This window comes from Sulfurimonas sp., assembly GCF_028694605.1.
Lineage (GTDB): Bacteria > Campylobacterota > Campylobacteria > Campylobacterales > Sulfurimonadaceae > Sulfurimonas.
This window is the reverse complement of record NZ_JAQVKP010000009.1, coordinates 57,672-100,878: the sequence shown is the minus strand read 5'-3', so window position 1 is coordinate 100,878 and position 43,207 is coordinate 57,672. Positions and strand designations below refer to the sequence as shown.

Genomic DNA, 43,207 nt, shown 5'->3' with positions numbered 1-43,207 from the left:
TTTGATTGATGTTTTGTATTATTTTTGTGGTAAAAAATTATAACATTTACATGATTTCAAAAGGCTTTTTAAAATTTAAATTAGCTTAAATTATTGGTTGTTTGCGGGAATCTGCAAGTGGCTCACATTATGAGCTTTATAAAAAAATTCTCCATCTTCCTGGGGATATTGTAGAATGCGGAATATTTAAAGGAAACTCTTTTTTTAGGCTTGCCCATTTTAGAGATTTGCTTGAATCAAGATACTCGCGCAAACTTTTAGGTTTTGATATTTTTGGTGCATTCCCTGCTACAAGCTTTGAACAAGATAAAAAATATTTTGATAATTTTGTCAACGCCGCTGGTCAAAACAGTATTGAAATTGATGAAATAGAAAAAATTATGCAATATAAGAAACTAGAAAACTATGAATTTATAAAGGGCGATATAACTGAAACAATACCTCGGTATTGCAAAAATAATCAACATTTAAAAATAGCATTACTGCATATTGATACGGATGTTTATGAACCGGCTGTTACAATCTTGGAAAATATGTATGACAAAGTTGTAAGGGGAGGAATTATAATGTTTGATGATTATGGAACTTTCCCCGGAGAAACAAAAGCAGCAGATGAATTTTTTAAAGATAAAAACTTGATTCTGCAAAAACTGCCGATGTCTCATATACCATCATTTGTAATTAAGCCGTAGCATGAATATCGCATTTATCCCAGTACGTTGCGGAAGCAAATCTATACCATTTAAAAATATAAAAGAGTTCTGCAAAAAACCTTTGCTTTATTGGAATGTGGAAGCGCTTCAAAATTCTGCCAATATAGATAAGATTTTTGTAGCGACCGATTGTGACAAGATAAGAGATATGGCGGAGAGCTTTGGGTTTTCCAAGGTCGAGGTTTATGAAAGAGACAAGAAAAACGCAACCGATACCGCTACTACAGAATCCGTAATGCTGGAATTTATCTCTAAAAATAATTTTAGAGAAGATGATCTCTTTTTTTTAGTTCAAGCCACTTCACCGCTTACACAAACACAAGATTTTGACAATGCGTTAGACACTTTAAAAAAGGAGAGTGCAGACTCACTTCTTACATGCGTAAGAACAAAAAGATTTTTTTGGGATAAAAATGCGAAACCGTTAAACTATGACTTTAAAAATCGTCCCCGAAGGCAGGATTTTGATGGATTATATATGGAAAACGGAGCATTTTATATTAACACGATAAAAAATATAATCACTTATAAAAACCGTCTAAGCGGTAAAATCGCTATTCATGAAATGCAAGAGTTTACTGCAATCGAAATAGACGAGGAAGATGACTGGGCAGCAGCTGAAAAACTAATGTATAAATATATACTCCCCAAAAGAGCAAAACCGAAAGTAAAGCTCTTTATCTCGGATGTTGACGGAACGCTTACCGATGCTGGAATGTACTATGGACAAAGCGGGGAAGAACTTAAAAAATTCAACACACATGACGGCAAAGGATTTGAGCTTTTAAGAAAAGCGAATATAAAGACGGCCCTGATTACAAGTGAGAACACACAAATCGTGTATAACAGAGCAAAAAAATTGAAAATCGACTATTTGTATCAGGGCCTAGAGCACAAAGGCAAACTTGAAATTGCCCAAGAGATATGCAAAAAAGAAAATATTTCATTAGAAGAAGTGGCTTATATAGGAGATGATATAAACTGCAAAGAGCTTCTAGAAGCTGTGGGCTTGGCTGCATGCCCTGCAAATGCTCTCCAAAAAATAAAAAACATACCGAATATCATACATATTTCAAAATGTGGCGGGGATGGCGCAGTCAGAGAGTTCATTGATAGTGTCATACTTTCATAGAATATCCGATGGAATGGCTTTTGCTAATATTTTAGTATAGTTAATTTCAAAGGTTATTACAGTGCACTCTATCGAAGAACATGCGATTTCTTTATTTGGAAAAAATCTATCTTATTTAAGAGAAGCTCATCCGGATCTCTTTAAAAAAATAGACATATTAAATCATGCTATCCAAAACGGCTCTTATAAAGAAAAATACTCACTTGAATACAAAGGAGACTATTTTGATGTTTTGGATCTGCGCTCAAATAACTACCTATATAATCAAAACAGTATTGACCACGCCAAACAAATGGCAAAACAGGTTAACTTTAAAAAATCTTCCGGCGTAATAGAGAGTTTTTATAAACAACGGCTTTCACAGGAAGTTGTAGATAGATATGATGAAAAACCGCCTAAGCTAGACCCGTTATTTGCATCCGCAAAAATAATTCACTATGCGAACAGTGTAACATCCGAAGACGATGAGATGAAATATATACAAAAATATATATTCTGCGGCGTTGGCTTAGGTTTGCATATACCGCTTATACAAAGCAAAACGGCTTCAGGACAGCTTCTCATTATAGAAGACAATCTTGAACTCTTTAGATTGTCTCTCTTTACTACAAACTATAAAGATCTTTCCGCTAAAGCAAAACTATTTTTCTCTATTATGGATAATGATTTTGATTTTAAAAATATTTTTGAACACTTTTATGTAATGGGCTTTAATAATAATTTCTATCTAAAATACTCACTCTTTTCTCAATTAGATTTACCAAAAATAGAAAAAATACAAAGATACATAGTTTCAAACGTATTTTTATCATACCCCTACTCAGACACCTTGAGATCTCACTTAAAATCTCCTGAGTATTTGATAGAAGGATACCCTTTTATAGATTTTTCAACTATCCGCACAAATTCTCCTTTCTCTGACAAACCGCTTCTTTTTATAGCAGCAGGTCCTTCTTTGGACAATAATTCGAAGTGGCTTCAAGAGAATCAGGATAAATTTTATATCGTAAGTGTGCTTGCCAGCGTCAAAACGCTATATAGATTGGATGTAAAACCTGATATTGTCATACATATTGATGATAAGGCAGCATCTATTAATTTTCTGGACGGTGTTAACAAAAAAACTTTCCTAAACCAAACAACATTTATTTTTTCATCTACCGTTTCCAGAAACGTGATAGAAAGTTTCGAGAGAGAAAACATCTTCTTCTTTGATAAAAGCGCCAGCTACAAGATAGACTTTGGTTCCCTTACCTCGGTAAGCGTAGGTGAGACAGGATATGCAATAAGTTTGCTCTTGGGAGCAAAAGAGATATATCTGCTCGGGCTTGATTTGGCTCTTGATCCTAAAACAAAGAGAAGCCACTCTCAAGATCACATGTCAAGTTCTATTGTAGAAGATAATAAAAAGAGCGACTTTTTCTCTCTTTTTAAAAATTTGCTAGAAGTAAAAGGAAACTTCTTAGACACAGTTCCTACAACTGCTTCCTTATCGCTCTCTATCTCTTATTTTAATGATTTTTCCGACAAATACCTTATAAATAATCAAAAGGTTTATAATCTCGGTGACGGGGCATATTTAAAAGGAGCACTTGCGCTAAAACCAAAAGATGTAGTTACTGCTTCATTTTCAAGTCTGTTGCAGCAAGAAAAATTCGAAAGTGTAAAAGAGTTCTTAAAAAGTATCTCGGAATGCACTCCGAATAAAAAAGATATAGAATCTCTACAAGAACAGATACAAGAGGCAAAAAGGATAAAAACAATTGCATTAAACTTTAAAAAAACAGCACCAACAAGCAACTATGAATCATATATGAAAGCTTTTTATATGCTGACACTAGAGATGATAAATGAAAAAAGCTCTAAAAAATACGCAATAAATACAATTTTTTATAGCTATTTACCGCTTGTAAGCGGCTATATTTTTAATATATTCAATACCAAGAGTCTTAAAAACTCTAAAAGACATCTAAAAAAGATACATGACATATTTTCAGAGCAGGTAATAAAGATTTTGGACTTGTACATAAACACCATGAGCATTTATATTGAATGGGTAAAAAGATAATAGAGCTCAGCTTCGTACACACAGCACGACAGATTTTTATTTTAAAATAAATAAAGGGGAGGCAGATATGACCTCTACTTTATTAAAAAAAAGTGAGGACTAAACTCCCCACTTTTTAAAGAACCGTTAATAAACGCATCAGCAACTCACGCCACTTCAACGATTATCACTATTGTAGCAATCTTAACACGTTTTGTTGAACAGCATTAGCCTGACTCATAGCATAAGCGCCTGACTGAGCAAGAATATTGCGTTTTGCAAAGTTTGCACTCTCTGCCGCGAAGTCAACGTCACGGATTTGAGATTCTGCAGCTGCAACATTTACTTGAGTTACAGAGATATTTCTGATAGTTGACTCCAACTGATTTTGAGTAGAACCGATACCAGAACGAATCTCATCAATATTTTTTAGAGCTTTATCAGCTATAAGAATTGCAACTTCTGCACCTTCACGAGTTTTTACATCTACGCTATTGAGTGCACTACCAGTCTCTTTTGGAGTATAAGCACCAGCCGTGAAACCAAATGAAGCAGCATCCGTACCGCCTATTGTTATCTTATCGTCACCATAAATATTTACAACACCTTTTGTAGAACTGTTAACCGAACCTTCTGCTAAACCAGCCAACACATTTGAGCCTGCAATATTAAGGTCATCACCGTTATTGACATTAAGAGTTAACACGCCGCTAGCAATTGTGGAAGTTTCAAATCCCTCTATATCTTTAATAGCATTTAAAAACTGCTGTGCTGCAGAACCTGCTGTTCCGTCACCATATGTGCCAGCCATATCAACTCCATTAATCACCAACTGACCTGACGTATATGTTATGGTTGCAGTCGCAGTAGTTGAAAGAGTAGCAGTACCAGTGGCTGCATCAGTTGTTACACTGCTTGTTAGGCCAGCTGCCGTTAATGCAGTTGAACCTCCACCTATTGATATATTACGACCATCCTCAGCGGTAAGCACCATTTTACCACCCACATTCTCAGCAGTAACTCCTGTTTGCGCAGAAACATCATTGATAAGCCTTGCCAATAACCCGTCAGAGTCATTTGCAGCAATAGTCTTTGATGCAACATCAACAGAAAAGCCGTTTATGGTTAAAGTCGCTCCGGCAGTTAAGGTTGCGCCTGCAACTGCAGCACCGTTCACCTTTGTCGTAGCGTCAGCCAAAAGACCTGTCGCTTCTGTAATTGCAGCAGCTAAACTCTTAGCATCTTGAAGTCTGGTAGGACTTTGTTCATTAAGTGTTGACGCAACATCAAATCCATTTACCTTGAGTTCATTTGCTTTGAGCACATAACCACTCGCAGTTTCAGTAATGTTACCAGCAGTAAGAGCAGCCCAAGTTGCCAAACCATCAATAGTAGTACCTTCGTTATTTACTGCAGTAATCTTACCTACTTCACTGATTCTAGCAGAATCTATAGATACATCGACCGTCTCAGCAGCATACGCACCTATGTGGAAAGCTTTGCTTGTAAATGTACCGTCAAGCAGCTGTTGACCATTAAACTGAGTCGTTTTAGCGATATTGTCCGCTTCTTCTAAAAGCTTGTCAATATCTCTTTGGATTGCCGCACGAGAGTCTGCATTTTGACCGTCAGACGCAGCTTGGATAGCCTTGGTTCTAACTGTGTTAATAATGTTTTCATACTCATCAAGCGCACCGTCAGCAGTCTGAGTAACACCAATACCGTCATTTGCATTTCTGATAGCCTGACCAAGACCCGTTGACTGAGATCTAAGAGAGTTTGCAATAGCAAGACCGGAAGCATCATCAGCAGCAGTATTGATACGAAGACCCGAACTCAAAGCCTGAAGACTCTTATCAAGTCCAACATTGTTCATAGTAGAATTTCTATGCGCGTTCATTGCCGCAATGTTTGTGTTAATTCTGAAACCCATTGTAAATCCTTTTTGGGTAGAGCTTTGCTCTATCTAGTTTATTTATCGAGGCATCCTTGCCTTGATGTAAACTAAATCGTCAGCATAAAAAATAACTTTAATTTTTTTGCAAAAATTTTTACCAAATCTTACTAAAGTCAAAAGTGATTGTTTTGCCGCACTCTTTTATCTCAAACTCTATGGTCTCGTCTGTTGCGTCTGCCATTTTGATATATCTTCCATCATGAAGCCTATATGCCTTTGCCATGCTCTCGTCGGGATCTACGAGGATATAGTACTCCACACCCTCTTTTTCGTAGATGTTAAATTTTATACCGGTATCTTTTTTGGCAGTGGATTTTGAGAGGACTTCGAAGATGATTTTGGGTGCTTTTGTGATATAAGCTTCATTTTTTGGTTTATGGCAAATTACACTGTTGTCGGGCTGAAGGATGGTATCTTCGCTTATTTTCCAGTCGATGGGCAAAAGGGCTTGGCAGGTTTTGCAATCTTGGAGATTGTTTTTTAACTCCCATGCGATGTTATTGCTAACACTTTGATGCTTTATCATCGGGGCAGGACTCATGGCGTATGCCACACCGTCTATCAGCTCCCAACTGCCCTCCCAGAGTTTATATTCTTTATAAGTGTAGTGCGGAAAATCTTCAACTTTTAATGCGCCCATGAACAACTCCTCTGTTTTTATCCCAAATTATACAATAGAAATTTACGAGGTTGGGACCTCGTTTGCAAAAGAGAGAAGTAAAAGAGCGTATTTTCGTTATTTATATTTTTTTTGCTACACTTTCGAACTTAAATGCCATACCATATATATAGGAAACTCTATTTTGAACCTCATTATCGTCGAATCACCCGCTAAAGCAAAAACTATCAAAAACTTCTTGGGCAAGGAGTATGCGGTAATTGCGTCTAAAGGGCATATACGGGATTTGCCTAAATCTCGCTTTGGAATCACTATTGATGAACAAAACCATCTCATCCCTGCCTACAGCGTTGCAAAAGAGAACGCTGCAACAGTCAAAGAAATCAATGATTTGGCAAAGAAATGTGATACTATCTATATAGCGACCGATGAGGATCGTGAGGGTGAGGCGATAGGGTGGCATATAGCGCATGCCATCAAAAGAGACCCAGAGGAACTTCCTCGCATCGTTTTTCATGAGATTACCAAAACTGCTATAACAAATGCACTTGAACATGCCCGCAAAATTGATATGGACATGGTAAATGCTCAGCAGGCACGCCGTATCCTTGATAGAGTGGTTGGGTATAAACTCTCTCCGCTGCTTAGTTCCAAAATCCAAAAAGGGCTATCTGCGGGACGTGTGCAGTCATCTACGCTTAAGCTTGTAGTCGATAGGGAGCGTGAGATTCGCTCTTTTGTGGCAGAGGAGTATTGGACTATCGATACACTTTTTAAGAAAGACATAGAAGCTTCGCTTGTAACACACAAAGGTGAGAAGCTTCAAAAACTCTCCATTACCGGCAAAGCGCAAGCTTTGGAAATAGAAAAGAGCGTTAAAGGCGACTCTTTTGTTATCACGCAAATTGAGACAAAAGAGAGAAGAAGCGCAACGCCTCCGCCTTTTATGACCTCAACACTCCAACAAGTCGCTTCAAGCAAACTGGGGTTTACTCCTAAAAAAACGATGATGGTGGCGCAAACGCTTTATGAGGGGGTAAAAACTCCAAGCGGAACATCTGGGGTCATTACCTACATGAGAACAGACTCACTTAACCTTGCTCATGAGGCAGTTATGGCTGTTCGTGGCGTAATTGAGAGCAGGTTTGGAGTGAAGTATCTTCCAAAAGAGCCAAAAGTCTATACGAAAAAAGCAAAAGGTGCGCAAGAGGCACATGAAGCTATCCGTCCAACCATGTTGCAATTTACGCCTGAAGTGGCACAGAGCTTTTTAAAGCCTGACGAGATTAAACTTTACCGCCTTATCTATGAGCGTTTCATGGCGTGCCAGATGAATGATGCCATTTTTGAGCAACAAAGCATCACTTTCAGCGGCAATGAAAATGAGTACAGAGCTATCGGGCGCAAGCTTACCTTTGACGGTTTTTATGCGCTAACGGGTGCTGAGGACAAGGACAAGCTGCTTCCTACGCTCAAAGAGGGCGAGGTTGCCTCTCTTCAAAGCATAAAGCCGACTCAACACTTTACAGAGCCGCCAGCACGCTACTCTGAGGCTTCGCTTATCAAAAAACTTGAAAGCGAGGGGATTGGTCGTCCGTCCACCTATGCGCCAACCATAGCGACACTCAGCAACAGAACCTATGTAAATATCGAGAAAAAGCAGATTATCCCCACAGAGATGGCTTTTACGGTAACGGAGATTTTGGAGAAAAACTTTGCAAATATCGTTGATGTCTCTTTTACGGCAAATATGGAAGAGAAGCTTGATGAGGTTGCTGAGGGGCAAAATGACTGGCAAAAACTTTTAAGTGATTTTTATGTTGATTTCTCACGCCAAGTTGAAGATGGAAAAACAGCTATAACATCGCTTAAAGTAGCAAAACCACTAGGGAGAGGTTGCCCAAAATGCGGCTCTGAACTGCTGCTGCGCTCGGGAAGATTTGGAGAGTTTATCGCATGCAGCGCATATCCGAAGTGTAAATATACCGAGCAGGTTGAAGGTGAGAAAAAAGAGGAAAAAGCATCAGGCGAAGCAAGCGGAGAGATTTGCGATAAGTGCGGCAAAGATATGGTGCTAAAGAGCGGAAGAAACGGTCAGTTTTTGGCATGCAGCGGATATCCTGAGTGTAAAAATACAAAAAGCATTCAAGTAGAGCAAAAAACTAGCGAGACGCCTTGTCCCGATTGCGGCGGTAAGATAAGCCTCAAGAACTCACGTCGCGGACCATTTTGGGGATGTGAAAACTACCCTAAATGCAAGTTTATCGCAAAATTTGAACCATCAAAATATAAGTGCAAAGAAAACGGTTGTGACGGTACTCTTGCAAAGAGAGTTTACAGAGGCAAAGAGGTCTATGAGTGCCTTAAGTGTAAAACAAAAACACCAGCAGAAGAGATAGAGCAAAAACAGTGAAAATCGGAATTATCTCAGATACGCACAAAAAACCAAAAAAAGCCCAACGTGCCATTGAGACGCTTTTACATGACGGGGCGGAGTTTTTCGTTCATGCTGGAGATATCGTAGATATTGAGGTGCTGCATCTTTTACAAGAGAGCAATATTCCCTATATCGCTGTTTATGGAAACAATGATGCCCATTTGGCTCATTTTCACACGCAGTTCAACCTTGTGCAGGAGCCATACTACTTTGAACTTGCAAAAACACGCTTCAAACTGATGCATCTCCCTTTTTACATGGCACCTGATGCGGATGTGATTATCTTTGGACATACTCATGAGTTTTCGCTCCAATACACAAACAACAAGCTTTTTCTCAACTCAGGCGAGGTATGCGCACGCAACAAGCCGCTCTCTGAATGGTCGATGCTTGAACTTTTAAACGACACCTATAACATTACACGCTATACCCGTGCCAACAAAAGCGAAAATATAGACAAAGAGCATTTTACTTTTGAAAGAGAAAAAAAATGAGCGAGAAGATATTTTTATGTTCCATCTGCAACATCAACAGCGGTACATGCAATGAGGATTGTAAGTTTTGTTCGCAAAGTGTACGCTACAAAGCTGACATTGAGCGCTACAAACAAAAAGATATCTCGCTTATCTTGCAAGAAGCACGCAATGCAGAGGCGAGTGGCGCGCTTGGGTTTTGTCTTGTCACGTCTGACAAGGGTCTCAACGATAAAACAATTGATTTTGTCTGCTCTGTTGCAGAAGTTTTGACAAAAGAGACACCAAAACTCCGCCTTATCGCATGTAACGGCACGGCAAGCGTAGAGCAGCTCTTGACACTCAAAGCATCCGGCATAAAGGCATACAACCACAACCTAGAGACTTCGCGCAACTTTTATCCTCAAATCTGTACAACCCACTCTTGGGATGAGCGTTATGAGACTTGCAAAAATGTAAATGAGGCGGGTTTGGCGCTTATCAGCGGTGGGATTTTTGGGCTTGGAGAGAGCCATGAAGATAGAATTTCCATGCTTGAGTCTATTGCATCTTTGCACCCTGCTTCCGTTCCTATCAACTTTTACCACCACAATGAAGCGTTGCAACTACAACCAAATCAGCTTAGCGTTGATGAGGCGTTAGCGCTTGTCAAGCTTACACGAGAAGTGGTTCCCTCTGCGCAAAGAATCATGGTTGCAGGCGGCAGAGGATTGATGTTTGGTGCAAGAGAAGGCGAGATATTTGCCAATGGAGCAAACTCCATCGTTATAGGAAACTACCTCACTACAAGCGGCAAGGCGATGGAGAGGGATTTGGAGATGCTCCGCTCTCTTGGGCTTGATATCGCTACAACGGTACAAAATTGATGCAAGACTCTATTGTCCTCATCGTTACGATTTCACTTATCATCATATTCTCGCCATATTTTGCAAAAGTTTTAAGAATCCCTATTACGCCTGTTGAGATTATGTTTGGAGCGATTTTTGGATATGCGGGTTTTTTACATAATGAGCACCTTTTTGATATCGTTGCTGAGTTTGGATTTTTATATCTGATTTTTATCGCCGGAACAGAGATAAACCTTAAAAGCACGCTCAAAACACCAAAAGAGCTGGTGAGAAAAATCGTTGTCTATCTTACTATCTTGTATGGATTTTCCATAGCTTTTACCCTCTATTTTGGGCTAAGTAAGCTTTTTATGGTCCTTATGCCTCTTATCTCTGTCGGGCTTATCGCCACTCTCTCCAAAGAATATGGCAAAACACCTTGGCTTGCTCTCTCTATGACGGCAGGAGCAATCGGTGAAATAGTGAGCATCGGGTTTTTAACGCTTACCTCTGCTACGCTTCACACGGGAGTTGGTCTTGGACTTGTACAAACCATCTTTGCGCTTATCTTCTTTTTGCTCTTTATGTTCTCACTCTTTCGCGCTATCGAACTTCTTTTCTGGTGGTTTCCGGAGGTTGCAACATCCCTTATGCCCTATGACGACAAGAAAGAACAAGATATCAGGCTCTCCATGGGCATCTTTTTTCTTCTTGTGGGAGCGATGCTATATCTTGAGCTTGAGCTTGCCTTTGGGGCATTTTTGGCAGGTATCTTTATCCCTACCTTTTTTGAGCACAAAAAAGAGCTTCCTGAAAAACTAGCCTCTTTTGGTTTTGGGTTTTTGATACCTATCTTTTTTATCCATATCGGCGCTTCATTTCACCTTGAAGCACTCTTTATGGACGGGCTTATCACAAAAGCGCTTCTTATTACACTTGCTATGACTGTGATGCGTGTTGCAGCTTCGCTTGTTTTTGTCAAAGAACTGGGGACGACAGATTCTATCCTAATGGGACTCTCCCACGCAATGCCGCTTACACTTCTTATTGCAATGGCAACACTTGCGTACAACGCAAATAGCATCAATGAACTCTACTACTATGCACTTATCTTGGCTTCGCTCTTTCAGGCCATCTCCATAATGATAATCATCAAGCTTATCAACAACCATAAACAAAAAAAAGAAAGAGCAGACTGAAGTTAAATAACTTTCTTTTCTTGGATATGACAAGCGATGGCATAGCCGTGGTTTAGCCCTAGTGCTATACTTCCGCCGCTCTCTTGCGTTATATCTCCCGCTACAAAAAGACCTTTTATGTTTGTCTCATAGTTTTCGTCATGGACGGGTTTGCCATCCTCCTCTTTTATACCCGAACTTGCCAAAAATGCGCTTGGTGTCGTGCCGCCGATGGCGTAGATAACCCTGTCGTATGTTTGGGATTCTATGGTGTCGAAGTTGACTTTTACTCTCCCGTCCCCATTTTCCAGTGAAACTATATCCACACCCAAAATCGCCTCGACCTCTTTGTGCATAATGGCGTTTGCTATATCTCTTTGGTTGGTTGGGTTTGCCCGTCTAAAGGTCTCCCGTCTGTAACAGATGCCCACTTCATTTTTGCCGGCAAGTTCAACCGCATACTCAATAGCACTATCGCCTCCGCCCACAACAAGCACCTGCTCGCCGCCCGTACAGCCCTCAAGCGTAAACCCTACCCTGCTTTTTATCTCTAGGGGGATTTTGTAGTCGGGTTTGTTTGGTTTGCCCATCCTGCCAATCGTTACCACCACATACTTTGCATTGATGCTTCCGCCACCCACAAAAACTTCAAAATACCCATCTCTTTTTTCTATTTTTTGCACCTCTGTGTGGGTTTTGAGCTCAACGGAGTGGCGTGCCAAAATCTCGTCAAAAAAGTCTAAAGTACTCTCTTTTGTCCCGTCCACAAAGTATATGCGCCCGTCAAGTTCGACCTTTTGCCCTTTCCAATCCTTGTCAACTCTTTTGTTGTCTTTGTAGTATTTTCGGATAGTGGAGTTGTGGTTTTGGTCTTTTTCAAGCAAAATGATGTCACGAATGCCTTGCAGATAACTCTCAACAGCCGTAGCAATTCCTGCGGGTCCTGCGCCAATGATGGCTAGATTGTACATGTGGTTCATAAAAAATCCTTGTTTAGTATAACCCTATTTTATACTATAATTCGCAAATGAAACGAGTAAACCATGCCTAAAGTTGACAACAAAACATTCTACTCTACCGCCATAGAAAAGTACGGCGTAACAGCCAAGGGCGTAAATTGGCACTCAAAAGAGTCACAAAAAGTACGCTTTGACATCATCTTAGAGATGTTGCCCACCGACATGAGCCTCTACAGCGTTGCAGATGCGGGATGTGGGTTTGGCGATTTATATCTCTATATGCAGAAGAAAAAAAGAGCGCCAAAAGAGTACGTCGGCATAGATGCGCTAGTGGACATGTACTCTATCGCAAGTGAACGTACAGGGTGTGAAATCATCGTTGCGGACATCTGCAAAGACAATCTTCCTACTGCTGATTTTTACATTTGTAGCGGTGCGATGAATGTTTTGGAAGAGTTTGAGAGTTATCTTTTTGTGCAAAACTGCTTTAAGGCTTCTCGTATCGGTTTTTGCTTTAATGTACTTCACGGCGAGAAAAAGAGCCAAACTTACAACTACCTCACAACTGAGCAGATTATGCAGATGGCACATCATCTAGGGGTAAAAGAGGTAATTTTGCGGGATGATTATATGCAAGAAGATATTACAGTTATGTTTTTGAAGGCTTAAAGATGTGTGCGGTTTTTGGGATTTTAGGTGAATATGATGAGCATGCAGCCAAAACTGCTCTTGCCGCACTTACACACAGAGGACCAGATTTTTGCGGAGTTGTGCAGAGAAAAAACCTCTTTTTTGCCCATCAAAAACTAAGTATTATGGATACCTCATCCGATTCAAACCAGCCCGTAAAATATGCAAATATCCTGCTCTCTTTTAATGGTGAGATTTACAACTACAAAGAGCTTCTTAGCGAGCTTAGGGATGGATTTGACTTTGAGACGCAGAGTGAAGCAGAGGTTCTCATCGCCGCCTATCTCAAATGGGGCGTTAAGTTTGTAACGCATTTGCGCGGGATGTTTGCCATCGCACTCTTAGACGATGAAACGCTATACCTTTTTCGTGACAGACTTGGCAAAAAACCGCTTTTTTATCTCCACAACAACTCATTCGTCTTTGCCTCGGAGATAAAAGCACTTCTTCCTTTTTTACACAAAACAGAGATGGACTCTGATGCGCTTCTTAGCTATCTCTCATTTTTAGCACCCTCGCCGCCCTTTACTTTTTTTAAAGGCATCAAAAAACTGGGAGCGGGAGAGTACCTTATTTACCAAAACGGTGCATTTGAGGTAAAGAGATATTTTGACCTGCTTGATGCAAAACCAAATCTCATCACCGACAAAGAAGAGGCGGTTTTTCGGGTGCGAGAAATGCTTGAAGAGTCCATAAACTTGCGCCTTAGTGCCGACGTACCCATGGCATCGCTCCTCTCAGGCGGCATCGACAGTGCGGCGATAAACGCCTATGCGCTCAAAAGCGGCACAAATCTGCAAACCTACACTCTTGGCTACAGGGAGTTTGCAAAGTACGATGAGCGGCAAAACGCAAAAGAGAGCGCAGAGCTTTTGGGAGTAAAAAACAAAGAAGTTATCATAGGACAAAAAGAGTTTTTAGAGGCGAGCGATAGGGTTTTAGATACACTTGATGAACCGCTCAACGACCCCGCCGCCATACCTTTGTACCTTCTTTTTGAGCAGATAAAAAAAGATGGGTACAGAGTAGTTTTAAGCGGCGAGGGAAGCGATGAGCTCTTTTTGGGATACAGACAATATTTTGAGTTTTTGGATGTACAGAACTTGACACGACTAAAAAATAAAAACTGGCTCAGCAACTATTTTCACTCCAATTTCTCCATGAACAGAGAGTGGGAACGCTACAAAAGAGTATTTGACGGCACACTTTTGTTTCGCACCACGGGAGAGAGCTTTAGCGATTTGCAAAAAAATATCGCCATGCGCCAAAATATAAGAGACAACGAATCGCTCAAATATATAAAAAATTACCGTGAACGCTTTGAGGCATCCGCCCACACCCATGAGAGCATCTGGTATAGCTACATCGACCTGCACCTTTTCCAAGCAGAACACTATCTTGCAAAGCTTGACCGTGTCAGTATGGCACACTCCATAGAGTCCCGCACCCCGTTTTTAGACCACAAATTAGCCTCTCTTATCTTTAGCATAGACCCAAAAATCCGCTATCAAGATGGCATAACAAAAGCACTTTTAAAAGAGGCTTTAAAACCGCATATAGACTCAAAAATACTCACAAGGAAGAAAAAAGGGTTCTCAAATCCGTTTATGGAGTACCTTATAGAGAGCAAAAAGATAGATGTCATAAGAGAGGTAAATGAGCAAAGCGGGATTTTTAAGAGAGAAAAACTAGAAGAGTACATACAAAAAGCCCACGCAGGCGGCTTTAAACAGCACGTCTGGGGGCTTTATGTGCTTAGCGTGTGGATAAAGAGGTACTTTTTATAGCTCCTCTTCCACCTTAAGCGAACTTAGCGGTAAAAACTGTGAGATTTCCGGATCGTAGTACTCTATCTCGCCGCTCTGTATGTCATATATCCAACCATGGATGGCAATTGCTCCGCTATCGACTCTTTTTTTGACAGATGGGTAAGTCAAGAGATTTTCTAGTTGTGAAACAACGGAGAGTTTTTCCGTCAAGCGGTATAAAACCTCTTTATCTGCCTTTAACCCTAAAGCCAAAATCGCTTGTGATTTTGCGCTCTCGCCAAGGGTAAGCCATGTTTTTGTATGAACAAGTTCAGGATTGTTCTCACAGCTTTTTTGATGGATAGCCTCAATTGCACCGCATTTTGTATGTCCGCAAACGATGATATTTTTGACTTCAAGCACACTTACGGCATACTCAATTGCCGAAGCCGTTGAGTGAAAATCTTCATCAGGCTTGTAAGGGGCAACAAAATTACCCACATTACGTACAACAAAGAGATCTCCCGGTGCACTTTTGGTAATGAGATTTGGCAAAACTCTTGAGTCCGAGCAACCGATATAGAGTGCTTTTGGAGCTTGCCCTTTATGAGAGAGTTGTAAAAACTCCTTCTCATACGCCTTAAAAAAACTCTTTTGGAAAAGCTCGTTTCCCTTTATGATAGCATCTTGCATTGTCCAAGCTCCTCATTTTTGTTTCAAATTGTATCCAAAGAAAGAAAATCTCTCCGCCCACCCTAGTGTCTTACAATGAGCTTATGCTCTTTAATCTTATTGATAAGGCTTGCTATAAATGATGTCTTTTTCTCTTCATCTGCTATCGTTTTTGTAGCTTTCAGGTTGAAGAGTTCCATCTTTTTGTCCAAATAGCTTGTGTTTAGCTTGCCTTCCATAAAATCTTTATCTTTTACTATCTCTCTATGAAGAGGAAGATTTGTGATAACGCCGTCGATGTAAAACTCGTCTAAAGCTCTTGAGGCTTTTTTAACGGCACCCTCCCAGTCAAGCGCCCAAACGATGAGCTTTCCTACCATTGAATCATAGTTTGGCACGATGGTATAACCGGTATAAACGCTTGAGTCAAGTCTTACCCCCGGACCACCCGGAGTCATATAGTTTGTGATAGTCCCGATTGATGGCATAAAGTTGTTTTGAGGATTTTCCGCATTGATTCTAAACTCGATTGCGTACCCACGAAACTTAATCTCCTCTTGCAGGTACTTTAGTTTATCGCCCTCTGCAATCTCTATCATTCTTTGGATAATGTCCACTCCCGAGATAATTTCAGTGACGGGATGCTCAACCTGAACCCTTGTGTTCATCTCTATAAAGTAGATATTGTCATCTTCATCAAGCAGATACTCTACCGTCCCCACACTCTCGTAACCGAGTTTCATCATCGCTTTTGTAGAGATTCTGTAAAGCTCTTTTCTCGCTTCGGGATTTAGTCTAGGCGATGGAGCGATTTCTATCACTTTTTGGTGTCTTCGCTGAATTGAGCAGTCTCTTTCCCCCAAATGCACAACATTGCCGTATTTGTCAGCTACTACCTGAATCTCGATATGGCGAGGATTTTCCACATATTTTTCAATGAAAACATCCCCTTTTCCGAAATATTTTTTAGCTTCGTTTGTCGCAGAGTCAAACATCTCATCAAACAGTTTTGCACTCTTTACGATTCTCATCCCTCTGCCGCCGCCGCCAAATGCCGCTTTGATGATAACAGGAAAACCGATTTTTGCAGCGATTTTTGCACCCTCTGCTTTGTCAACTATAGGCTCATCCGTACCCTCTAAAACAGGAACGCCGATTTCGCGCATCGCCACTTTTGAAGCCATTTTATCGCCAAAAAGTGCGATATGCTCAGGTTTTGGACCGATAAATATAAGTCCTCTTTCCCCACATGCCGCTGCAAATTCTGCATTTTCAGACAAGAAACCATACCCCGGATGGATAGCGTCACATCCGGCTTTAAGTGCAAGCGTGATGATGCGGTCATAGTCAAGGTACGCTTGAAGCGCATCTCCGGTTATCGGGTAGCACTCATCAGCCTTTTTTACCCAAATCCCCTCAACATCAACCTCCGAGAAGATAGCTACACTTTTTATATCCAACTCTTTACACGCTCTAATGATTCTTAGAGCGATTTCGCCTCTGTTTGCAACCAGTATCTTTGTGATTTTTTTCATCTCATGCACCTTGCGGATAAATTTAAACGAAATTTTATAGCTTTGAAAAAATAAATTCTTCACTTTTTATGCTATAAAAACTATCTATTTTTGCTAAATAAAATATCTATTTTTGTACTAAAAATAAAGATATTTTGCTAGAATTATTGTCATGAAAAAAGAGACGCTTCAAAAAAGAGTACAAATTGCCAATGCTATCATGTACTATATTTACACGCACATAGAGACAAATATCGATATGGATGAGTTGAGCGAGGACTTGAAAGTCAGCAAATTTCATATGCACAGGATTTTTAAAGAGATATTTTCAAAAAACATCTATGAGAGCATAAAATCCATCCGACTGCAAAAAGCGTCCAATCTTCTTCTTACAAATAAATATTCGACCATCAGCGATGTGGCAAATATCTGCGGCTACAGCTCTCAGACATCCTTTTTACGGGTTTTTAAAGAGCGTTTTGGCATGACACCTAAAGAGTGGAAGAGCGGCGGATACAAAAAGTTTTCGCAAGATATCATAGAACAATCCAAAAAAGCCAGAAAATCAACCGCAAAATTTGATCACATTGAGCCTACCATAGTAAAAATGCCGCTGATTGAAGCGTACTACATAAGACACAGCGGCTACAATGCACAGATAAGCCGTACTTGGCAAAAGCTGCAAACTTGGATTTTTAGCAATAACATAACAGAGTACAAACAGATTGCTCTTTTTCATGACAACCCGACCGTAACGCCGCTTGCAGAGTGCCAGTATGTCGCATGTGTGGTGGTAGAAAAAGGCACTAAGGTTAAGAGCGACAGGCTACCCAAATTCAACATCTCGGATGGGATTTATGCAAAGTTTGATTTGGTGGGAGAGCAAGGCGACATGCTCAAGTTTATACAGTGGGTTTACCACGAGTGGCTCCCAAAGAGCGAGTACGAAACCACGACAAAACCGCCTTATGTTATATACAAAAAAAACAACTATCTAAGCGAGGATAGTAAGTTTGAGATTAGTTTTTATCTCTCTATCAAATTTTAGAGGCACCACTTAGTTAGTATTTATTAATCTTTAATAAATAAGATTTATTAAAGATTGTTTCAGATAGTATTTTCTTCTTGGAGGTTAACATGAAGAAGTATTTAAATTTGGTTATAGGAAGCAACTTGGTGTTTATGTTGGCGGGTTGCGGTGTATCGACGCCAGATGTCGTAAAAGTTGAAAAACCCACAAACACTCAGCCACAGATATCTGTGGTTAAGCAAGAGCCTGAATTAAAACGAAAAGTAGCTATTGCAAGATTTGGCAATGAAGCACAATATGGAAAATCAGCTCTTTTTGGTGTAAACAGTGATTATGTTGCAGAGAAGCAGGCAACGGATATTTTATCGGCAAAACTTGCGCAATCCGGAAAGTTTATTTTGCTTGAACGCAGCGATATTGATACTATCAACAAAGAAATAACCACCTTTAATTTGCAATCGCTTCAAATTGGTTCGGATTATTTGATTGTTGGTTCTGTTACAGAGTTTGGTCGCAAAAACATATCTGATACAAATGTTTTTTCACGCTCTAAAACACAGATGGCATATGCAAAGGTAAGTGTGAGGCTTATAGATGTTAAAACCGGGCAGGTGATTTTTGCACAAGAAGGAAGCGGAGAAGCTTTAAGTGAAGCCGGAACATCATTTGGACTTGGTAAACATGTCGGATATGATTCTACACTCAACGATAAGGCAATTTCAGCCGCTATTTCAAGTGTTGTAGATGGAATTATGCAAAATTTACTTAACAAACCTTGGCGTTCTTACGTGCTTTCGGTAGAAAATGGAAATGCACTTATTGCCGGTGGCGCAAAGCAAGGATTGCGCATTGGAGATAGTTTTGATGTTTATCAAAATGGTAAAAGTATTAAAAACCCGCAAACAGGGATGATGATAGAATTGCCGGGAGTTAAAGTTGCGACAATAAAAGTTGTTAGTCAATTTGGCAACACTTACACTGATGAAGGCTCTGTTTGTCAAGTTGTAAATGGTAATTTAGATGCCGCATCAGTAAAGGATTTGTATGTTCAAAAATAATATTAAATTATTAACGCTAGCAATAGCAATATTTTTTTCCGGTTGTGGCTATAAAGAAACTACGTACCAAACAAGAGATGTAGCATATTTAAAATTTGAAAAAGGCGCTTTTAAAAACTACACCGTAACAGTGAATGACAAATATACCTTTAAGCTTGATTCATGCGCAAAAGACCCAGAAGCAAAAGAAGCGGTGCAATGCCATGATAGCAACAATGTTTATGAGGTCACGAGCGGAAGCGTAAAGATATCTGTTATTGACGATAAAGGAAATTTAATTATGGATAAAACTGTTTATATTGGCTCAACCAATACTGTTATGGTGGAATTGCCATGAAAAAAACAATAAAATATTTAATAGCACCTTCAATGGCAATGTTTTTACTTAGCGGATGTGTTGAGCAGCCAAAACCTCTGTATAGTTGGGGCAATTATGTTGCAAGTACGGGTGAATATACTTTAAAAGGTCATGAAAAAGAGGTGCTCGAGAAGCATTCGGCAGAGCTTAAACATATAATAGAAGAATCTCAATCAAAAGATATGAGAGTTCCTCCGGGAATTTATGCAGAGTATGCTCAGGTACTGTTTGAATCTAACCAACCATCGGAAGCTAAAAAGTACTTTCTTCTTGAGAAAAACACTTATCCTGAATCAAGCACATTTATTGACAGAGTAATCAAAAAACTTTATGGAGATAATTAATGAGTAGAATAGTTTTTACATCTAGTATATTTGCTGTAGCTTTATTATTATTTACGGGCTGTGCGCCAAAAGTTTCTAAGATTACTTTAGGCGATTATTATCCAAAAGTTTATGCCAGCAACACAAAATCAATCTTAGTATTGCCGGCGAAAAACACTACCACATCAGTGGATGCCACGGATCATTTTCGCTATACTATAACCAAACCGCTCGCAGAGAAAGGTTACTATGTTTACCCGGTGCATCTGGTAGATTCTTTTTTTAAAAGTGAAAACTTATCAGACACTAATATAATTCATAGCATACCCGTTTCAAAACTAAAGGATATTTTTGCACCGGATGCTATTTTATATGTTGATATTAATGCTTGGGATACTGGCTATACCGTGATGGATAGTCACGTAGATGTCGGCTTGTCATTTTCTTTAATTGACGCCAAGACAGAAGAGGAGTTGTGGCAAAGCAATGCGTATGCTTACTCATACGAAGGGCTAGACGGCAATAATGGGTTGGCCGGTCTAATAATTTCTGCTATTACAACTGCATTAAATACAGCAACTGATTATACAAAATTAGCCGGTGTTGCAAATAATGCAGGTGTCTCGCTACTTCCTGCCGGTAGATATAATCCGCTATATAAAAAAGATAAAGATTTAGCATTGACATTTTTAGATATTGCCAAATTAGATGGCAGTAGATTATATGTAGATGAGTATTTTATATATGGCAATAAACAAGAAGGCAAAGTCGCCTTAACTATCAATCGTAGGGCAAAGGGGTATTTTGCATTTCCGGTAACCGATATGAATTGGTTTGCGCATAACGGGTATTCAAATTACTATATTACACAAGAAATCAAAGGAAAAAAATATTTAAGAAACCGTTTTTTTCTCTATGAGAACAATCGCCCGTTTTTGCTTGCAGAAGGGAAAAAAGTATTTGTTCAAACTGAGACGGACGGAACAATCCCTTTTAGCGAAGAAGGAGGTAGATTTTATTTCAATATTGAAAAAATAATTGAACTAAAATCACCGGAAAGCAAATCTTAATTTAGAATCTATCCTGCAAACAAATCTCCATTTTATCCACTCCCTATTTATTTGGGATTGGAAAATGGGGGGGGGTTCAATCCCTATGGTTTTTTAAACCCTATTTTCCTTGCGCTCAAAAAGAAATAATCTTTCCCTGTAACGACTACACGATACTTTTTTTGCTGGAGATACTTTTTGCAAAAGTGGATATCCTTTAAAACTAGACTAAGTTCGCTAAAGTTGTAGTTTGGGGCTTTTGCACCGTATATCATCTCGCCGTCTATCCAGCGGCAGTTTGGAAAACCAAGCACTATGCTGCCGCTCTCACTTAAGTAGTTTTGGTAAAGAGACATAAAAGTGGCGTTAAACTCTATGTTGGAGCTTTGCAATGTGCCGATTGAGATAATGAGGTCAAATTTTCCTAAGTTTAGCTCATTTAGTTTGTTGATATCATGACAAAAAAACTCTACATTTTTATCTGTTCTAAACTCATCTTTTGCGTAAGCTATGGCTGAAGCGGAGTAGTCAATACCGACAAATTCTATCTTCTCAAATATATCATGTCCGAGTATCTCTTTGATAACTACAAACTCATCGCCGCTGTTGACACCGAGGTTTAAAACTCTTTTTTTGTTTTTGATATCGACAAATTCGAGTGCATTTTGGTAGTGGTATAAAAAACTGAACTCTTTTGTTTTATCGATAGCAAAAAATTGGCTTTGTACGCCGTACTTTTCACTGCCTGTGTCATTAGAGTTGTGAAATGAGCTATCCGTTGCAAGTTTTTGAAATCTTAAGGTTGTGGTTGTTTCATCTTTTTTAAATGGTGTAAGGAGTTTCATGGTAAAAAGCTGTGCCAAATCGACAAAGGTTTTGTAGCCAAAATAGTCTATATCGGTGTCTAGCAACGATACTTCGACAATCTCTCCCGACTCTATTTGCAGTGCAAAAAAAGCGTTTAAAATCTCCCTTGCACTTACGCTTTTTAGCTCAATAACCATTATTCCGGAGTATTGTAAGAGCGGTCTCCCGCATCTCCAAGCCCTGGGATGATAAACTTGTCATCGTTTAGTTTTTCATCTATCTGTGCGATGTAGATATCTACTTCCGGATATGCGTGGCTTACTTTTTCTAAGCCCTCCGGAGAGCCGATGATGTTTAGCGTTATTATCTTAAGCGGCTCTCTTTTTGAGATAAGTTCTAGTGCGTCCATCATAGAGCCGCCCGTTGCGACCATCGGGTCAACCAAAATAACGATTTTGCCCTTGCACTTAGGCAATCTGTCGTAGTATAGAACGCTTTTGTGTGTAGTCTCATCCCTCTTCATCGCCAAAAATCCGGCAGAAGCCCCCGACAGCACATCTACGGCACTATCAAGCATCGGCATGCCTGCCCTTAAAACCGTTGCGACTATGATGTTTGCTTCGTCTATCACCTCGTAGCTCTCCTTACCACGCCATGTCGTGATACTTTTTTTAACCAAACACGGCTCTTTAAGTGCTTCATAGAGTAGCTGTTTGGTAATCTCGCCTATGGTGTGTCGAAACCTAAGCGCATCGCTGCTTTGGTCTCTTAGATGCGCAATCAGTGTTTTTGTCAGTGGATTTGAGAGTTCGTAAACCATTTTTTGACCTTATGAGAGTATATGTCTTAGCTGCATTGCGTACCACAACACAACTAGGTTAAGCAGAAAAATCATCATAGAACTGGCACGTGAGACTATCTTTTGGAGTGTAGTACGAGTGTTTTTATGCGTTTTGAGTGCAATGCGCATATGGATAATAGTCAGAAGCGTAATAGTGCCTACATAAAAAAGTTTGTTACCCATCATATAGCCGAGCGTTGATTCGTTTATATCGAGTGTAAGCACCGAAATAAGATTAAAATGAAAAAAGAGAAAACCGCCTGTACTTATAAGCACAATAAGCCAAAAAGTCTCAAAATAGCCATAGATGGGTCCAAGATACTCATAGGTTTGTGCTTGCGCCTCTTTGCCCTTAAGAAGTATGCCAAGCGCAAAAAGAAGCAAAGAGCCGCCAATCCACGCTGTTGCTGCCAGTATGTGGATATATAAAACAACATTGACCATCACTTAACCTCTTTTTTGACAAAATGGCACTCAGTAGTAGAGTAGGGACACATTTTTGAGATACTTAGCTCAAACTGCTCCTCTTCTATACCCCCCTGTTTGCGCTCATAGTGACGCATTGCGGCACGAAAAGCGGTTAGTACCATATTTGCGCTGTCTTGATGCTCTGTTGAGATGCGTTCCACCTGCTCACCTTCAGGCTTTGAAGTATCTACCTTTGGCTTTGGAAGCGATGCGTAACTCTCTTGCAAATCCTTCTCTAACGCCGCAGCAGTTTCAAGTGCGTTTTCTACAGTATCGCCTTTTATCATCTCCGTAAAAAGCGAGCCAAGTGTCGTTGTGTCTTGTGTGCCGTTTGTTCCAAACATCACATCCAAGATGCTCTCTTCGTCTCTTTTGATATACATAATCACATAACTTTTTGTCGCATGGTCTATCCCCACGCCGACACATGACGCATCCTCAAGTTTGCCGTAGTTCTCCGGCTGCATCAGATGCTTGCCGATTTCTGCACGCAACTCTTTATCTTCTACCATTGCTCTTCTCCAAGTTTTTCTATACTTACGCCGTTGTCTTTGATAAATTTTGAGATTACCTCTGAGTGTGTATGCTCGTAGGGTTTGAGATACACTATACGCTCTATACCGCTAGCAATGATATTTTTACTACACTCGCTACACGGCTCAAGCGTCACATAGATAGTAGCTCCCTCAACGCTTATCCCTTTTCTTGCCGCCCAGATAATGGCATTCATCTCTGCGTGGATTTCGTATGTTTTAGACCACTCGTGATGTTCTGAGGTATAGTTGCCATCCCAATGCTCACGACAGTTTATATATCCCGCAGGCGTTCCGTTGTAGCCGGTGGAGAGAATCCGTCCGTCTTTAACGATGACAGCTCCCACCTGTTTTGAGACACACTTTGAAGCAGTAGCTATCTCTTTGGCGATATTGATAAAATTAATATCGCTTAACATCTACTTTGCTTCTCGAATAAGCACAATATCGGCGTTCCCCCGTAGCCTTGCAAAATAATCGCTCAAAACCTGCTCTCTTTTTGCACCCATAACAAGATTGGCAAGCTGGCTTTTCATCTCTTCATAACTGCTTTTAGAAGGCTTCTGAGTCTCTTTAACATAAAAACTCATATACGCCCCTTTTTGATCCATAATGATAGGAGTAAAACTTTTAGGCTCTGTTTTTTCCAAAAGCTGTGCTAGTTCTGGGGAGAGAGTGTCATAAGGGAGCGTTCTCTCCTCAATCTTTACTTCACTTGAAGATAAAACAGGCGTTGCGATTTTTTTTCTGAGTGCCTCTTCGTTTGATGAGGAGTACAACGTTACCACAAAAGCTTTCGGACGGGAAAACTCCTCTTTATGAAGCTCATAGTACTCTTTCATTACCTCTTCACTAGGAGCTTCCATTGATGCGTAGGCTATAGCAGAGTAGAGTTTTTGTGAGAGAAGTTTCTCTTTGATTTTCTCTTTAAATTCTGCCGAATTTAGGCCATTGGACTCACGAACCGTATCGTAGAGCTGGTCAATACTCATCTTGTTTGAAGCAGCCATTTTTTTGATATCTTCATACACCTCAGTAGAGTTAACGCTGATTTTTCTCTCCACAATCTCGGCAGCTTCAAGCTTTTTACGTATCAAAATATCTCTTGCTGCCATTGCATCGGTTTTTGAGAGGCGCATCTCACCACTAACATCTTGAAGTGTTATAGGCTCTCCCTTGACAACGGCACTCACGCCGTTAATCAGTTCTGCGCTCAGGAGTGTGGCAAATAAAAACGGTACCAAGACTATTTTAAACATGATAATTTCCTCTTAAGGGTGCCTCTAGGTACCCTTGAATTAAAGATGGCTATTTTACCCGCTTTTAACAAATGTTTGCTTAAAATTACGCAACTTAAATAGAAGGCTTTTTTTATGGTTGTAACTCGTTTTGCTCCAAGTCCTACGGGCTATTTGCACATCGGCGGTTTGAGAACGGCTCTTTTTTCTTATCTTTGGGCAAGAAAAAACGGCGGCAAGTTTCTTCTTCGCATTGAAGATACTGACAAGGCAAGAAACTCGCAAGAGGCGGCAGAGGCGATTGTAAAAGCATTTCACTGGCTCGGTCTTGAACATGACGGCGAGATAACCTACCAATCCCAAAGAGACGATATCTACGCTATCTATATCAAACGGCTTTTGGATGAGGGCAAGGCGTATCGATGCTACATGTCCAAAGAGGAGCTTGATGCGCTTAGGGAGGAGCAGACCGCCAACAAAGAACGGGCAAAGTATGACGGCAGATACCGTGAATTTAACGGCACTCCGCCTGAAGGTATAGAGCCTGTTATCCGTATCAAAGCACCTCTAAGCGGCGAAATAGTCGTCCATGACGGCGTCAAAGGTGATGTTGTTTTTAAAGCGGAAGATATTTTGGATGATTTTGTTATCGCAAGAGGTGACGGTTCACCTACATATAACTTTGTCGTGGCGATTGATGACCATCTTATGGGCGTAACAGAAGTTATCCGCGGAGATGACCATCTCTCCAACACGCCAAAACAGATAGTGGTTTATGAAGCACTCGGATTTAGCGTACCGAAGTTTTACCATGTACCGATGATTCACAACCACGAGGGCAAAAAACTCTCCAAAAGAGACGGTGCAACGGATGTTATGGCGTACAAAGAGATGGGCTACACACCACAAGCACTACTCAACTTTTTAGTGCGTCTTGGATGGAGCAACGGGGATCAGGAGATTTTTTCTATGGAGGAGATGATGGAGTGTTTCAACCCTAAGAACATCAACCGCTCCGCTTCCATCTACAACACCGAAAAGCTTGAGTGGCTCAACTCCCACTATATCAAGAACACACCAAACGAGGAGTTGGCAGAGCTGCTAGAAGCGTATGGGCTGCTGCTTACATCCCATGACAAAAAAGAGATTTTGCTTGACGCACTCAAAGAGCGCGCAAAAACGCTCAAAGAGATGGCACAGCTTGTAAATGAAATCATCATAGCTCCTGAGAGTTTGGATGAAAAAGCCGTTGAAAAGGCGTTTAAAGGCGATGCACGCGAAGTGCTTGAAAACTTTGCCGCAAAAGTAAGTGCGGCAGATGAGCTTCATCTTCCAAGCGACTATCACCATCTTATGGAAGAGGTCGTCAAAGAGATGAACATCGGCTTTGGCAAAATCGGACAGCCGCTCAGAGTGGCACTTTTAGGCAAAATGAGTGGTCCGGGGCTTGATAGTGTTATGGCGATTATCGGCAAAGATGAGACGATAGCAAGAGTAAAGAGCGCACTCGCACAGATTGCATGAAAAGAGTTTTGATTCTTCATGGCTGGGGCGGAAGCGATTTTCCCCACTGGCAGAGCCGGTTGGCGTGTGAACTTGCAAAAGATTACGGATGTGTGAGCTTTTTGAAGTTTAGCAATATTGATTTTCCAAACAAAGATATCTGGCTTGGGGAGCTTCGAGCAGAGATAGCGGCATTTGCGCCAAATGTAGTTGTCTGCCACTCCATCGCAAACACGCTTTGGTTTCATCTTTGTAGCGGCGGCGCTACTATGGAGCTTGAGAAGCTTTTTCTTGTTGCTCCGCCTAGTTTTGGATGCAACATCAAAGAGCTTGAGAGTTTTTTTCCATGCCATGTCCCTAAAAAACTCTATGCAAAAGAGGCACTTCTCATCACCTCAACAAACGATCCATACATGTCGCAAGATGAGGCGGCAGAACTTCAAAATGCACTCAAAATAGAGATGAAAGTTTTACAAAATGCTGGGCATATAAATACAGCCGGCGGCTATGGCGAATGGCAGTGGATACTAGAAGAGATAAAAAGGTAACAGATGATACAACTTATAAATATTTCAAAAAATTTCGGCAAACAAGAGCTTTTTAGCAATCTTAACTTTAAACTAAACCCAGGCAATAAAGTCGGTTTGGTCGGTAGAAACGGCAGCGGTAAATCAACGCTTTTTAAACTTATCCTTGGCGAAGAGACGCCCGATAGCGGTGAAGTAGTTATCCCAAAAGGGTATAAGATAGGTGCCTTAAAGCAGTATTTGGAGTTTAGCGAGAGCACTCTTAGAGAAGAGGCGGCACTTGCACTTGAAGAGGATATGAAGTACGATATCTACCGTGTCGAGAAGATTTTATTTGGTTTGGGCTTTACGCAGGAGGATTTGGATAAAAATCCGCTCTCATTCTCAGGCGGGTATCAAATCCGCATCAACCTTGCAAAACTGCTTGTCACGGAGCCGAATCTGCTCCTTTTGGATGAGCCGACAAACTACCTCGACATTCTCTCGCTTAGATGGTTAAAAAACTTTTTAAAAGCCTTTGAGGGCGAGGTTATCATCATCACCCACGACAGAGACTTTATGGATGGTGTAACTACGCATACGATGGGGATTATCCGCAGAAACCTGAGCATCATTCAGGGTGATACACATAAATTTTACGACCAGTTAAAAGCAAATGAAGAACTTTACGAGAAACAGAAAATTTCTCAAGACAAAAAGGTAAAAGAACTTGAAGATTTTATCGCCCGCAACAAAGCACGTGCTTCAACCGCCGCTCTTGCACAGTCAAAAGTAAAACAGCTTGAAAAGATGGATTTGCTTGAAGATTTGGGCTATGACTCTACGCTTGAGTTTGAGTTTAACTACAAAGATACGCCTGCAAAAGTACTGCTTGATGTAAAAAATCTCTCTTTTGGATATACGCCGGACAATATTTTGTTCAAAAATATCTCTTTTGTACTACAAAAGGGAGAGCGTCTTGGCATCATCGGAAAAAACGGAAAAGGTAAATCCACACTTCTAAATACCATCGCAGGAGAGTTAAAAGCACTTAGCGGCGAAGTTCACATGCACACGACTACGGAATTTGCACACTTTGGACAGACAAACATCGCAAGACTGCATCCAAACAGCACCGTTTTAGATGAGATTCACTCCGCAAACACAAAACTCTCCGCACAAACTATCAGGGGCATCGCGGGGGCTATGATGTTTAGCGGCGATAGTGCCGACAAAAAAGTCTCGCTTCTCTCAGGGGGCGAAAAAAGCCGTGTCATGCTGGGTCAGATTTTGGCACGCAATGTCAATCTTCTCTTTTTGGATGAGCCTACAAACCACCTAGATATGGACTCCATAGAGGCACTAACCGTAGCGATTCAAAACTTCAAAGGCTCCGTTATCATCGTAACCCACTCCGAAGAGCTGCTGCGCCGCGTGTGCGACAGGCTTATCGTCTTTACAAGAAGCGGTGCGGAGTATTTTGACGGCGGCTACGACCTCTTCTTGGAAAAAATGGGCTGGGAAGAGGAAGAAGAGGATGATTTCATCAAGCCAAAACCAAAAAACAGCTTTAAAGACAACAAAAAAACAAAAGCCGATTTGGTAAGAAACAAAAACAAACTCGTCTCTCCCATAAAGAAAAAGATAGAGAAGATGGAAGCTTCCATCATAAAAAGCGAAGAAACAGTCGCATCCCACCAAAAAAAGCTTCTTGAAGCAACAACAAAGGGAGACAGCTTTAAAATCATAGAGTTCTCAAAACTCGTCTCAATGGAGCAAAAAGAGGTAGAGAAGATGTTTGAACTGCTAGAGATTTTACAAAACGAGTTTGACACGATTTCAGAAGATTTTGATGCTAAAATTGCAGAGGTTGGGGATTAACCTCTACCTTTGAAAATCACAAACCAATCCTTGAACTAAAGCTTTTAATACTCTCGTCCTCTTTTTGGATGAAGTGTTGCAGCAGACACTCCATCTGGTCGTTCTCTTTTTTTTGCGAGAGCAGTTGCAGTTTTTCTAGCATTATCTGAGAGTTTGCGCTGTTGTCCACAAGATAGAGAACCACAAAAGTGTTATCATCCCATCTAATAAGCATATCATCTTGGCGGGTAACACTTTTGAGGTTATGTGTAAGTGTTTTTAAGAGCACTTCATCATCTCTTAGTTTTGTAGCATCTTTTTTCTTTGCCTCTATGCGTACCGCACTTATGATTTTTTTGTTAAAGAGTGCAGCATCTTGGAAGCTTTGGGCTATCTGTGTAAAGTAGTTTTTTGAGTAGGCTCCGCTTTTTGTATCTACGCTTGTGTTGTTCTCAATCATAATGCGTTTGATAAGCGTTTGTGTGATGTCGCTAAATGTCACGACAGCATACTCTTCAATCTTTTGGACACAAACAGAAAAAGCATGCGGCTCGTAAGTCGGTGTAACCATACTTACAAGGCGCTGCGCTGCGTCTAACTCCAAAATCTCATCTATCCAGTTTACTCCTTTTTCTAGTTTTTCTCCATGAAAGTACGAGGGATGCGGGACAAAGTTTCGCACAAACGGACCAAACTCCTGCTTGTACTGCTCTAGTGACGCAACGGCAAAAAATTTCTCAAAAGCTTTATTGACTAAAATGGGTTCTTTTTCTTGAAATATCACTATCAAATCTTTTTGCGCATCTGCAACAGCGCGAATTATGGCTAAACTCGTCTCTTCTCTCATATTTAGCTAGCTCCAATCTTCTATCTTGCCAAAAATATCTATTTGTGTCAAATACAATCTAACATCAAACTCTACTTGATGATATGACGGTTGCATATATCGGCAGAGACTGTAAAATGCTTTATTATGCTCTCTTTCTCTAAAATGCGCCAGCTCATGGACTGCTATCATCTCCAAAAATTCCAACGGAACATTTTTAAAAATCGAAGCGATGCGAATCTCATTTTTGCTCTTAAGTTTTATGCCCTGTACCCTTGAAATGATGTGATGGGTACCCAAGGCGTTATGAATAACATTGATTTTGCCGTCATAAACTACCTTGCTTAAAGTCGGCGCATTTTTTATAAATGCGCTCTTAATCTCATTTACATAGGCAAAGAGTGCTTTGTCCGTTTTCAGAGTATGTGCTTTTGGATATTTTGTTTTGAGGTGATGTGCCAGTTTCTCTTGCTCTATAAGCTCTAAAACCTGCTTTCTTATCGCCTCCGGATAGTGGGAAAGATATTTTAAAGAATCCAAACCGAAAACTTCTTTCCTTTGATTTTTCCATTTTTTAGTTTCTCATACGCCTCATCTATCTTGGAAGCTTCTATGGCAACATAGCTTTGTCTGTCGTAAATATCTATCTTACCGATGGAGCTGCCGCTTAGTCCTGCCTCTCCCGTAAGTGCGCCCAAAATATCTCCTGCACGAACTTTATCTTTTTTACCGCCCTCGATAACAAGCGTGATATTTTGCGGCTTCATCTCAAAACCGCTATGTCTCTCTAGGCTCTGCGCATCTTCAAAGATACGGTTCTGACTTCTGTACTCCTCTGTCTTCTCCTCTTCGTAAGGAGCAAAAAGCGTAAATGCCAACCCCTCCGCTCCCGCTCTAGCCGTTCTGCCGATGCGGTGTGTGTAGGTCTCTTGCGTATGCGGCAAATCATAGTTGACGACCATAGAGAGCTCTTTGATGTCAAGTCCTCGTGCCGCAACATCGGTTGCCACTAACACCGGAGTACTCTTGTTAGCAAACTGCACTAACACATCATTTCTCTCGTACTGCTCCAAATCGCCGTGAATTGCGAGTGCATCGATTCTATTTTTCTGTAAAGTTTCGGCTATTTCTATAACCTCAGCCTTTGTGTTTGCAAACACGATAACATTGTTAGGCTTGAAGTTACTCAAGATATTGATGAGAGTATCTATCTTTTGTCCATTTTGCACCTCATAAAACCGCTCTGTTATCTTGTTGGCAACTTCATGATGGGTTGTTTTTACACTTATAGCATCTTTTTGTATTGATGCACTGACAGATAAAATCTCCTCTGCAAAAGTTGCAGAGAAGAGAAGTGTTTGCCGCGACTCTGGAACAAAATCCAAAACCTCATTTATCTCATCGCTAAAACCCATATCCAGCATTCTGTCGGCTTCATCAAGCACAAGTGTCGTCACATCTTCAAGCAGAAGCGTCCCTTTTTTTAGATGTTTTAAAATCCTTCCCGGTGTCCCCACTACGATATGCGCACCATGACGAAGTGAGCCAAGCTGGGGACCAAAAGCCTCACCGCCGCAAAGCGTCAAAATCTTTATATTGTGCGTAAATTTGGCAAGAAGCCGTAGTTCTTTAGCCACCTGATCGGCGAGTTCGCGGGTTGGGCAAAGCACCAAAGACTGAACACGAAACTTCTTAACATCAAGCCTGCTAAGAAGCCCGATTCCAAACGCCGCCGTCTTTCCGCTTCCCGTTTTTGCCTGAGCTATCACGTCCATGCCCTCTAGGATGTAGGGCAAACTAGCCTCTTGGATGGGTGTCATCTCGGTAAAGCCTATCTCACCAAGGTTGCAAAGCATCTCTTTGCTAATGGAAAGTGCGGCAAAATCTCTTTTATTCACTGTTTCTATCTCTTTTATATTTTCGTTGCATCTTCAAAAAGCACCGCTTGTCTCATGCTCTCAAGCACCAAATCATCGATTATTTCCTCTTGAAGGTTGTATTTTTTCTCAAAAAGAGCGACTTTATCCGTATGAAACTGCTCTATATCCTTAACAAGCGCATATATATCGCCAAGCACCCCTTTTTCATAAAGCAGCGCATCTTTTACAGTATCATCTACGTGAAGCTCCTCTAAAATATCTTCGATTTTTCTCCCAAAAATAGTATCTAAGAGCGACAAAACACCGACAAAATAAGCTTGACCAAGCATGTTGCTGCCGGCATCTGGCTGAAGTTTTTTCAGGATTAAACGCATAAGTTCTGTTCTGTTTTCTACCATAAGCACAAGAGGCGAGACTTCACCGCCTTTGGCAACTGCTTTTGCATAAATCATAAACATCAGCCACTGCGCAAGAGGCGTTCTTCCCATAAGTACCAAAACGTGGTGGATGGACGCTATCTTTTTTTGAAAATGAAAAATACCGGAGTTGATATAGCGAAGAAGCTGTAAAGTAATAGCGTGATTTTTCTCAAATTCTGCCGCTATCTCATCAATATTTGTATCTTCCATAAGCAGCCTGTAGAGCCTTAAAATATCTGCCTGTGATGGGTTGCACTGTTTACCCTCAAAAATTTTTGGTTCCGCAAAAAAGTAACCCTGAAAAAGTTCACATCCCAAACTCAGCGCCATCGCATGCTTTTGTTCATCTTCAATCTTTGTGCCGACAACAACTACTCCCATCGCCTTTATCTGCTCAATAATCTCTTTTGTTTCGCTGTTGTTTATAAACGGAGCATGCATATTTACTTTTACATAAGAGAGTTCACTCCATGCCTCTTTATACTTTTGTACCGTATTTGCATCAAGCGCAATCTCATCAAGCGCTAAAATAAAACCTTTTGATTTAAGCTGTTGCAGCCTCTCCACAACACGCTCACCCATAGGCACATCTTCAAGTAAAGAGAAGATAAAAAACCGGCTTGGGATAGTAAAAACAATGTCATTGAGAAGAAATTTTTCACCAATCTTGATAAAGGCTCTGCGCTCTCCAAGTACCTCGTTCGTTCCAAGCTTGTTTAAAATGGTGCTAATAACCATTGCCGAGCGAAAATCATTGTGCGCATAACTGTCTGCTTTTTCTTCTTCTGAGTACAAAACCTCGTATGCACTAAGGTTTCCATCTCTATCCAGAATGGGCTGACGTCCTAAATAGATATTTTCCATATATAACCTCATTACATAATAACAAATTATAGTATGTTTTTGCTACAATAGACATTATAAATCAAGGAGAAACCATGCAAGCAGAAGAACTTTTAGGAGACACGATTGAGTATCTTATCGAGGAACTAAAAAAAGCAATTACGCACTCAGAAGCCATCGCCACGCAGGTACAAAATGGAGAAATGGGAGCGTATGAAGGGTTTATGGAGAGTGAGAAATATAGTGCCAGAATTCTAGAACTTGGAAGAAAACTCAAGGAAAAAGGGCTTGACATTACCCAAATGGATCTTTAACTCTATTTTTTACTCACCTTATAAATAAAAGCAAAAACTTCCGCAACTGCCTTATATAGAGCTTCTGGTACTTCTTTATCAAGCTCTACTTTTGAGAGCAGTTCTATAAGGTCTTCATCTTTTTTTATCGGCAGATTGTGAAGTTCAGCGATTTTGATAATATTTTCTGCCGTATTTCCCTGCCCTTTTGCCACCACGCGGGGCGCATTCTCCTTTGCTGCATCATATCTGAGTGCCGCCGCTTTTTTCATACTTTTACCTCAAATCCCATATCAATATCTCTTTGCTCACTCCCATACGCTAAAAGCGGATTATTTTTGGTTGCATCAAAGATACGAATCTCTCTTGGTATGATTTGCGCCTCTATAAGTACACTGCGCAAGGATGCGATGTTCTCCTTTACTCTCTCTTTTAGTGTAATGCTATCGGAGTAGATATGGATATTTATCTGGTTTTCATCATAGAGTGTAAGCTTGAGTTTTAGTGTGCCGTACTCTTTGAGCATGAGGTCGATATCACAGTAAAACGCACTGTTTTTATCCTTGTTTATAGCGATACTTCCCTCCTCCAAATCATCCCATGAAAAAGGAAGATAGAGCGATGAGGAGTTTGAGAGATGTGACAAAAGCTGAAAATAGTCTATCTGAAGCAGCGCTTTATCAATCTGCTTTAAAATCTCCTGCCGGTTTGGGTGTGAGGACTTTGCCATCTCATCATTTGCCTGAAGCAAAACAGCCTTTAAATCTTGCGCTAAAATCTCTTTGACACTCTCTTGTACTTCAAGTTTTTGAGGGTTGGTAAATACAACAAGTTTTGCGAGTTGCTTCTCAAAGGCTTTTGTGTGTAGAACATCTGTACTTTTTGCTGCTTCGCCAAGCTTTGAGACAACCTCTTCAACCCCTTTTGCCAAACGTACTAATGCGGCTTTATCGACTTTTGGCGTCTCCGTAACATATGTTAGATTTGCTTCTTTTAGTATTGGTGTAGCTAAAAGTTCTTTAATCGTTTGGAGCGCTAGTTTTGCAGCCGGTACATCACTTTTTGCGACAGTTTTTTCAAGCTCTTGCAGCAGATTTTTGAGCTCCATTTGAGGATTTTGTACGTTTTTAAGTCTGGATTCCAAAAAAACACCGGAATTTTCAAATTTTTGCTTGAGGGCGGGTTCGTTTACCTCTTTTATATCAAAAAGAAATTTTTTTAAAACACCCTGCATCGGCAGAGGATTTTTTTCATCCTCAAGAACTTGAAGAAGCTCTTTAATCGTCTCTGAGAAGCTACCCAAACTCTTAAGGGTCGGATTGTTTTTTAGAACTCCCAAAAGAGTGGTGTTAGCATCGCTGTTTTGCGCACTCTCTTTTAAAATAGACCCTAAAACAGAGGCTAAATCCCTGCTTTTTAAAATCATCTCCATCTCTTTTGGAGCAGCCTCTTTTAAAACAACCGCTAACGCCTTGTTAGTGTTAGGAACAATAATCTCAAGCTGTTTATTGGCGTATAGATTTATCATAAGTGAAGTATAGCATTTGTTGCTCTTTTTTGTGGTCTCCCCACGAGGAATCGAACCTCGAGCTATCCCTTAGGAGGGGACTGCTTTATCCTGTTAAGCGATGAGGAGCAAAGACAGATGCAATTTTAGCATTAAAAACCATCATATATTCAAGTATAATTTCAAAAAACAACCAAAGGCTTTCCTATGGCAAAACACCCTTCATTTTTAGAACAGTTTCGCTCCTTTTGTTTTCAAAATAAGCCCCAAGAGTTAGAACATGCGTTAGAGTATTTTTCTGTTTTTGGCGGTATGGGCTGGAGTGTTGACATAAGCAAGCCTCTTGATGCGCTCATTGAGAGTAAAGTTTTGAAAAATTACACCTACATTCACGGAGATATTACAAAACTCACACAAAGCGACAAAACAAGCCATGCCCTCTTAAGTGCGGTTGCGGTAGGAGACGGCAGAATTCATTCCGCACTCAAAAGAGCCAGAATTTCAAGGGTTGATGGTGAAAAAGTCATCCACTCACTTTGCTCTAAAAATCTTCTCAAGAGGGAATACTCACTTGAATCACCGCCAAATGAAGATGAAAAAATAGATGAAAAACTGAACTTTAACACGCCTTTTATGCGTTTTTGGTTTGCTTTTGTCTCTCCATATTTTAAAACCATCAAAGAGGGTGATTTTAAAGAGGCAATGGAATCGTTTGCAAACCGTAAAAGTGAGTTTTACGAGCTGACTTTTAAAAAACTCTCACATGAGCTTATCAAAAAAAGCCTCAAAGACGACCCTATCGCAGAGATTGGAAGCTACTGGGACAGAGAAGTACAAATCGATATCTTGGCAAAGACAAAATCCGGCAAAGTTGTTGCAGGAATATGTAAATACTCCACCCAAAAAGCAAAAAAAAGCGAACTCACAAAACTGCAAGAGCAGTGCCGTTTAGCTGAAATTACGCCCGATATTTTTATCGTCATCTCAAAAAATGGTTTTTCAAATGAGCTAAAAGCCCTTAAAGGCGATGATGTAAAGCTTTTTTCAATTAAAAATTTTAAAACACTTATAGAAGATTTGAGCGAAAAAGATTTTATAGAATGTGTGGGAAAAAGATATTAAAAAAAAGCCGCTTTGGAGAAGAAGCGGCTTTTTAGATGTAGTTAAAATTATTTAGCAGCAGCAAGAGCAGCTTCGTAGTTTGGCTCTTCTGTGATTTCAGGAACGATTTCTTTGTATGTTACAACACCGTTTGCGTCAATCACAAAAATAGCTCTACATGTTACGCCTGCAAGAACTGAACCGCCAAGCAAAACACCATAAGCGTTAGCAAAATCTTTGTTTCTAAAGTCAGATGCAACAGTTAGCTTATCAATTCCCTCAGCCGCACAGAATCTGCCTGATGCAAATGGCAAGTCCATAGAAACAACAGTCGATTTTACACCCTCTAGCGAAGCAACTTTTGCATTGAAGTTACGAGTTTCAGTCGCACATACACCGGTGTCAAGAGAAGGAACAACGATGATAAGCTGTTTTACACCTTGTGCGCCGCCGACTACTACATCAGCCAAACCTGCCGAGTTTACAACTGTAACTTCAGGTGCTTTATCACCTACATTTACTTGATTTCCTAAAAGATTTACTTCTGTGCCTTTAAATTTTGTAGTTGCCATTTTGGCTCCTTTTTTTTGTTTTTAATTTTGATAGAAGAAGTATAGATAATAACGGATAATTTAACTCTTAATTAGAAAAAGAGGCTTTGATGCTAAGCACATCTTAAGCTAAATGACACTTTTGGGACAGATTTCAAGAGTGTCAATATGGCTAAACAAACCCTTTTCATACATCTCAACTGCTACTCTGCCTATCATGGCGGCATTGTCCGAACAATATTTTAGCTCACTTAAGAGCAAATTTGCACCATAAGGTTTTAAAAGCTCCTCTATGGTGGAGCGAAGATAAAGATTTGCACTCGCACCCCCGACAATTGCAAAGTTTTTTGGCGGAACTTCTTTAAAATACTTTTTGAGTTTTTGGATGATGTGAGCCACTGCGATATGCTCAAACGAAGCGGCGATATCTTTGTAGTCACTCTCATGTGCATCTTCCAGCGCAAGGCGCACGGAGTTTTTAAGCCCTGAGTAGGAGAAAGCTATAAGCGGTGACTGATGAAGCGGAACAGTAAAGTTATATCTTTTTTTATCCCCATCTTTTGCCAGCTTCTCTATAACAGGTCCTCCCGGATAGCCAAGGCTCATCATTTTAGCGACTTTGTCAAAGCTCTCCCCAAAACTGTCATCCATACTTTTTGCAACCGTTTTTATCTCTTCCAAGTTCTTTACTTCCATAACCTGCGTATGCCCGCCTGAGACTAGCAAAACAGTCAAAGGAAATGTTGAGTCTTTTTCTATAAAAAGAGAGTATATATGCCCGATGAGATGATTAACCCCGATGATGGGGATGCCTAGTGCTATAGAGACGGCTTTTGCCATAATTACGCCCTCAACAAGAGTAACGCTTAGCCCCGGAGTTGTTGTAACCGCAACAGCTTTCAAGTCACTAAAATAGGGTTTGCACTCCTCTAAAATTTTGGGAAGTGCCTCTGCGTGAAGCCTGGCCGCAAGCTCCGGAACAACGCCGCCATAAAAGCTATGCTCCAGCTCTTGGGATATCTTTTTATGGAAAATAAGTTTTTTTGTAGCTATCTCGGTTATGGCTATCGCGCTGTCATCACAGGAACTCTCTATGGATAAAATCACTTTAAATACTTCTCCAAAATAGCTTGTTTTTGTAAAGGAACATCTACTAGTTGTTGTTCTAGTTTTTCTATCTCTTTTTCTATAGTTTCAATCTTGTTTACGGCTATTTTTTGTTCTTCAATAGAAGGTAGTTTTATTTTAAACTCATCAAGTTGCAACTTAGTAATAGCTTCTCTTGATGTCGCACTTTTACCAATCTCTAATAATTGATTTTTGTATTCATGGCTTACTAAAACCTTTTGTACATATTGCGGTATTGCTTTACCATTAGTGCGAATTATTGAAACATGCTGATTTACTCTTGCAGGAAAATATTTATCTTCAACGATACAACATCTTGCTATGGAAGCCCCCGTTATATTAAATAAAATATCATCTTTTTGTACAGCTACATTATTTAATTTTTTAGCTTGTTCCTCATTGATAAATGCCAAACCTTTTTCAGTAAATTTATTATCATAAATATTTTGACTTCTGATTAGACTAATACCATTTTCAAAATACGAGCCTTCTCCACCTTTTGGTGTTGCTCCGCTACCGATTTTTGTAGTTATATATTGGAGTGCTATTAAATCTCCTGAAGAATTACTAATTATATTTTCTATCTCTTTTTCGTATTTTTCAATATTGATTTTATTCTTTTGCTCTATTTTTTCTAAATCTTCAATCTCTTTTACGATTTTTTCTTGAATATCTTTTGGAGGTAGTGGGATTTTTATACTTTCAATTTGTGTAGCACTAATATTTTGTTGTGCCAAGCCTTTTGCGAGATAGATAACAGCGTTTTCAAAATACTCCGTATTTAACATTTGAAAAACAAATTTTTTTAATACACTATCATTAAATATTTCTAACTTGCCAACTCTTTGATTTAATAATGCTGGTAAATGCTTTTCTTGTACAACACCTACCCTGCCAGGATTACCAGTCATTGAAATAAGAATATCACCAGAATTTAGCAAATAGTTTTCAAATTCTTGTTTTCTTTCTTTTGCTACACAAACTGAATCATTAATTTCTATCTTTCCTTTTTGTACATTTTTAATTCTTACTATTCGTAAACCATTTTCTACATATTCATCACTTTTAAATGCAAATCCGTTTTTTATTTTTAATATTTTATTTAGAGGAATTTGTTCCCACTTACTCTCAATTTTAAATTTTTTTTTAGCATTTAAAGAGATGTTTTTTTCAAAACCGACTCTATCAAAACTCATCATATCGACTAAATCCATATAAGAGATATTCTCTTTTAGACTCTCGTCTATCCCTTTCGTTTGACCAGCGAACGCACTATAGATATAACTGTTTGCTTTTAAGCTATTGACATAAGAGTTCTCATCATACAAAGAAGTACACTCATCTATCGATTTACTTCTAGCGATTGCGTGGATGCCTTCACTGCCTCTTCTGTTGCTAAACTCATAACCTAAGAACTTTTTCTCTGCTTGTTTTTCACCTGTTTTCACTACAGTGACTTTTTGAGAATATGCTAAGATGAAATATAAAAGTTTCTCTTTTTCAATTTCTATCACCTTTTCAACATCGTCAAACTTTTTGGTGTATTCTTTATATATTTCATGGTTTTGGATAGCTGCATTTGCATTTCTTTCTACCAATGTTATATAGTCATCAATAGTTATATTTTCCCATACATAGTTTAGATATTTTGACAATGGCTTTTCAATACCGTTTATAGTAATATCTTTTTTACTATCAAAGAGTTTCTCTATCGAAACCTTTATATTTTCATGCTCCATATTGTTTTTTCTTCTTAAGAAAAGCACTACGGTATTGGTTCCGGTTGCCATAAAAGTGTTTGAACCAAGTTCGGTAATACTTACGATATCAAAATATTTAAATATTATCTCTCTTGTTTTGGTATAAATTCCGCCGCCTGTTAAGATACTGCTTGGAAGTATTATGCCTGCTATTCCGCCATCTTTTAAGAGTTGTTTAGTTCTTTCAATAAAGAGGGTTTCTATCTCGCTACTTTGATCTGTTAGTCTGTCGTAAAGTTCAAAATCACTGCTATCAAACTTTTTGCTGACATTTTTAAATGCGCTGACTGAGTACGGTGGATTTGAGACCACAATATCAAACTTTTTATTGTCTTGAGGGTAGTTTTTGTCACTGTGCGCCAGCTTCCCTTTAAACTCTTTTGTATTTGTGAAGTTGGATAACCCGTCTCCATGAATCACTTTTGCTAAACCGTCTCCGTGTAAATAACATCCAACTTTAGCAGTTTTTACAAGTCTGTAATCTTTCTCTACTCCATAAACATAATCAAATGCCCAGTCAAAATGGTCTGTTTTCCAACTTATAATTTTTTTTGCCGTATCTTGTATAAAATCATCTGTTGCAATACTGTTAAGCTCTTTTTGTATCTCATCCATCGCTTCGGTTATAAAGTGTCCGCTTCCTACAGCATAGTCGATTACATTTGGTAAGAGTTCATCTCTCTCCCCTTTTAAGAGCTTCTCTTTTATAATCTTGTCAAAAGGCATACTACGTATAATAAATCTCGCTATCGGGACTGGTGTAAAAAACTGCCCAACTTCTTGCTTGAGTCCTGTTGTTAAAAGCAACTCAAAAAAGTCACTCAAAAACTGCTGTTTTTTCGTATATCTGATTTTGTAGTTTTGAAGCAGTTCGACTATCTCTTTTACAACGATTGCATTTTCGTCAAATGTCTCTTGATCAAATACATCTTTGATGGCAAATTCATTGTTTTTTTGGAGTCTTATTTTCGTAAACTCTTTTAAAAGTTGGTCTTTTATACTGCTATCTAGTACCCCGAATTTCTCTTCAAACTCTTTATCACTTAAATCGGTCACTTCTTTATCAAGAAACTCTTTCATCCCTCTTTGATAAAGGTCAGTTAATCTCTTTTGAAATGTAACATGATCATCGATTCCTTCTAGCCATTGAAACTCCAACTCTTTATTTGGTTTTGTATGCTTTTCATCCATGATTTTGCACAGAAAGAGAGTGAAAATTTTGTTAAAAGCATTCGGTTTGTCCGACACGACATTGTGTCTGAGTATCTCCATAAAACGGTTAAAGATAAAACTGCTGTCTTCTTGTTTTATATCGACTAAATCTTTTGGAGTAAGTGCTTGGCTTTTGTAGTTGTATGGCGTATTCCAATCATTAAATACACCATTATTTTTTGTCGTTTTATTCCATCTGTCATAGAAGTCTTTTACATTACTTGTTGCTTTATACTCATCTTCTATTTTAATGATTTCATTTTTGTACGCAACATTTTTATTGATGAGTGCCGAAGTATATAAAACCAAAATCGCAGCATCTTTATCTTGCTGAAAATAAGTAAAAAGTTGCCCGCCGTCTTTGTTGAGTTTTGCAAAAGCTTTATCAAACTCTTTTCCCCAAGTTTTACACTCAATCATCATGTATGCAGTACCATTATCGCGAGTCACTAAAATATCAAGTCGTCCGCTTGTACCATGACCAGATGGATAGACTTTTTCTAAAATAATATTTTTTGGTGAATAGCCTTTTGTTAAAAGTCTATCTACACACTCTAAAACAACCAAGTCTTCTTCTTTTGTGATTTTTTGAACGGAGTTTTTAGAGTCGTTAAAAAAAATAGCACTTCCAAAATCAATGCTATTTTTCTCTAAATCTATCTCTATATTATAGTCATTATGACTTGTATATTTTTTATGGTAAATGTTAATACTGTTTTCTTTTGGCATAAACCGTAGTTTAGCTGTCAAGTCATTCATTGATAAATCTGTCAGCATTTCAACTCACCTTGTTTTTTATTAATCTTAATATAAAATATGACAAAATGCAATTATTATTGCAATTTGTCATATTATTCTACTTTTTTACTCAATATTCACTAACTTGATGAATTTAATTTTAGCATAATTATATGCTTCTTCTCACTTCTTCATCAAGCCCAAACACGTCATCAACGCTTTTAGGCAGAACATCAAACTTCTCATAAGCATTTATCACTATTTTTGCCATATCCATAAAGCCTATTTCACGAGATATGAACTTCTCGATTGCGGCTTCATTTGCGGCATTTACCACCACTCCGCGAGCAGGATTTTTTAGAAGGGAGTCTTTTATCTGCCAAATAGGATATCTATCTGTTGTTATTTCGCGAAACTCTAATGAGCCGATTTTTAGCAAATCGACATGAGGCAGGATATTTTCTTGCATCGACCCATCAAGTGCAAAAGCAATGGGGAGCTGCATACTGGCATTGGCAAAGTGGGCGGTAGTTGAGCCATCTTTAAAGTCGATGAGAGCGTGAATGAGCGATTTTGTTTCGATGATGGCATCGTAACGACCCTCTCCAAAAAGCCATCTTGCTTCTAAGAGTTCAAACATTTTGTTCATCATGGTTGCGCTGTCTATGGTAATCTTTTGTCCCATCGACCAGTTTGGGTGCTTTTGGGTATCTTCCAGTGTTGCATGCTCAAGCCGTGCAATATCCCAGTTGCGAAATGCTCCGCCGCTTGCGGTGATTATCATCTTCTCTACGGGACGGTTTTGCATCAGATACCAAAGTCCGAAATGTTCGCTGTCTATGGGTTGAATCTTTGAAGTATCTATAAAAGCACCGCACGCAACGAGAGATTCTTTGTTGGCAAGAGCTACTCTTTTTTTGCATTTAAGGGCGGTAAGTGTCGGACGAAGTCCCAAAAAACCGACAAGCGCGTTTACGACCAGTTCGCTTGAGGAGTTTTTTATGGCATCTAAAATTGAGTCTTGCCCATAAAAAACATGTGAATGATTTACTCTGAAAACATCCTCTTTTTTAGCAACTACCACTACTTTTGGGTTGTGCTCTTTTATCTGTTTATTTAAAAGTTCGATGTTGTTTCCTGCGACTAAAACTTCAACATCCATTGAGAATTTCTTGGCGACTTCAAGTGTATTTACACCGATTGAGCCTGTTGAACCCAGAAGTACCAATTATACCAATCCTCTTAAAAGCACAAGCATTACGATAGCGCCAAAGAGGTAGCCGTCAATACGGTCTAAAACACCGCCATGTCCCGGCAGAAGCGTTCCGCTATCTTTTACGCCTGCCGCACGTTTAAGCGAACTCTCAAAAAGGTCTCCGAAAATGGAACTCACAGAGACCATAAAAGCGATAATGAAAGAGACACCCAAATCTACAATACTAAGACCGACAAACATCCCGCCGATGGTCGCAACGGCTAAACCTCCGGCAACCCCCTCCATCGTCTTTTTCGGAGAAGCCTCGCTAAACGGGGTTTTGCCTATACTCTTTCCTACCGCATACGCTCCGACATCAGTAAGTGCCACGATAACCAAAAGCCATAAAAGAGATAAAACACCGTATTCTTGGTACATTGCTAGGATAAAGAGCATCCCTGCTGTCGGGTAGATAAAAGGAAGGAAGTTTTTCCACTCCAACTCTTTGTTAAATGCAACCGCACTTGCATAAGCAACACTCATCAAGATAAAAAGATCATCACTGTATGGATATATAGCGCCGATAAGCCAAACAGCGACGGCAAAGTAGTATAAATCGTTCCCTTTTATACCAAAAAGCGCCATAGCCTCACGGAATGCCAGAAGATAGACAACTCCCAAAAATGCCCACATAAGCAAAAATTTGTCAATTACCCCGATAAGAAGTACTACACCGACAAGAACCAGACTTGTTGCCACCCTCTCTTTTGAAGCCATCAATACACTCATATCAAAACCCCTTTACCCATATAATGAGAAATTATAGCAAATCAGACTTTAATATCGAGTATGTGGAGCGGTTGAGGCTCCTCTTTTTGAGGTTTTTTTTCCTCTTTTTTACTTCGTGCATTCTCTTGGTCTGCTTCATTTTTTTGATGCTCACGGTCAGGGTTAATCTCTTGGTTCTCCTCTGTGGGACGCACCTCTATAACCTCATCTTCCTTCTCTTGTGCAGCAGCTTGAGCCGCCATATTTTGAAAATCGACACGGTTGTTATGAGCATTTTGCACAGAAGAGACCGTTGCTGTCTGCTGATTTACATAAATCGCATTTGCTACCATTCCCACCGCCATTTTGTATTAGCTCCTTGTATCTATCTCAATAGTTTTATACCTGTTATAGAGCACATTCGCCCTCTCTTGCACGCTTACTTC

At 39.8% G+C, this 43,207-nt stretch carries 43 protein-coding genes and 1 tRNA gene (1 of these 44 running past the window's edge); 19 read left to right on the top strand and 25 right to left on the bottom strand.

Annotation, left to right across the window (positions count from 1 at the left end; genetic code table 11):
- Positions 1–101: 101 nt before the first annotated feature.
- The 3 genes from PHY84_RS07070 to PHY84_RS07060 all read left to right on the top strand — a co-directional run bounded on the left by PHY84_RS07070 (position 102) and on the right by PHY84_RS07060 (position 3,913).
- A complete protein-coding gene (locus PHY84_RS07070; protein WP_299858673.1) occupies positions 102–692 on the top strand; it encodes a TylF/MycF/NovP-related O-methyltransferase in 591 nt (196 codons plus the stop codon).
- A 1-nt stretch (position 693) separates the two neighbouring features.
- Positions 694–1,845 (top strand): acylneuraminate cytidylyltransferase, encoded by a 1,152-nt coding sequence (locus tag PHY84_RS07065; protein WP_299858671.1) that lies wholly within the window; start codon positions 694–696, stop codon positions 1,843–1,845.
- Positions 1,846–1,906: 61 nt separating this feature from the next.
- Positions 1,907–3,913, top strand: coding sequence for a 6-hydroxymethylpterin diphosphokinase MptE-like protein (locus PHY84_RS07060; RefSeq protein ID WP_299858670.1), 2,007 nt, complete (start codon positions 1,907–1,909; stop codon positions 3,911–3,913).
- Between the two features lie 169 nt (positions 3,914–4,082).
- Here PHY84_RS07060 and PHY84_RS07055 read toward each other — a convergent pair whose 3' ends face one another.
- Together PHY84_RS07055 and PHY84_RS07050 are read right to left on the bottom strand one after the other, a co-directional pair.
- Positions 4,083–5,825: a flagellin gene (locus PHY84_RS07055; protein ID WP_299858669.1), complete on the bottom strand. Its 1,743-nt coding sequence runs from the start codon at positions 5,823–5,825 to the stop codon at positions 4,083–4,085.
- 118 nt (positions 5,826–5,943) lie between these two features.
- On the bottom strand, positions 5,944–6,489 hold the full coding sequence (locus tag PHY84_RS07050) for a Uma2 family endonuclease (RefSeq protein WP_299858668.1): 546 nt from the start codon (positions 6,487–6,489) through the stop codon (positions 5,944–5,946).
- Between the two features lie 163 nt (positions 6,490–6,652).
- Here PHY84_RS07050 and topA point away from each other — a divergent pair, with 163 nt between their 5' ends.
- Genes topA through PHY84_RS07030 form a run of 4 tightly spaced genes read left to right on the top strand, consistent with a single transcriptional unit; the run spans position 6,653 to position 11,404 of the window.
- Positions 6,653–8,881: a type I DNA topoisomerase gene (gene topA / locus PHY84_RS07045; protein WP_299858667.1), complete on the top strand. Its 2,229-nt coding sequence runs from the start codon at positions 6,653–6,655 to the stop codon at positions 8,879–8,881.
- Entirely contained in the window at positions 8,878–9,399 is a 522-nt protein-coding gene (locus PHY84_RS07040; protein ID WP_299858666.1) for a YfcE family phosphodiesterase, read from the top strand. The genes topA and PHY84_RS07040 overlap by 4 nt, the downstream gene beginning before the upstream one ends.
- Positions 9,396–10,244 carry a biotin synthase gene (locus PHY84_RS07035; RefSeq protein WP_299858665.1) on the top strand — a complete coding sequence of 283 codons (849 nt, stop codon included), beginning with the start codon at positions 9,396–9,398 and terminating at the stop codon, positions 10,242–10,244. The genes PHY84_RS07040 and PHY84_RS07035 overlap by 4 nt, the downstream gene beginning before the upstream one ends.
- Positions 10,244–11,404: a cation:proton antiporter gene (locus PHY84_RS07030; protein ID WP_299858664.1), complete on the top strand. Its 1,161-nt coding sequence runs from the start codon at positions 10,244–10,246 to the stop codon at positions 11,402–11,404. Before PHY84_RS07035 ends, PHY84_RS07030 begins: the two co-directional genes overlap by 1 nt.
- Before the next feature lie 2 nt (positions 11,405–11,406).
- Here the strand turns inward: PHY84_RS07030 and PHY84_RS07025 are convergent, their stop codons facing one another.
- Positions 11,407–12,363: an NAD(P)-binding domain-containing protein gene (locus PHY84_RS07025; RefSeq protein ID WP_299858663.1), complete on the bottom strand. Its 957-nt coding sequence runs from the start codon at positions 12,361–12,363 to the stop codon at positions 11,407–11,409.
- Between the two features lie 63 nt (positions 12,364–12,426).
- On the opposite strand from PHY84_RS07025, the gene PHY84_RS07020 reads away from it, so the two are divergent.
- Together PHY84_RS07020 and asnB are read left to right on the top strand one after the other, a co-directional pair.
- Positions 12,427–13,011, top strand: a complete 585-nt coding sequence (locus PHY84_RS07020) for a class I SAM-dependent methyltransferase (protein WP_299858662.1) — start codon at positions 12,427–12,429, stop codon at positions 13,009–13,011.
- A gap of 2 nt (positions 13,012–13,013) precedes the next feature.
- Entirely contained in the window at positions 13,014–14,819 is a 1,806-nt protein-coding gene (asnB, locus tag PHY84_RS07015) for an asparagine synthase (glutamine-hydrolyzing) (protein WP_299858661.1), read from the top strand.
- Here the strand turns inward: asnB and PHY84_RS07010 are convergent.
- Positions 14,814–15,473, bottom strand: coding sequence for a carbonic anhydrase (locus tag PHY84_RS07010; protein WP_299858660.1), 660 nt, complete (start codon positions 15,471–15,473; stop codon positions 14,814–14,816). The two genes, asnB and PHY84_RS07010, sit on opposite strands and share 6 nt — an antisense overlap.
- 62 nt (positions 15,474–15,535) lie before the next feature.
- Positions 15,536–16,987, bottom strand: a complete 1,452-nt coding sequence (locus PHY84_RS07005; protein ID WP_299858659.1) for an acetyl-CoA carboxylase biotin carboxylase subunit — start codon at positions 16,985–16,987, stop codon at positions 15,536–15,538.
- 151 nt (positions 16,988–17,138) lie between these two features.
- Between PHY84_RS07005 and PHY84_RS07000 the strand changes: the two genes are divergently transcribed.
- The 5 genes from PHY84_RS07000 to PHY84_RS06980 all read left to right on the top strand — a co-directional run bounded on the left by PHY84_RS07000 (position 17,139) and on the right by PHY84_RS06980 (position 20,805).
- Positions 17,139–18,014 (top strand): AraC family transcriptional regulator, encoded by an 876-nt coding sequence (locus PHY84_RS07000; protein WP_299858658.1) that lies wholly within the window; start codon positions 17,139–17,141, stop codon positions 18,012–18,014.
- Between the two features lie 89 nt (positions 18,015–18,103).
- Positions 18,104–19,054: a CsgG/HfaB family protein gene (locus tag PHY84_RS06995; protein WP_299858657.1), complete on the top strand. Its 951-nt coding sequence runs from the start codon at positions 18,104–18,106 to the stop codon at positions 19,052–19,054.
- On the top strand, positions 19,041–19,391 hold the full coding sequence (locus PHY84_RS06990; RefSeq protein ID WP_299858656.1) for a hypothetical protein: 351 nt from the start codon (positions 19,041–19,043) through the stop codon (positions 19,389–19,391). Before PHY84_RS06995 ends, PHY84_RS06990 begins: the two co-directional genes overlap by 14 nt.
- Positions 19,388–19,756 carry a DUF4810 domain-containing protein gene (locus PHY84_RS06985; protein WP_299858655.1) on the top strand — a complete coding sequence of 123 codons (369 nt, stop codon included), beginning with the start codon at positions 19,388–19,390 and terminating at the stop codon, positions 19,754–19,756. Before PHY84_RS06990 ends, PHY84_RS06985 begins: the two co-directional genes overlap by 4 nt.
- Positions 19,756–20,805, top strand: a complete 1,050-nt coding sequence (locus PHY84_RS06980) for a GNA1162 family protein (RefSeq protein ID WP_299858654.1) — start codon at positions 19,756–19,758, stop codon at positions 20,803–20,805. Before PHY84_RS06985 ends, PHY84_RS06980 begins: the two co-directional genes overlap by 1 nt.
- 83 nt (positions 20,806–20,888) lie before the next feature.
- Here the strand turns inward: PHY84_RS06980 and PHY84_RS06975 are convergent, their stop codons facing one another.
- Genes PHY84_RS06975 through PHY84_RS06950 form a run of 6 tightly spaced genes read right to left on the bottom strand, consistent with a single transcriptional unit; the run spans position 20,889 to position 24,692 of the window.
- The gene (locus PHY84_RS06975; protein ID WP_299858653.1) at positions 20,889–21,788 is read right to left on the bottom strand and encodes a class I SAM-dependent methyltransferase; all 900 of its coding nucleotides are present in this window, start codon (positions 21,786–21,788) and stop codon (positions 20,889–20,891) included.
- The gene (gene upp, locus PHY84_RS06970; RefSeq protein WP_299858652.1) at positions 21,788–22,411 is read right to left on the bottom strand and encodes a uracil phosphoribosyltransferase; all 624 of its coding nucleotides are present in this window, start codon (positions 22,409–22,411) and stop codon (positions 21,788–21,790) included. The genes PHY84_RS06975 and upp overlap by 1 nt, the downstream gene beginning before the upstream one ends.
- Before the next feature lie 9 nt (positions 22,412–22,420).
- Entirely contained in the window at positions 22,421–22,876 is a 456-nt protein-coding gene (locus tag PHY84_RS06965) for a hypothetical protein (protein WP_299858674.1), read from the bottom strand.
- A complete protein-coding gene (locus PHY84_RS06960; RefSeq protein WP_299858651.1) occupies positions 22,876–23,412 on the bottom strand; it encodes an iron-sulfur cluster assembly scaffold protein in 537 nt (178 codons plus the stop codon). The genes PHY84_RS06965 and PHY84_RS06960 overlap by 1 nt, the downstream gene beginning before the upstream one ends.
- Positions 23,406–23,852 carry a dCMP deaminase family protein gene (locus PHY84_RS06955; protein ID WP_299858650.1) on the bottom strand — a complete coding sequence of 149 codons (447 nt, stop codon included), beginning with the start codon at positions 23,850–23,852 and terminating at the stop codon, positions 23,406–23,408. Before PHY84_RS06955 ends, PHY84_RS06960 begins: the two co-directional genes overlap by 7 nt.
- Positions 23,853–24,692 (bottom strand): peptidylprolyl isomerase, encoded by an 840-nt coding sequence (locus tag PHY84_RS06950; protein ID WP_299858649.1) that lies wholly within the window; start codon positions 24,690–24,692, stop codon positions 23,853–23,855. It abuts the gene before it with no gap.
- 114 nt (positions 24,693–24,806) lie between these two features.
- On the opposite strand from PHY84_RS06950, the gene gltX reads away from it, so the two are divergent.
- The 3 genes from gltX to PHY84_RS06935 are packed head-to-tail and all read left to right on the top strand — an operon-like array spanning position 24,807 to position 28,561.
- Entirely contained in the window at positions 24,807–26,195 is a 1,389-nt protein-coding gene (gene gltX / locus PHY84_RS06945) for a glutamate--tRNA ligase (protein WP_299858648.1), read from the top strand.
- Positions 26,192–26,722, top strand: coding sequence for an alpha/beta hydrolase (locus PHY84_RS06940; RefSeq protein ID WP_299858647.1), 531 nt, complete (start codon positions 26,192–26,194; stop codon positions 26,720–26,722). The genes gltX and PHY84_RS06940 overlap by 4 nt, the downstream gene beginning before the upstream one ends.
- Before the next feature lie 3 nt (positions 26,723–26,725).
- The gene (locus PHY84_RS06935) at positions 26,726–28,561 is read left to right on the top strand and encodes an ABC-F family ATP-binding cassette domain-containing protein (protein WP_299858646.1); all 1,836 of its coding nucleotides are present in this window, start codon (positions 26,726–26,728) and stop codon (positions 28,559–28,561) included.
- Between the two features lie 16 nt (positions 28,562–28,577).
- On the opposite strand, the gene PHY84_RS06930 is transcribed toward PHY84_RS06935, so the two are convergent.
- From PHY84_RS06930 to PHY84_RS06915, 4 genes are read right to left on the bottom strand one after another with little or no spacing between them, the layout of a single operon-like run.
- Entirely contained in the window at positions 28,578–29,387 is an 810-nt protein-coding gene (locus PHY84_RS06930; protein ID WP_299858645.1) for a hypothetical protein, read from the bottom strand.
- 6 nt (positions 29,388–29,393) lie between these two features.
- On the bottom strand, positions 29,394–29,906 hold the full coding sequence (locus PHY84_RS06925; RefSeq protein ID WP_299858644.1) for a YgjP-like metallopeptidase domain-containing protein: 513 nt from the start codon (positions 29,904–29,906) through the stop codon (positions 29,394–29,396).
- On the bottom strand, positions 29,894–31,264 hold the full coding sequence (gene dbpA, locus PHY84_RS06920; protein ID WP_299858643.1) for an ATP-dependent RNA helicase DbpA: 1,371 nt from the start codon (positions 31,262–31,264) through the stop codon (positions 29,894–29,896). Before dbpA ends, PHY84_RS06925 begins: the two co-directional genes overlap by 13 nt.
- 14 nt (positions 31,265–31,278) lie before the next feature.
- A complete protein-coding gene (locus PHY84_RS06915) occupies positions 31,279–32,529 on the bottom strand; it encodes an EAL domain-containing protein (RefSeq protein ID WP_299858642.1) in 1,251 nt (416 codons plus the stop codon).
- A 74-nt stretch (positions 32,530–32,603) separates the two neighbouring features.
- On the opposite strand from PHY84_RS06915, the gene PHY84_RS06910 reads away from it, so the two are divergent.
- A complete protein-coding gene (locus PHY84_RS06910) occupies positions 32,604–32,822 on the top strand; it encodes a hypothetical protein (RefSeq protein ID WP_299858641.1) in 219 nt (72 codons plus the stop codon).
- Positions 32,823–32,824: 2 nt separating this feature from the next.
- Here PHY84_RS06910 and PHY84_RS06905 read toward each other — a convergent pair whose 3' ends face one another.
- From PHY84_RS06905 to PHY84_RS06895, 3 genes are all read right to left on the bottom strand, one after another.
- Positions 32,825–33,073 carry an EscU/YscU/HrcU family type III secretion system export apparatus switch protein gene (locus PHY84_RS06905; protein WP_299858640.1) on the bottom strand — a complete coding sequence of 83 codons (249 nt, stop codon included), beginning with the start codon at positions 33,071–33,073 and terminating at the stop codon, positions 32,825–32,827.
- Positions 33,070–34,329 (bottom strand): flagellar hook-length control protein FliK, encoded by a 1,260-nt coding sequence (locus PHY84_RS06900; RefSeq protein WP_299858639.1) that lies wholly within the window; start codon positions 34,327–34,329, stop codon positions 33,070–33,072. The genes PHY84_RS06905 and PHY84_RS06900 overlap by 4 nt, the downstream gene beginning before the upstream one ends.
- Before the next feature lie 32 nt (positions 34,330–34,361).
- Positions 34,362–34,437 (bottom strand) — tRNA-Arg (locus PHY84_RS06895).
- Between the two features lie 78 nt (positions 34,438–34,515).
- On the opposite strand from PHY84_RS06895, the gene PHY84_RS06890 reads away from it, so the two are divergent.
- Positions 34,516–35,430 carry a DUF234 domain-containing protein gene (locus tag PHY84_RS06890; RefSeq protein ID WP_299858638.1) on the top strand — a complete coding sequence of 305 codons (915 nt, stop codon included), beginning with the start codon at positions 34,516–34,518 and terminating at the stop codon, positions 35,428–35,430.
- Between the two features lie 47 nt (positions 35,431–35,477).
- Here PHY84_RS06890 and tpx read toward each other — a convergent pair whose 3' ends face one another.
- The 7 genes from tpx to PHY84_RS06855 form a co-directional block, all read right to left on the bottom strand.
- Positions 35,478–35,981, bottom strand: a complete 504-nt coding sequence (gene tpx / locus PHY84_RS06885) for a thiol peroxidase (protein ID WP_299858637.1) — start codon at positions 35,979–35,981, stop codon at positions 35,478–35,480.
- A 108-nt stretch (positions 35,982–36,089) separates the two neighbouring features.
- Positions 36,090–37,067: a tRNA (adenosine(37)-N6)-threonylcarbamoyltransferase complex transferase subunit TsaD gene (tsaD, locus tag PHY84_RS06880; protein ID WP_299858636.1), complete on the bottom strand. Its 978-nt coding sequence runs from the start codon at positions 37,065–37,067 to the stop codon at positions 36,090–36,092.
- Positions 37,064–40,837 carry an N-6 DNA methylase gene (locus PHY84_RS06875; RefSeq protein WP_299858635.1) on the bottom strand — a complete coding sequence of 1,258 codons (3,774 nt, stop codon included), beginning with the start codon at positions 40,835–40,837 and terminating at the stop codon, positions 37,064–37,066. The genes tsaD and PHY84_RS06875 overlap by 4 nt, the downstream gene beginning before the upstream one ends.
- 130 nt (positions 40,838–40,967) lie before the next feature.
- Positions 40,968–42,026 carry a 1-deoxy-D-xylulose-5-phosphate reductoisomerase gene (dxr, locus tag PHY84_RS06870; protein WP_299858634.1) on the bottom strand — a complete coding sequence of 353 codons (1,059 nt, stop codon included), beginning with the start codon at positions 42,024–42,026 and terminating at the stop codon, positions 40,968–40,970.
- Positions 42,027–42,782 (bottom strand): phosphatidate cytidylyltransferase, encoded by a 756-nt coding sequence (locus PHY84_RS06865; RefSeq protein ID WP_299858633.1) that lies wholly within the window; start codon positions 42,780–42,782, stop codon positions 42,027–42,029.
- A 41-nt stretch (positions 42,783–42,823) separates the two neighbouring features.
- Entirely contained in the window at positions 42,824–43,126 is a 303-nt protein-coding gene (locus PHY84_RS06860; protein WP_299858632.1) for a hypothetical protein, read from the bottom strand.
- 6 nt (positions 43,127–43,132) lie between these two features.
- Positions 43,133–43,207 carry the 3' end of an NFACT RNA binding domain-containing protein gene (locus tag PHY84_RS06855; RefSeq protein WP_299858631.1) on the bottom strand. The gene runs 1,254 nt beyond the window's last position, so 75 of the gene's 1,329 nt are visible here — the last part of the coding sequence; its start codon lies beyond the right edge, outside the window — the gene reads right to left on this strand; the stop codon is at positions 43,133–43,135.

Coding starts and splice junctions, on each gene's coding strand:
- PHY84_RS07065 (WP_299858671.1), top strand. CDS start 694: ATGAATATCGCATTTATCCCAGTACGTTGCGGAAGCAAATCTATACCA.
- PHY84_RS07055 (WP_299858669.1), bottom strand. CDS start 5,825: ATGGGTTTCAGAATTAACACAAACATTGCGGCAATGAACGCGCATAGA.
- PHY84_RS07050 (WP_299858668.1), bottom strand. CDS start 6,489: ATGGGCGCATTAAAAGTTGAAGATTTTCCGCACTACACTTATAAAGAA.
- PHY84_RS07035 (WP_299858665.1), top strand. CDS start 9,396: ATGAGCGAGAAGATATTTTTATGTTCCATCTGCAACATCAACAGCGGT.
- PHY84_RS07030 (WP_299858664.1), top strand. CDS start 10,244: ATGCAAGACTCTATTGTCCTCATCGTTACGATTTCACTTATCATCATA.
- PHY84_RS07025 (WP_299858663.1), bottom strand. CDS start 12,363: ATGAACCACATGTACAATCTAGCCATCATTGGCGCAGGACCCGCAGGA.
- PHY84_RS07020 (WP_299858662.1), top strand. CDS start 12,427: ATGCCTAAAGTTGACAACAAAACATTCTACTCTACCGCCATAGAAAAG.
- asnB (WP_299858661.1), top strand. CDS start 13,014: ATGTGTGCGGTTTTTGGGATTTTAGGTGAATATGATGAGCATGCAGCC.
- PHY84_RS07010 (WP_299858660.1), bottom strand. CDS start 15,473: ATGCAAGATGCTATCATAAAGGGAAACGAGCTTTTCCAAAAGAGTTTT.
- PHY84_RS07005 (WP_299858659.1), bottom strand. CDS start 16,987: ATGAAAAAAATCACAAAGATACTGGTTGCAAACAGAGGCGAAATCGCT.
- PHY84_RS07000 (WP_299858658.1), top strand. CDS start 17,139: ATGAAAAAAGAGACGCTTCAAAAAAGAGTACAAATTGCCAATGCTATC.
- PHY84_RS06995 (WP_299858657.1), top strand. CDS start 18,104: ATGAAGAAGTATTTAAATTTGGTTATAGGAAGCAACTTGGTGTTTATG.
- PHY84_RS06990 (WP_299858656.1), top strand. CDS start 19,041: ATGTTCAAAAATAATATTAAATTATTAACGCTAGCAATAGCAATATTT.
- PHY84_RS06985 (WP_299858655.1), top strand. CDS start 19,388: ATGAAAAAAACAATAAAATATTTAATAGCACCTTCAATGGCAATGTTT.
- PHY84_RS06980 (WP_299858654.1), top strand. CDS start 19,756: ATGAGTAGAATAGTTTTTACATCTAGTATATTTGCTGTAGCTTTATTA.
- PHY84_RS06975 (WP_299858653.1), bottom strand. CDS start 21,788: ATGGTTATTGAGCTAAAAAGCGTAAGTGCAAGGGAGATTTTAAACGCT.
- upp (WP_299858652.1), bottom strand. CDS start 22,411: ATGGTTTACGAACTCTCAAATCCACTGACAAAAACACTGATTGCGCAT.
- PHY84_RS06965 (WP_299858674.1), bottom strand. CDS start 22,876: ATGGTCAATGTTGTTTTATATATCCACATACTGGCAGCAACAGCGTGG.
- PHY84_RS06960 (WP_299858651.1), bottom strand. CDS start 23,412: ATGGTAGAAGATAAAGAGTTGCGTGCAGAAATCGGCAAGCATCTGATG.
- PHY84_RS06955 (WP_299858650.1), bottom strand. CDS start 23,852: ATGTTAAGCGATATTAATTTTATCAATATCGCCAAAGAGATAGCTACT.
- PHY84_RS06950 (WP_299858649.1), bottom strand. CDS start 24,692: ATGTTTAAAATAGTCTTGGTACCGTTTTTATTTGCCACACTCCTGAGC.
- gltX (WP_299858648.1), top strand. CDS start 24,807: ATGGTTGTAACTCGTTTTGCTCCAAGTCCTACGGGCTATTTGCACATC.
- PHY84_RS06940 (WP_299858647.1), top strand. CDS start 26,192: ATGAAAAGAGTTTTGATTCTTCATGGCTGGGGCGGAAGCGATTTTCCC.
- PHY84_RS06935 (WP_299858646.1), top strand. CDS start 26,726: ATGATACAACTTATAAATATTTCAAAAAATTTCGGCAAACAAGAGCTT.
- PHY84_RS06930 (WP_299858645.1), bottom strand. CDS start 29,387: ATGAGAGAAGAGACGAGTTTAGCCATAATTCGCGCTGTTGCAGATGCG.
- PHY84_RS06915 (WP_299858642.1), bottom strand. CDS start 32,529: ATGGAAAATATCTATTTAGGACGTCAGCCCATTCTGGATAGAGATGGA.
- PHY84_RS06910 (WP_299858641.1), top strand. CDS start 32,604: ATGCAAGCAGAAGAACTTTTAGGAGACACGATTGAGTATCTTATCGAG.
- PHY84_RS06905 (WP_299858640.1), bottom strand. CDS start 33,073: ATGAAAAAAGCGGCGGCACTCAGATATGATGCAGCAAAGGAGAATGCG.
- PHY84_RS06900 (WP_299858639.1), bottom strand. CDS start 34,329: ATGATAAATCTATACGCCAATAAACAGCTTGAGATTATTGTTCCTAAC.
- PHY84_RS06890 (WP_299858638.1), top strand. CDS start 34,516: ATGGCAAAACACCCTTCATTTTTAGAACAGTTTCGCTCCTTTTGTTTT.
- tpx (WP_299858637.1), bottom strand. CDS start 35,981: ATGGCAACTACAAAATTTAAAGGCACAGAAGTAAATCTTTTAGGAAAT.
- PHY84_RS06875 (WP_299858635.1), bottom strand. CDS start 40,837: ATGCTGACAGATTTATCAATGAATGACTTGACAGCTAAACTACGGTTT.
- PHY84_RS06865 (WP_299858633.1), bottom strand. CDS start 42,782: ATGAGTGTATTGATGGCTTCAAAAGAGAGGGTGGCAACAAGTCTGGTT.
- PHY84_RS06860 (WP_299858632.1), bottom strand. CDS start 43,126: ATGGCGGTGGGAATGGTAGCAAATGCGATTTATGTAAATCAGCAGACA.